Below are 57,671 nucleotides of genomic sequence, written 5' to 3'. Positions count from 1 at the left end.
GCCCGCTGGTGACCGTCGAAGAGGGCGTCGGGGTCGTCGAACTGCGGGTGGAGGTGGAGCGGACCCGGGTGGAGGCCGGGCTCACGCTGGAGGCCCGGGTGGCGGGACGGTCGGCGCGCGCCGAGGTGACGGGCACCAGCGGTGTCGTGCGCGTCGAGGTACCGGACGCCGAGCTGTGGTGGCCGCGCGGATACGGCGGGCAACCGCTGTACGAGGCCGAGTTGACCCTGCATCACGGAAGCGCGCCGCTCGATGTGTGGCGGCGGCGCGTCGGGTTCCGCAGCGTCGGGCTGGACACCTCCGCGGACGCCCACGGAACCGGTTTCACCCTTGTGGTGAACGGGGAGCGGCTCTTCGCCAGGGGCGTGAACTGGATCCCGGACGACGTGTTTCCGTCCCGGGTGACCCGGGAGCGTTACCGGAAGCGGTTGCGGCAGGCGGCCGACGCCGGGGTCGACCTGGTCCGGGTCTGGGGCGGCGGTATCTACGAGAGCGAGGACTTCTACGACGCCTGCGACGAACTGGGGCTGCTGGTGTGGCAGGACTTCCCGTTCGCGTGCGCGGCCTACCCCGAGGAGCAGCCGTTGCGGGGCGAGGTGGAGGCGGAGGCCCGCGAGAACGTCGTCCGGTTGATGCCACATCCGTCGCTGGTGTTGTGGAACGGCAACAACGAGAACCTGTGGGGGTTCAGGGACTGGGGATGGGAGGCACGGCTCGGCGGTGACTCCTGGGGCGAGGGGTACTACCTGGGTGTGCTTCCGCGTGTCGTGGCCGAGTTGGATCCGACGCGGCCGTACACGGCGGGGAGCCCGTGGTCGGGTTCGTGGGGGCACCATCCCAATGACCCGGCACACGGGACGCATCACTCGTGGGACGTGTGGAACCGGCGGGACTACGCCGAGTACCGGAGCGAAGTACCGCGTTTCGTGGCCGAGTTCGGCTGGCAGGCGCCGCCCGCCCACGCGACGCTGGTGCGGGCGCTGCCCGGCGAGGAGCTCGCGGCGGACTCCCCCGGCATGCTGCACCACCAGAAGGCCGAGGACGGCAACGGCAAGCTGGAGCGCGGCCTCGCCCGCCATTTCGCCGTACCGGCGGGCGATTTCGACCGCTGGCACTACCTCACCCAGGTCAACCAGGCGCGCGCCGTGGCGACCGGGATCGAGCACTGGCGGTCGCACTGGCCGGTGTGCGCGGGCACGATCGTCTGGCAGCTCAACGACTGCTGGCCGGTGACGTCCTGGGCGGCGATCGACGGGGACGGGTGGGAGAAACCGCTGTACCACGAGTTGCGGCGGCTCTATGCGGACCGGCTGCTCACCTTCCAGGTACGCGACGGCGGCCTGGTGTTGGCCGCCGTGAACCAGTCGGGTGAGCCGTGGGTGGGCACGGTGTCGTTGCGGCGGATGTCCGTGGCGGGGGAGGTGCTGGCCGCGGCGAGCGTGGAACTGGCGGTCGGCGCCCGGGTGGTGGACGCGGTGCGGGTGCCGGCGGACCTGGAGCCGGCCGGGGCGAAGGAGTTCCTGGTGGCCGACGCGGTCGGGTCCCCCGGGTCGGGCGAGGCCGCGGGCCAGGGCGGGCTGCGGGCCGCGCACTTCCCGGCGCCCGACCGTGACATCCCCTACCCGTGGCCGCAGTTCGAGGTGAACGTGGCCCCGGGGAGCGTCACGGTCACGGCCCGCACCCTCGTACGGGATCTGCTGCTCCAGGCCGACCGGCTGGGGCCGGGGACTCGGGCCGACCGGGGGCTCGTGACCCTGCTGCCCGGGGAGCGGGTGACCATCGGGGTGGAGGGCTGGGAGACTCCGGATGCCGCCGCCGCCCGGGCCGCGCTGTACTGCCAGGAGCCCGCTCGATGACAGCCTCCCCGTCGGCCCGCGTCACCATAAAGGACGTGGCGGCGCGCGCCGGCGTGTCCAAGGGCGCCGTGTCGCTCGCCTTCAACCGCAAGCCGGGACTGTCGGAGGCCACCCGGGACCGGATCTTCGCGGCGGCGCGGGAGTTGGGCTGGGAACCGAACCTCACGGCGCGCTCGCTGTCGAGTTCGCGCGTGGACGTGGTGGGGCTGGCGATCTGCCGGCCGGCGCGGATGCTGGGACTGGAGCCGTTCTACATGGAGTTCGTCTCGGGCGTGGAGAGCGTGCTGACCGAGCACTCCTGCTCGCTGCTGCTGAGGCTGGTGCGTACCGCCGAGGAGGAGGCGGGGCTCCTGGAGTCCTGGTGGCGGGGGCGGCAGATCGGCGGCTCGATCCTGGTCGACTTCCGCGCCGACGATCCCCGGGTGGCGGCGGCCGAGCGGCTCGGGATGCCCGTGGTGGCGGTGGGGCACCCCACGCTGACCGGGAGCCTGACGTCCGTGTGGACCGACGACGCGACGGCGGTGACGGAGGCGGTGCGCTATCTCGCGGCGCTCGGGCACCGGCGGATCGCACGGGTGGGGGGCGCGGCGGCGCTCGGCCACACGGTGATGCGGACCGCGGCCTTCGACGCGGCGGCGCGGACGCTGGGGCTGGCCGGGGCGTGGCAGGTCGCCACCGACTACTCCGGGGAGGCGGGGGCACGGGCGACCCGGTCGATGCTGACCGCCGCTCCGGCGGACCGGCCGACGGCAATCGTTTACGACAACGACATCATGGCGGTGGCCGGGCTGGCCGTGGCGGCCGAGATGGGGCTCGGTGTGCCGGGCGATGTCTCGCTTCTCGCCTGGGACGACTCCCAGCTGTGCCGGCTGACCCATCCGACGCTCTCCGCGATGAGCCATGACGTGCACGGTTTCGGCGCGGAGGCGGCGCGGACACTGTTCGGCGTGATCACCGGGTCGGGCCCGGGATCGCATCCGGTGCCCACGCCCGTGCTGACACCACGGGGCTCGACGGCTCCGCCGCGGGGCTGAGCGCCAGGGTGACTTCGGCCCCGTCCCGGGTGTGACGTTCACCGCTTGGCCCTCCGGGACTGGGCAGCTACGTTACCCACAAGTAGCATGGTTCCTGAGCGCGCGCTCAGCGCTTGCGTGTCGCAGCAGTGCCATCCCGCACCTGGAGGAGAGCCATCGTGCCTCGTACCGTCAGGGACGTCGTCTTCGTCGACGGCGTCCGTACCCCGTTCGGCAAGGCGGGCCCGAAGGGCATCTACCACGAGACCCGGGCCGACGACCTCGTCGTGAAGGCGATCCGGGAGCTGCTGCGCCGCAACCCCGGTCTCGACCCGAAGAAGATCGACGAGGTCGCCATCGCCGCGACCACGCAGATCGGCGACCAGGGCCTGACCCTCGGCCGTACCGCCGGCATCCTGGCCGGTCTGCCGACCTCCGTACCCGGTTACTCCATCGACCGCATGTGCGCGGGCGCTCTGACGGCCGTCACCGCGGTCGCCGGCTCCGTCGCCTTCGGCGCCTACGACGTCGCCATCGCCGGTGGTGTCGAGCACATGGGCCGCCACCCGATGGGCGAGGGCGTGGACCCCAACCCGCGGTTCGTCAGCGAGAAGCTGGTCGACGAGTCCGCCCTGTTCATGGGCATGACCGCCGAGAACCTGCACGACCGCTACCCGCAGATCACCAAGCAGCGCGCCGACGAGTACGCCGTGCGCTCGCAGGAGAAGGCCGCCAAGGCCTACGCGAACGGCAAGATCCAGGCCGACCTGGTGCCGGTCTCGGTCCGCCGCACCAACCCGGACGCCGGTGAGACGGGCTGGGGCCTGGTCACCGCCGACGAGCCGATGCGCCCGGGAACGACGCTGGAAAACCTTTCCGGTCTCAAGACCCCGTTCCGTGTCCACGGCCGGGTCACGGCCGGTAACGCGGCCGGTCTGAACGACGGCGCAACCGCTTCCCTCATCGCGTCCGAGGACTTCGCCCGCGAGAACGACCTGCCGGTCAAGATGCGCCTCGTGTCGTACTCCTTCGCGGGTGTCGAGCCGGAGGTCATGGGTTACGGCCCGATCCCGGCCACGGAGAAGGCTCTGGCGCAGGCCGGCCTGTCCATCTCCGACATCGGTCTCTTCGAGATCAACGAGGCCTTCGCCGTCCAGGTGCTGGCCTTCCTCGACCACTACGGCATCGCGGACGACGACGAGCGCGTCAACCAGTACGGCGGCGCGATCGCCTTCGGTCACCCGCTGGCCTCCTCCGGCGTCCGTCTGATGACGCAGCTGGCCCGCCAGTTCGAGGAGCAGCCGCAGGTCCGCTACGGCCTGACCACCATGTGCGTCGGCTTCGGCATGGGCGCCACCGTCATCTGGGAGAACCCGCACTTCGAGTCCGCCGGAGGCGACAAGTGAGCACCACCGAACTCCTGAAGGGCGCGGCCGAGCTGTTCCCGGACGAGGTCGTCACGCAGGCGCACGTCCGTCACCTGGACCTGCCGTTCGGCGCCGGGCGCTTCGCCCTGATCACGCTGGACAACGGTTTCGACCACACCAAGCCGACCACCTTCGGCCCGCAGTCCCTCGCGAACCTCGACTCCGCGATCGACCAGGTCGAGAAGGAGGCGGCGGCTGGCGAGATCGTCGGCGTCGGCGTCACCGGCAAGCCGTTCATCTTCGCCGTCGGCGCGGACCTCAAGGGCGTCGAGCTCCTCAAGGAGCACAAGGACGCGCTCGCCATCGGCAAGGGCGGCCACGAGGTCTTCAAACGTCTGTCGGGCCTCGCGGTCCCGACCTTCGCGTACTACAACGGCGCGGCGATGGGCGGCGGTGTCGAGGTCGGTCTGCACTGCGCGTACCGCACGGTGTCCGCGGCGCTGCCGGCCTTCTCGCTGCCCGAGGTCTTCCTCGGTCTGGTCCCCGGCTGGGGCGGCTGCACGCTGCTGCCGAACCTGATCGGCGCCGACAAGGCCGTCTCGGTGATCATCGAGAACTCGCTCAACCAGAACAAGCAGCTCAAGGGCGTGCAGGTCTACGAGCTGGGCATCGCCGACGCCCTGTTCGAGGGTGCGGACTTCCTGGAGCAGTCGCTGCTCTGGACGGCGTCCGTCCTCAAGGGCGAGATCGTCGTCGACCGCCCGGTGATCGACCGCGGTGAGGCCTGGGACCAGGCCGTCGCGCGCGGCCGGTTCGTCGCGGACAGCAAGGTGCACGGCGCGGCCCCGGCCGCCTACCGCGCCCTCGACATCATCGCCGCCGCCAAGAACGGCGACCTCCAGCAGGGCTACGACGCCGAGGACGTCGCGCTCGCCGACCTGATCATGGGTGGCGAACTGCGCGCCGGCATCTACGCGTTCAACCTGGTGCAGAAGCGGGGCAAGCGCCCGGCCGGCGCGCCGGACAAGTCCCTGGCGCGTCCGGTCACCAAGGTCGGTGTCGTGGGCGCGGGCCTGATGGCCTCGCAGCTCGCGCTGCTGTTCCTGCGCCGCCTCGAGGTGCCGGTCGTGCTGACCGACATCGACCAGGAGCGCGTCGACAAGGGTGTGGGCTACGTCCACGCCGAGATCGAGAAGCTGCTCGGCAAGGGCCGCATCAACCAGGACAAGGCCAACCGCCTCAAGGCGCTGGTCTCCGGTGTGCTGGACAAGGCCGAGGGCTTCGCCGACGCGGACTTCATCATCGAGGCCGTGTTCGAGGAGATCGGCGTCAAGCAGCAGGTGTTCGCGGAGGTCGAGGCGGTCGCCCCGGCGCACGCGATCCTCGCCACGAACACCTCCTCGCTGTCGGTCTCCGAGATGGCGTCGAAACTGAAGAACCCCGAGCGGGTCGTGGGCTTCCACTTCTTCAACCCGGTCGCGATCCTGCCGCTCCTCGAGATCGTCCGGGGCGAGCAGACCGACGACGCCTCGCTGGCCACGGCCTTCGCCGTCGCCAAGAAGCTGAAGAAGACGGCCGTTCTGGTGAAGGACGCCCCGGCGTTCGTCGTGAACCGCATTCTCACGCGTTTCATGGGCGAGGTGCAGAACGTCATCGACGAGGGCACCCCGGTCGCGGTGGCGGAAAAGGCGGTGGAACCGCTCGGCCTGCCGATGTCCCCGCTGGTGCTCCTCGAGCTGGTCGGTCCGGCGATCGGTCTGCACGTCTCGGAAACGCTCAACCGGGCGTTCCCGGACCGTTTCACGGTCTCCGCGAACCTCGCGGCCGTCGTCAAGGCGGGCAAGCGCGGTTTCTACGTCTACGACAGCGGCAAGCCCGAGCTGGACCCCGAGGTCTCCGCGCTTCTGCAGCAGGGCGACACCGTCCTGACCGAGGAGCAGGTGCGGGCGCGCGTCCTGGACTCGGTGGCGCAGGAGATCGGGCTCATGCTCGACGAGGGTGTCGTCGCCGAGGCGCAGGACATCGACCTCTGCCTGATCACGGGCGCCGGCTGGCCCTTCCACCTGGGCGGCATCACGCCGTACCTGGACCGCGAGGGCGTCTCCGAGCGCGTGAACGGCAAGAAGTTCCTGGCGCCGGGCGTGGCCTCGGTTCCGGCGTAACCGCAGTAACCGCAGTAACCGCTGTAGCCGTCGCGCGTCCGCGGACGTGAAGAGGGCCTCCGCCACCGGCGGAGGCCCTCTTTGCTGCTTTCCCCCGTTTCCGTCGCCCTGTCCGGCCGGCCCCGGCGGACCGCGCCTTCCGTGCGGCGCGGCCCCGCGTTGCGTGGGCCGCCGCGCTGCGTGGCCTGCCGCGTTGCGTGGGTCACCCACGGCCCTTGTCCTGACCCAGCCTGCGGCAGGGCTCCCGGGTGGGCCTACCGTCGGCCGCGGCGGACGCGTCACCCGGCCGCTCTACCGCCCGCCCGGTCGGCCGGTCCGCCGCTCTACCGCCCTACCGCTTCGCTCTACCGCCCTACCGCTTCAGACCGTCCGCCAGGCCATCAGGGCCAGGCCGGGCTCGTCCTTGCGGCGGGTGAGCTGGAGCAGGCCGGTCGACGGGGACAGGGCCGCCGCGACCACCCGGTCCTCGTGGTCCTTGGCGAGCGCCACCACGGCGTCGGCGGGCAGTTGGGGGCCCGACTCGGCCCACCAGGCGCCGGCCGACTCCCGTTCGGTCGGATACGCCGCGAAGGAGACGCGGCCGCTCGCGGAGCGCTGGGCGAGCAACGTGCAGTCGTGACCGTCGAGTTCGGTGCGGATCGCGGCGACCGGACCGGGTCCCGCGGCGGCGAGCACGGGGACGGGATCGGTGCCCGGACGCCACGCGCACACGTCACCGGAGTCGTCGGTGTAGAAGAGGGTGGTGTGCTCCGGGGAGGTGGCCAGCGCCCGCAGGGTATGGGGCCTGACCGGTGTCTTGAGGGGCTCCTGGAGCACCGGCTGGGTGCCCGGCGTCTCCTGGCGCCAGTGCAGGATCCCGTCGGAGACGGCCGCGTAGGCCTGGACGCAGCCGGACTCCCCCGTCACCGCGATCGGCGGCCCCTCGACGCCCTGACCCTTCAGGTCGCGCCACGGGTCCCAGCCGCCCTTCTCCTTCTGCGCGATCATGCGCAGTCCCGTGCCGATGGTGGGGGCGAAGACGTGCGCGCGTCCCTGGGCGTCCACCGCGACGGCCGGTGTGCCGGTGCGGCCGCCCTTCTTGTCGGGGTGGCCGATGGGCCCCCAGTCCAGGGCGGCGAGCAGCGGGCGGAAGTGCGTGGAGTGCACCAGGCCCGTCACCCCCTTCAGCGTCGTCCACCAGGTGGCCAGGTGGGCGTAGCCGTCGGCACCCTGGCCGACGGCGAGGGTCGGATGCACCTTCTGGTCGCCGCCCACCCTGCGTGGGGCCTCCCAGGGCCCGCCCGGGGTGTGTTCCGCCCGGCACAGGATGGCGTCGTCCGACATCAGATAGACCGCGAGCCGCCCGTCGCGGCCGCGTATGAGCCAGTCGCCGTTCACCCGATCACTTTATGCCGGACCCCTCACGGCGCCCGCGCGAGGGTCACGCCCAGGGAGCCGTCCGTGCGACGGTGGGTCCATGGACGACAACACCGCACTGCTCGTGATCGTCGACGCCGCGAACGTCGTCGGGTCGGTGCCCGACGGGTGGTGGCGGGACCGGCGCGGGGCCGCGGAGCGGCTGCGGGACCGGCTGGCCGCCGACGGGCTGCCGGGGCACCCGGGGGCCCAGGAGATCGTCCTCGTCGTGGAGGGCGCGGCCCGCGGGGTGGAGCCCGTGCCCGGCGTGCGGGTGGAGGCGGCGCCCGGCAGCGGGGACGACCGTATCGTCGAACTGGTGGCCGAGTCGGCGGGACGCTCCCGCCTGGTCGTCACGGCCGACCGCGAGCTGCGCCGCCGGGTGGCGGAGCTGGGCGCGGACGTGACCGGCCCGCGCTCGGTACGGGACTGAGGCGGACTTCCGGCCGACGAGGGGCCGCGCCATGTCGTCGGCACCGGAGCCGGCCCCGTGCGGTCGTGCACTCGTGCGGGGCCGGCTGCCCGGTCGCTATGCCGTGTCGTCGCGGCCCGGCGCGCGGGTCTCGTCGGCGGCTACCGCCTCGCGCCGTCCGAGGAGACTGTGCGAGCGGCCGTAGAGGAAGTACACGACGAACCCGATGACCATCCAGATGCCGAACCGCAGCCAGGTCTCGGCGGGCAGGTTGAGCATCAGCCACAGCGAGGCGCACACCGACAGGATCGGGATGAACGGCACCCACGGCGTCCGGAAGGACCGGGGCAGGTCGGGGCGGGACCGGCGCAGGATGATCACGCCGATGGCGACGACCACGAAGGCGAAGAGGGTGCCGATGTTCACCAGCTCGGCGAGTTCGCTGAGGCTGGTGAAGCCGGCCAGGATCGCGATGAGGACGCCGAGCAGGATGGTCGGCCGGTGCGGGGTCTTGAACCGCGGGTGGACGTGGGAGAAGAAGCGCGGCAGCAGGCCGTCGCGGCTCATCGCGAAGAACACCCGGGTCTGGCCGAGCAGCAGGATCATGCAGACGGTCGTCAGGCCGACGGCGGCGCCGAAGCTGATGAAGCCCGCGAACCAGGGATGCCCGGTCGCCTTGAAGGCGTCGGCGAGCGGGGCGCTGACCGACAGCTTGGTGTAGTGCTGCATCCCGGTGACGACGATCGACACGGCGACGTACAGCACGGTGCAGATGATGAGGGAGCCGATGATGCCGCGGGGCATGTCACGCTGCGGGTTCTTGGTCTCCTCTGCGGCCGTGGCGACGACGTCGAAGCCGATGAACGCGAAGAAGACGACGGAGGCGGCGGTGAAGATGCCCATCACGCCGAAGTTGGACGGCGCCCAGCCGAACATCAGCTGGATGAGCGGGGCATCGAGGCCGCCGCCCGCGTCGACGGTCTGCGCCTTGGGGATGAACGGGTCGTAGTTGTCGCCGCTGATGAAGAAGGCGCCTGCGATGATCACGGTCAGGACGACGGTCACCTTGATGGCGACCACGACGGAGGTGACCCGCGCGGAGAGCTTCGTGCCGACCACGAGAATGGCGGTCAGCACCAGGACGAGGGCGGCGGCGAGGATGTCGAATCCGAAGCCGTCGGCTCCCTCTCTGCCGCTGAGCGCGGCCGGCAGGTGCCAGCCCGCGTTGTCGAGCAGGGAGGCGATGTACCCGGACCAGCCGACGGCCACCACCGCCGTGCCGAGCGCGAACTCCAGGACCAGGTCCCAGCCGATGATCCAGGCGGGGAGCTCCCCGAGGGACGCGTACGAGAAGGTGTACGCCGAGCCGGCCACCGGCACGGTCGAGGCGAACTCGGCGTAGCAGAGCGCGGCGAGCGCGCAGGCCACCCCGGCCGCCACGAAGGCCAGGGCGACGGCCGGACCGGCGTTGTTCTTGGCCACCGTGCCGGTCAGGACGAAGATGCCGGTGCCGATGATGACGCCGACACCGAAGACGGTGAGATCGAGCGCGGACAAGGATTTCTTGAGCGCGTGCTCGGGTTCCTCGGTATCGAGGATGGACTGCTCGACCTTCTTCGTCCGGAAGAGGGTGCTGCTCACGGGGACCTCCCACGCTGTGTCGTCCTCGACATGATCGAGAGGGGGCGTAGACCGTATGCCCCGACGCGGGCGGGTTAACGCGAATGGGCCGGTTTCACCACTCTTCACAGTGGTGAAACCGGCCCATACGGGTGTGTCGGCCGACCCGGGTCGGCGTCAGTCGCGGGCGGACTCCACGGAGTCGACCTCGGCGGCCGTGCTGCCGTACTTCCCGTCCAGCTTGGACACCAGGCCGGTGACCTGGCGGGCGATGTCCGGGGCGGTCAGACCGATCTCCGCCATGACCTCGGCGCGGGAGGCGTGGTCGAGGAAGCGGGGCGGGATGCCGAAGTCGCGCAGCGGGACGTCGACGCCCGCGTCGCGCAGGGCCTGGGCGATCGCCGAGCCGACGCCTCCGACGCGGGAGTTGTCCTCGACGGTGACGACCACGCGGTGCCGCTCGGCGAGCGGGGCCATGGCCTCGTCGACGGGCTTGACCCAGCGGGGGTCGACGACCGTGGTGGTGATGCCCTGCCGGTCGAGGAGGGTCGCGATCTCCAGGCACATCGGCGCGAGGGCGCCGACGGAGACCAGCAGCACGTCCGGGGTGTCGGTGCCGCTCTCGCGCAGCACGTCCATGCCGCCGACACGTCCCACGGCGGGTACGGCGGGGCCCACGGCGCCCTTGGAGAAGCGGACGACGGTCGGCGCGTCCTCGACCTCGACGGCCTCGCGCAGCTGGGCGCGGACCTGGTCGGCGTCGCGCGGGGCGGCGAGCCGGAGGCCCGGGACGACCTGCAGGATCGACATGTCCCACATGCCGTTGTGGGAGGCGCCGTCGGTGCCGGTGACCCCGGCCCGGTCCAGTACGAAGGTCACACCGCACTTGTGGAGGGCGACATCCATCAGGACCTGGTCGAAGGCGCGATTGAGGAAGGTGGCGTACACCGCGAACACCGGATGCACCCCGCCCGCGGCCAGGCCGGCGGCGGAGACGGCTGCGTGCTGTTCGGCGATGCCGACGTCGTAGATGCGGTTCGGGAAGGTGTCCGCGAACTTCTTCAGTCCGACCGGCTGCAGCATCGCCGCCGTGATCGCGACGATGTCCTCGCGCTCCTTGCCGAGCTCGACCATCTCGTCGCCGAAGACCGAGGTCCAGTCGGCGCCCGAGGCCTTGATCGGCAGACCGGTGTCGGGGTGGATGGGGCCGATGCCGTGGAAGCGGTCGGCCTCGTCCTGGAGGGCGGGCTGGTAGCCGCGGCCCTTCTCGGTGAGGCAGTGCACGATGACCGGGCCGCCGAAGCGCTTGGCGCGGGCCAGCGCGGACTCCAGGGCCTCGATGTCGTGGCCGTCGATCGGGCCGACGTACTTCAGGCCGAGGTCCTCGAACATGCCCTGGGGGGCGATGAAGTCCTTCAGGCCCTTCTTGGCACCGTGCAGCGTCTCGTAGAGGGGTCGGCCGACGACGGGGGTGCGCTCCAGCACCTCCTTGGTGCGGGCCAGGAAGCGCTCGTAGCCGTCCGTCGTCCGCAGGGTGGCGAGGTGGTTGGCCAGGCCGCCGATGGTCGGCGCGTACGAGCGCTCGTTGTCGTTGACGACGATGACCAGCGGGCGGTCCCCGTCGGCGATGTTGTTCAGCGCCTCCCAGGCCATGCCGCCGGTGAGCGCGCCGTCCCCGATGACGGCGACCACGTGGTCGTCGCGGTCGAGGATCTGGTTGGCCTTCGCGAGGCCGTCGGCCCAGCCGAGCACCGTGGAGGCGTGGCTGTTCTCGATGACGTCGTGCTCGGACTCGGCCTGCGAGGGGTAGCCGGACAGGCCGCCCTTCATCTTCAGCCGGGAGAAGTCCTGCCGGCCCGTGAGGAGCTTGTGCACATAGGACTGGTGGCCCGTGTCCCAGAGCACCTTGTCCTTCGGGGACTCGAAGACCCGGTGCAGGGCGATGGTGAGCTCGACCACGCCGAGGTTGGGCCCGAGGTGGCCACCGGTCTTGGAGACGGCGTCGACGAGGAAGGTGCGGATCTCCCCTGCCAGCTGGTCCAGCTCCTCCAGGCTGAGCCGGTCCAGATCACGCGGTCCCCTGATGCGGGTCAGCAGCGGCACCCGTGCCTCCTTGCAGTAAAAGCTGATCGAGCTGTTGCCGGGCTTGTCGAGTCTAATGTTCCGCCCGGGCGGTCCGACTCCGGCCCTTGCGTCATAGGTCACGCGAACGGCCGTACCCAGAATGAGCCTTTCCTATGACACGACTGTGCCCGGCACCGAGACGGATGCCGGGCACAGGGGTCAGCAGGAGCGTCAGCCGCGGCCGGCGGCCTTCTGGCTCTTGCGGGAGATGGAGTCGATGACGACCGCGCCCAGCAGAACACCACCGGTGATCATGTACTGGATCGAGGTGTTCATGTTCAGCAGGTCGAGGCCGGTCTGGATGGACTGGATGACCAGCATGCCCAGGAGGGCCGACCACACCGTGCCGCGGCCGCCGAAGAGGCTCGTACCACCGATGACGGCCGCCGCGATGGCGAGCATCAGGGTGTTGCCGCCACCGGCGTTCAGCGTCGCGGACGCCGTCTGGCCCGCGAAGAACATGCCGCCGACCGCCGCGAAGCCACCGGAGATGGCGAACACGGTGATACGGACCATCGGCACGTTGATACCGGCACGGCGGGCCGCCTCGATGCCGCCGCCGACCGCGAAGACCTTACGGCCGTACGTGGTGCGACGGAGCACGAAGTCGACGATCACCAGCGCCGCCAGGAAGATCACCAGCGCGTTGGAGACACCGGACGCGTTGTTCAGCACGCTCGCGGCCAGGAAGGACGCGACGGCCAGCGCGCCGACGCGCAGCAGGATCTCCGTGGTCGGCCGGAACGGCACACCGGCGGCCCGGCGGCGGCGCTGCTCACCGAAGTTGCCGACGGCGGTCAGCACGACCGCGAGACCGGCCAGCAGGTAGGCGCCGATGATGGCCTGGTCCATGAAGAAGGAGTTCTGGCCGAGCAGGTGCACCGGGCCGGAGTCCGACGGGATGTTGATCGTGCCGCTGGAGCCCAGCAGCCACAGCATCAGACCGTTCCAGCCGAGGAAGCCGGCCAGGGTGACCACGAAGGCCGGTACGCCGATCTTCGCGAAGAACCAGCCGTGCAGTGCGCCGATGCCGACACCGGTGAGGATCGTCAGGACCAGCGACAGCCACGGGTTCATGGTGTGGTCCACCACGAACACGGCGAACAGGGTGGACGCCAGGCCGCTGACGGAACCGACCGACAGGTCGATCTCGCCGAGCAGCAGGACGAACACCAGGCCGATGGCCAGCATGCCGGTGGCCGACATGAAGTAGCTGATGTTCGAGAGGTTGTCCGCGCTCAGGAACAGGTCGTTCTTCGCCTGGAAGATGGTCCAGATGACGATCAGACCGAGGACGACGGGGATCTGGCCCAGCTCGCCGCCCTTCACCTTGCGCTTGAACTCGGTGAGGTAGCCCTTGAAGCCCTCTTCACGCACCAGAAGGCGCGGGTCGACGACGGAGACCGGCGCGGCGGTCGGGTCGTCGGCGGGCGCGACGGTGGTCTGGTCCTCGATGACGCCGCCGGTCTTCTCGACCTTCCCGGGCTCCGAGGAATCGCTCTTCACGGTCTTGGACGTGTCGCTCACTTTGCCGCCTCCGCGGTGCGACGCCCCGCACGACGGGTCACGGCGTTGTCCGTGGCCCCGGTGATCGCGGCGATGATCTCTTCGTGGCTGGTGTCCTTCACGGGGAAGGAGCCGTTGTTCTTGCCCAGACGCAGGACGGCGACCGTGTCGGCGACCGCCTTGACGTCGGCCATGTTGTGGCTGATGAGGATGACGCCGAGGTTGCGCTCGCGCAGCCGCTCGACCAGGTCGAGGACCTGCGCCGTCTGCTCGACACCGAGGGCGGCGGTGGGCTCGTCAAGGATGACGACCTTCGGGTCACCGATCAGGGCGCGCGCGATGGCGACGACCTGACGCTGACCACCGGAGAGGCTGGCGATCGGGATGCGGACGCTCGGGATGCGGATGGAGAGCGTGGACAGCAGCTCCCGCGCGTTCTTCTCCATCGTCACCTCGTCGATGACGCCCCGGTGCAGCAGCTCGCGTCCGAGGTAGAGATTGCCGACCACGTCCAGGTTGTCGCACAGGGCGAGGTCCTGGTAGACGGTCGCGACGCCGAGTCCCTGGGCGTCGTGCGGCCGGTTGATGCTGACCGGGCTTCCCTCCCACTCGATGACGCCCTCATCGATGGGGTGGACACCCGCGATCGTCTTGACCAGGGTGGACTTTCCTGCGCCGTTGTCGCCCACCAGGGCGACCACTTCTCCGGCGTGAACCTCCAGCTCGACGTCGGTGAGTGCCTGCACAGCACCGAATCGCTTGGAGACTCCGCGCAACGCCAGCACGGGCGTAGCGGACACGTGAACCATCTCCTTCGCCGCCTGACCGGCGGGGATGCCGCGCTCAAAGACAGGCGCGGAGGGATGTGCACGGCAGGCGGGGTACGCGATGCCGACGCACGAGGTTTACAAGATGAACATGCGTGAATCCGCTGCGCTTGGCAACGGTTCCGTCCGACGCCCGCCCCGGCAGCGGGGTGTGAGGTGGGGCGGGCGTCGGACAGGTCTCACGGGACCGCCGGGCGGTCGGTGGGACCCGAGGGCCGGCTCGAGATGCGACTCGAGCGGGGCCCTCGGGACCGGGTGCCTACGAGAGGACCGGCGGACTACTGGATTCCGGCGGTCTTGCAGGCGGCGGCGTACTCGCCGGCGCAGATGTCGGCGACGGTGTACAGACCGTCCTTGATCACCGTGTCCTTGATGTTGGCCTTGGTGACCGACACCGGGGTCAGCAGCTGCGAGGGGACCTTGTCGCCGGAGCCGCTGGTCAGCGTCTCGGTGGCCAGGGCCTTGATGTCCTTGCCCTCCAGCAGGTCGACCGCGAGCTGGGCGGCGGCCTCGGCCTCGGGCTTGAAGGCCTTGTAGACGGTGGAGGACTGGGTGCCAGCGACGATGCGCTGGATACCCGCGAGCTCGGCGTCCTGACCGGTCAGCGGGATGCCGCTGATCTTCGCACCCTTGAGGGTGTTGGCGATGCCACCGGCCATGCCGTCGTTGGCCGCGTAGACGCCCGCGATGTTCTTGGCACCGAGCTGGGTGATGGCCGCGGACATCTTCTGCGCGGCGACCGTGTCCTTCCAGAGGCCGGACTGCTCGTAGGCGATGTCGACCTTGCCGTCGAGGGCCTTGTGCGCGCCTTCCTTGAACTGGCCGGCGTTCGGGTCGGCGTCGTCACCGTTGATCATGACGACCTTCGCCTTGGGCGTCGCCTTGGCGCCGAGGGAGTCGAGCAGGGCCTGGCCCTGGAGCTCGCCGACCTTGACGTTGTCGAAGGAGACGTAGGCCGAGACGGGGCCCTGGGCGAGGCGGTCGTACGCGACGACCTTGACGCCCTTGTCCACCGCGGACTGGATCGAGGACTTGATCGCGGCGGAGTCCTGCGCGGAGATCACGATGACCTTGACACCCTTGGTCACCATGCTGCTGACCTGCTGGGCCTGCTTGGCCGAGTCGGCCGCGGCGTTCGCGTACTCGAGCTTGCAGTCGGAGCAGAGCGCCTTGACCTTGGCGTCGAAGTACGGCTTGTCGAACTTCTCGTACCGCGCGGTGACGCTGTCGGGAAGCAGCAGGCCGATGGACTTGTTGCCCGAGCTGCTGCTGCCGGAGTCGCTGTCCTTGTCGTCGCCGGCCTTGCCGCACGCGGCAATCGACAGCGCCATGGACACGGCGGTGGCGCCGATCACGACTCTACGCATCGTTGCGTTCATTGGGGTGTGCCTCCCTGACAGGGCCGCAACGCTGCGGCCGAGGTGGCTCGAAGTCAACTCGGCCGCAAGTTCGACGTCAAGAAGTAAATACTTAACGAGATGGCAACGGCCTCATTCGTTCTCTAAGTGAAGGCAGGTGTCGCCGCAGTCAGCGTGCCGTCCAAAAGCGTCGAATCGCCCATCTCGCTCAGTGCGAGGGCGAGCGCTCCGAGCACCTCCGCGCGGCCCCCAAGTGCCCCTGGGAGAACGGAAAGTTGACGCGCCGCACTCGGGATCGCATAGCGGCCGACAGACTCCCTGATCGGCCCGAGCACCAGCTCACCGGCCTCGGCGAGATCACCGCCCAGCACCACCCGGCTCGGGTTCAGCAGGTTGCAGAGATTGGCGACTCCACTGCCGATGTGTCGGCCGACGTCGGCGATCACCCGACGGCAGCCCGGATCACCGTCCCTCGCCAGCCGCACGACGCCTTCCATCGTCAGATCCGTGCCATGGCTGGACTGGAGGAGCGGGAGCACGTAGCGCGCCGCCGCGAAGGTCTCCAGGCAACCGCGATTTCCGCAGCGGCAGACGGGGCCGGACTCATCAAGTGTAATATGCCCGATTTCTCCTGCGGTGCCGCCGGGACCCCGGTAGATCTTCCCCTCGATCACCAGACCGGCGCCGACACCGCTCGCGACCTTGATATATGCAAGATCACGAACGCCTCGGCCGCTGCCCCAGACCATCTCGCCGAGGGCACCCAGGTTGGCGTCGTTGTCCACGTGCACGGGTACGCCGAGCCGGTCCTTCATCTCCTCGGCGGGCCTGGTGCCGATCCAGCCGGGCAGGATGGCGGACGAACCGAGCGTTCCGGACTCCAGATCGATCGGTCCGGGCACGCCGAGACCGACTCCCGCGACCTTCGTACGGTCCACCCCTGTGGCCTCGATCAGGCGGCTGACCAGCTGTTCCGCCCGGTCGAAGCCCTGCGTCGAGGAGGCGTCCACATCCAGCGGCTCGGACTCCTCGGCCAGGACCTGATGGGCCAGATTGCCCACCGCGACACGTAGGTGGGTATGCCCGAAATCCACCCCGATGACGATGCCCGCGTCGCCGCTCAGACTGACGCTGCGCGCCCTGCGGCCGCCGGCCGAGGTGGGCGTCACCTCGACGGTTCCGCCGTCCTTGAGCTCGCGCACGATGTTGGACACGGTCGCGGCGGACAGGCCCGTACTCCGGGCGATCTCCGCTTGTGTGAGGGACCCGGCCAGACGCACGGCGCGTACGACTCGCTCCAGGTTGGCTCGGTGCAGCGACGACTGCGACCCCGGAGTCTCCACGACGACCTCCTGCGCGCGGGACCGCTTCGATGAGGCCCCGTCTATGTCCAACTAGTGAACTCTAAGCTGAGCCGTTCGGGTCGCCTCCCGTCAAGAGGTTGAACAGTATCCGCATGCGTGCGAAGAGACACGGAGGGTGGCGGAGCGGGGGGTCGCGGGGTGTACGGGACCGGTCGCGGGGCGTTGCGGTCAGGGGTTCGAGCGGGCGGGGGCGGGGCGGGAACGGGTGGTGACAGGCCGCACGGAAAGGTGTGCGCCGGGTGAGCGCCCGGGAGCGGGTCGGGGCGGTGGGTGCACGGGTGGCCGTCGGGGGCCAGGTAATGAACGCGAAGCCGGTTTCGTCTCGTTACGGGAAAGCCGGGGCCCGGACTCGGAGCGGGGAGCCACCGGAGAACTCGGCCGGCGCGGGCTTGCGCAGAAGCCGCGGCGGCCGACCGGCGAGACGCGAACGGCTGAGGGAAGCCCGCGCCCGGCGCCGGTGCCGGCGAACAGCTGCGGAAAGGCCGCCGACGGAAGGCCGACAACGGGCGCGACCGATTGCGGAGGCGGTCCCCGCGAGTGCATGCCACGACGCCTAGGACAGCCGGCAGGCGGCAGGCGGCAGGCGGCAGGCGGCAGGCGGCCAGGCGGCAGGCGGCAGGCGGCAGGCGGCAGGCGGCAGGCGGCAGGCGGCAGGCGGCAGGCGGCAGGCGGCAGGCGGCAGGCGGCAGGCAACGGTAGCGGTTGCAGCGGGTCGGGGTCTGCGCGGGCGGTCCCGTGTGGCGGGTGCCCGCGCAGAGACGAAGGGTGTCTCGACGCGGGGGCGCCGCCCGCACCTGCCCCCGGACGTGCTCCTACTTCAGCGCTCCCGCGGTCAGCCCCTGCACCACCTGCCGCTGGAAGACGATGTACGCCGCGAGTACCGGCAGCATCGCCATCACCAGGCCCGCGAAGAGCCCCGACCAGTCACCCTTGTAGCCCTGGCTGACGGCCAGTTGGACCAGTCCCTGGGTGAGGACGCGCTTGTCCGGATCGGTGTTGAGGACTGTGGGCAGCATGTACTGGTTCCACTGGCCCAGGAAGTTGAAGATGCCGACGCTGATCAGGCCCGGCTTGGCCATCGGCACCATGATCTGGAAGAACGTACGGCTGTGCGAGGCGCCGTCCACGAAGGCCGCCTCCGCCACCGAGCTCGGCAGCGTGCGGAAGAAGGCCGTCAGGAAGAACACCGTGAACGGCAGCGAGTAGGCGATGTAGACGAGGATCAGCCCGTGGATGGAGTTCAGCAGGCCCATGTTGTTCACGACGTAGAACAGCGGGACCAGCGCCAGCATGATCGGGAAGCTCATGCCGCCGATGAAGAGGTAGTAGATGAAACGGTTGCCCGGGAAGTCGAAACGCGCCAGGACGTAGGCCGCCATGGAGCCGAGGACCAGCGTGCCGATGAGTGAACCGCCCACCACCAGAACGGTGTTGAGGAAGTAGTCGCTCATGTTGGCCTCGGTCCAGGCCCGCGACCAGTTGTCGAAGTGCAGCCTGTCCGGCAGCGACCAGGGTGAACCGAAGATGGAGCTGTCGTCCTTGAACGAGGTCATCACCGCCCACAGCAACGGCAGCACGACCATGATCGCCCAGATGACCAGGATGCCGTGAGAGAAGGCGTTGAGAACGTTTCCTTCCGTTTTCTTCCCCGCAGACGGTTTCCTGGTCGCCAGGTCGACCTTCGTGACGGGGACAGCCGAGCCGGCCTCGGCCGGCGGAGGCACGGGGGTTTCGGTCGTCTTCATCGTCAGTACTCCAGCCGCTCGCGCCGTCCCAGCCGCATCACGACGGCGGCGAAGGCCAGCGTCACGATGAGCAGGGCGACGCCGATGGTGGTGGCGTAGGCGGCCTGACCGTCACGGAAGGCCTTCTGGTACACGTAAAGGACCATGACGGTGGTCGAGTAGTCGGGGCCGCCGGGTCCGGTCGTCATGATCTGCACGACCGCGAACGACTCGGCGCCGAGCGCGAGGATCCCCATGTAGACCCAGCCCGACTGCACGGTGTCCCAGAGCAGGGGCAGGGTGATGCGGAAGAAGGTGGCCGCCCGGCCCGCGCCGTCCAGCAGTGCGGCCTCGTACAGGTCCGCCGGGATGGAGGCCATGCCCGCCGAGAACAGGACCACGAAGAAGCCGACCGTGGACCAGACCAGCACCGCCATCACGCACCACAGCGCGAGATCCGGGTCGCCGAGCCAGAGCGGCTGGAGGCCGTCCAGCCCGACCCCTCGGAAGAAGGAGTTGATCGCGCCGCTGTCCGGGTTGTAGGCGAAGGCGAACAGCAGCGCCACGATGGCGATCGACAACACCTGCGGAAAGAAGTAGACGATCTTGTAGAAGGAGGAGCCCCGGACCCCGGAGATCACCGGGCCGCCCCTCCTTCGCCGCCCACCGACATTGATCATGAAGGCGAAGAACAGCGCCAGGCTGATCGTCACCAGCGGCAGCACGACCGCGAACATCAAGCTGTGCTGCAAGGACTTCCAGAAGATCTCGTCGTCCAGCATCCTCCGGTAATTGTCCAGGCCGACCATCTTGAATTCGGGGCTCAGGCCGGTCCAGTCCGTGAACGAGTAGTAGATGGACTGGATGAACGGCCACACCACGAAGAGCGCGTACAGTCCCAGGGGGAGCGCCAGGAACCCCACGATGAACCGGTACTTGCCGTGCTGCATCGCCACTCCGGTGCTTTTATGGATACTTCGCCGTGATTCTCACCGTCACTGGTGCTTGTAATGCTTGATCGAGGTGTCCTTCGCGGCCTCGTCGGCGTAGCCCTGGATCTTCTTGATCGCCTCGGCCGGGGTGAGCCGGCCGGCCATCATCTCGCCGAGGCCGGACACGCCGATCTTCTCCTTCTGCAACTGGACGTACCAGTCCTGAAGTCGCGGATTCACCACGTTCTCGCCGGCCTTGTCCAGCGCCGCCACGCCCGACTTGAGGCCGGGGGTGAGGGTGATGCCGTCGGTGCCGCCGTTGTACGCGGTCAGCGACTTGACCTTCGCGGTGAAGTTCTTGGAGGACGCCTCGCTGAGCATGATGCGCAGCTGTTCCATGCCGCCCGCCGTGTTCTTCGCCTTGGCCGGCACGACGAACGGCTCGCCGCCCGAGGCCCAGATGGTGCCGAACGGCATCTTGTCGGAGGAGTCGATGCCGGTCGGCGCGGAGACGGCCAGGTCGAAGTCGGCGGGGATGACGTTCGCCGACTCGTTCTCCACCCAGGAGCCGTTGGGGATGAACAGGGCCTTGCCCTTGGCCCACGCGGTCTGCGACTGGATGTGGTCCAGGCCCGGGGTGCCCTTGAGGATGTACCCCTTCTTGAAAAGCTCGTAGTAGGCGTCGAAGCAAGCCTTTACTGCCGGGTGTTTCCAGGCGTTCGGCTCCAGGTTGTCGATGGCGTCGAGGACCTCGCGACCGCCCACCTTGCCGATCATCGGGTACAGCGAGAAGGGGAGGTAGTACGGGTATTTGCCCGCGTACGTCCAGCCCGCGATGCCCTTCTTCTTGGCCTTCTCGCAGACCGCGAGCATCTGGTCCCAGGTCTCGGGGTACGTGGCGTCGAGCGAGTCCAGGGCCTTCTGCGAGTACCAGACGCCGTAGACGGTGTAGGCGTAGTACATGATCCAGACCGGGTCGCCGTCGAACTGGCCCATCTCGACGATGCCGGGTCGCAGGGTGTCGCGCACCTTCTTGTTCGGGTCGTCGTAGGACGCGGCGTCCAGGAGCGGAGTGAGGTCGGCAAGCTGTTTCTTGCCGACCAGCACACCCATGTCCATCTGCTCGGCGCCGGAGTTGTCGATGAGGTCGGGCGGGGTGCCCTGGTTGAAGCGGGGCTGGAGGGTCGACTGGATCTTCTGGGTGGCCGAGAACTTCACCTTCGCGTCGGGGAAGCTCTTCTCGTAGATCTTGACCGCGTCCTCGGCGTACTCCTTGCCGAAACCGCCGTCGAACAGGACGAATTCCATCTGGGCGGTTTCGTTGACCGCGAGGGGATTCTTCGCGGTCCTCTTGCCGGCCTTGGCCTTGTCCTCGTCGCCCCCGCCGCTGCTTGCGCAGGCGGACAGAAAGCTCATCGTGGGGACGGAGATCAGGCCGAGCGCCGCGGATCTCTTGATCAGGTCTCGGCGGCCGACACCTGCGGAGCCGTTCTTGTCGGAGCCGATGTTCTCGGAGTGGGATCCCATGCTCAAGTCCTCGCCTTCTCCAGGACTCAGGCGGTGCACCGGATCCTTCCCGGCACCGCGGTCAGGTCAAGCAGGGTCGTACGGATCATGCGGTCGGACGGCATCGTCGGATTCGACGGTGAATCGCCGACAGGTATAGTCCACTTCTTGCCAACGGAGCAAGATCGAATGCAAGGTTGGCCGTTGGTCTTTTCCGAGTTGAGACCTCCCGGAAATATGACCGGCCGGTGGGTACCTTGCCGGAAAATTGCATGACATGAGCCTCGCCTGGCGCAATCAACATCCTTGACATCACTGTCCACTTGGCCACCTACTGATTCCTGCGCAACCAGGAGGACAACGTTGTCCGGGGCGTTGTCCGGCGCGGGGAGGGTGCTCACGCATGCAGCGGTTGGGGCGGTTGCGGGCGGTCGTGATCACGGCTGCTCTGGTCATGACGGTCGGCGCACAGGGGACGGCGGTCGCGCTGCCCTCCCCGGTGCCGATACCGGGCCGGGGGTTCGCCTCGTCCTTCGAGGCGGGTGAACACGCCCCCGACTGGCAGAGCAGCGTCGACACCGCGCCGGGCGGCGGCAAACGGGCCTCGGGGGTCGACGGCGGCTACGGCGGCGGACTCCCCGGCGATGTCACCGACCGGGTCACGGATGTCCGGGCGAGCGCGGAGAACACGGCCGGCGGCGAGGTGAAGGAGAACCTCGTCGACGGCGAGGCGAGCACGAAATGGCTGGCGTTCTCCTCCACCGGGTGGGTCGAGTTCGACCTCGACGAGCCGGCGCGGGTAAACGCTTACGCACTGACCTCGGCCAATGACGCCGCCGAGCGCGACCCCGCCGACTGGACCCTCTCGGGCTCGGCGGACGGCACCGCCTGGACACCGCTGGACACCCGCTCCGGGGAGTCTTTCGCCGAGCGGTTCCAGACCCGTACGTACACCCTCGCGGCCCCGGCCGAGTACCGGCACTTCCGGCTGGAGGTCACCCGCAACCACGGCGCCGGGATCCTCCAGCTCGCCGACGTGCGGTTCGGCACGGGCGGCAGCGACGGGCCCGTCCCGCCGGACATGCTCACCGTCGTCGACCGGGGCCCGAGCGGCTCACCGACCGCGAAGGCCGGCGCCGGGTTCAGCGGGCGGCGTGCGCTGCGGTACGCGGGCCGGCACACCGCTTCCGGCCACGCGTACTCGTACAACAAGGTTTTCGACGTGAATGTCCGGGTCGGTACCCGCACGCAGCTGGCGTACCGGATCTTCCCCGGGATGGCGGACGGCGACCGTGACTACGCGGCGACAAACGTTTCCGTGGACCTTGCCTTCACGGACGGCACGTATCTGAGCGGGCTGGGGGCGAGCGATCAGTACGGCTTCCCGCTGTCGCCTCGCGGGCAGGGCGCCGCCAAGGTGCTGTACGTCAACCAGTGGAACGACGTGGTGTCCAGGATCGGGACGGTGGCGGCCGGCAAGACGGTCGACCGGATCCTCCTCGCCTACGACTCCCCCGGCGGGCCGGCCCGGTTCCGGGGCTGGGTGGACGACATCGCGCTGCGCACCGCTGCCCCCGAGGCGGCGAAGGCGCACCTGTCGGACTACGCGGTCACCACCCGCGGCACCAACTCCAGCGGGAGCTTCTCGCGCGGAAACACGTTTCCCGCCACGGCCGTACCGCACGGCTTCAACTTCTGGACGCCGGTGACCAACGCGTCCTCGCTCGGCTGGCTGTACGACTACGCGCGGGCCAACAACGCTGACAACATGCCGACGATCCAGGCGTTCAGCGCGAGTCACGAACCAAGTCCGTGGATGGGCGACCGGCAGACCTTCCAGCTGATGCCGTCGGCCGCGGCAGGCGTCCCGGACACCGGGCGGACGGCACGGGCCCTGCCCTTCCGGCACGTGAACGAGACCGCCCGCCCGTACTACTACGGAGTCCGTTTCGAGAACGGTCTCACAGCGGAGATGGCGCCGACGGACCACGCGGCCGCCCTGCGCTTCACCTACCCGGGCTCCGACGCGAGCGTCGTCTTCGACAACGTGACCGACCAGGCGGGGTTGACCCTGGACAAGGAAGCCGGTGTCGTCACCGGATACTCGGACGTGAAGTCGGGACTGTCGACGGGAGCGACCCGGCTGTTCGTGTACGGCGAGTTCGACGCCCCGGTGACGGATGGTTCATCGAGCGGCGTAAAGGGTTACCTGCGTTTCGACGCCGGCGCCGACCGCACGGTCACCCTGCGTCTGGCGACCTCCCTCATCAGCGTCGACCAGGCCCGCGACAACCTCCGCCAGGAGATCCCGCAGGACACCGACTTCGACACGGTCAAGGAGCGCGCCCAGCGGCAGTGGGACAAGCTCCTCGGCACCGTGGAGGTCGCGGGCGCGAGCCAGGACCAGCTCACCACGCTGTACTCCAGCCTGTACCGGCTCTACCTGTACCCCAACTCCGGCTTCGAAAAGGTCGGTTCGACGTACCAGTACGCGTCGCCCTTCTCGCCGATGCCGGGCCAGGACACCCCGACGCACACCGGCGCGAAGATCGTGGACGGCAAGGTCTACGTCAACAACGGTTTCTGGGACACCTACCGGACGACCTGGCCTGCCTACGCCCTGCTGACGCCCACTCAGGCCGGGGTGCTGACGGACGGGTTCGTCCAGCAGTACAAGGACGGCGGCTGGACCTCGCGCTGGTCCTCGCCCGGGTACGCCGACCTGATGACCGGCACCTCTTCCGACGTCGCCTTCGCGGACGCGTTCGTCAAGGGAGTCGGCTTCGACGCCGAGGCCGCCTACGAGGCGGCCCTGAAGAACGCGACGGTCGTGCCCCCGGCGTCGGGGGTGGGCCGCAAGGGCATGTCCACCTCGCCCTTCCTCGGCTACACCGGCACGGCCACGCACGAGGGCCTGTCATGGGCGCTGGAGGGCTACCTCAACGACTACGGCATCGCCCGCATGGGCCAGGCCCTGTACAAGCGGACCGGCGAGAAGCGCTACCAGGAGGAAGCCGACTACTTCCTCAACCGCGCGCAGGGCTATGTGCACCTCTTCGACACGAAGGCCGGGTTCTTCCAGGGGAAGGACGAGAAGGGCGACTGGCGGGTGGCCTCGGAGAGCTACGACCCGCGAGTGTGGGGTTACGACTACACCGAGACCAACGGCTGGGGCTACGCCTTCACCGCCCCGCAGGACAGCCGTGGCCTGGCCAACCTGTACGGCGGCCGGGACGGACTGGCGAAGAAGCTCGACACCTACTTCGCCACCCCGGAAACCGCTTCCCCGGAGTTTGTGGGTTCGTACGGCGGCGTCATCCATGAGATGACGGAGGCGCGGGACGTCCGCATGGGCATGTACGGGCACTCCAACCAGGTCGCCCATCACGCGATCTACATGTACGACGCGGCAGGGCAGCCGTGGAAGGCGCAGGCGAAGGCCCGCGAGGTGCTCGCACGGCTCTACTCGGGCAGCTCGATCGGGCAGGGGTACCACGGCGACGAGGACAACGGTGAGCAGTCGGCCTGGTACCTGTTCTCCGCGCTCGGCTTCTACCCGCTGGTGATGGGAAGCGGCGAATACGCCGTCGGCTCACCGCTGTTCACCAAGGCGACCGTGCACCTGGAGAACGGCAAGGACCTGGTGGTCAAGGCGCCGAAGAACAGCGCCAAAAACGTGTACGTACAGGGCCTGAAGGTCAACGGCCGTACCTGGACGTCGACTTCGCTGCCCCACGCATTGCTCGCCAAGGGCGGGGTCCTGGAGTTCGACATGGGGCCGCGGCCCTCGTCGTGGGGGTCCGGAAAGAACGCCGGTCCGGTTTCGATCACGCAGGACGACAAGGCCCCGGCGCCGCGCACGGACGTGCTGAAGGGAGCGGGCGCGCTGTTCGACGACACGTCGGCGACACAGGAAACGGTGTCGGGCACACTCGCCCTGCCCGTCACCGCCGGCACCAAGGCGGTGCAGTACACCCTCACCTCGGCCGACCACACCCAGGCGCCGACGAGTTGGGTACTCCAGGGTTCCGCGGACGGCCAGACGTGGACCGACCTGGACCGGCGCGCCGGCGAGACCTTCCCGTGGGACCGGCAGACACGCGCCTTCACGCTCGAACGGCCGGGCACGTACCCGCACTACCGGCTGGTCCTCGACGGCGACCCGGCAGCGCATGGCACCGAGAGCGCGACGAGCAAAGCGTCCGCCGTTGCCCGCGCGGGCCAAGTCAGCCTCGCCGAGGTGGAGTTGTTGTCCTGATCCGGTAACCAACAGCGATGGCCCGCTGTACCGGGCGTCACACGTCTTCCACAATGATCGGGCCGCCCGCGGACACCGGGCGGCCCGTCACGGAGGGGGAAATCGGAAGATGAGCATCATCAGACGGTTCACGGGACTGCTCGCGGGTGCGGCGCTGGGAGCGGGGGCGCTGTTCGCGACGGCGGCTCCGGCGCAGGCGTACAGCCCCAACCCGGTGTTCCAGGCCTACTACTACGACACCGACAACTGCCCGTGCAGCGGTGGCAACCTCACCGACCCGTTCGACAACACCTACTTCGCGAACGACGCCGGCGGCCAGGCCGTGAAGATGGAGCTGACCCAGTCGGGGGCGTTCGTCGGCAAGGTGGAATTCCACCCCAACGACGAGAAGCTGTGGGTGTACGACACCGCCAACGACGGTGACACCTACTACGTCAAGGTCGGCTACACCTCCGGCGGCGTGAGCCACAACCTGGGCACCTTCAGCCCGCCCGGGACCACGGCGGTGCTGGACTACCAGGTCATCGACTTCGACCTGCCGGAAGGCGCTTACGTCGACATCTCCGTCTACGACGACGCGGCGCTCACCGACCTCATCGGCGCCGCCCGCGGCACCGGCTCGGCCATCGCCTAGGCAAGCCCGGACCACCCGGAGGGACCATGCCGCTCACCGTGCCCGTCCTGCCCGAGGGGATCGACCCCGCGTGGCTGCCACCGGAGGCGTTCCGACCGTTGGGCAGGCGGAGCACGCTGGTCGACGGCTCGGGCCCACTGGTGGACACGGTGCACGGTGAAGTGGCCCACGCGTGCGCTCGGTTCGGTGGCGAGGTGGTCGTACGAGGCCGTGGCGGATCGGACGCCTCGACCTCGTACGACCTCGTGCTGCGGGTGACGCGGACACACGGCTCCGGCGACCCCGCTCCGGGTCTGGGAGCTGTCGGTGAACCCGACGGCCCGGCCGATGTCGCTGAACTCGGCGCAGAGGGGTTCGTCATGGAGCGCGCCGGCGGAACCACCGTCGTCTCGGCGAGCGGTCAACTCGGCCTGCTGTACGGCCTGTTCCACGTCGTACGGCTCGGTGAGGACGCTTTCCGGGGCACGCGAGCTCCTGAGGCACACCGTCCGTCGACGACCCTGCGGATGCTGGACCACTGGGACAACGTGGCCGTGCATCCGGTGATGGGCCAGGTGGAGCGCGGGTACGCGGGCGGCTCGCTCTTCTGGGACGACGGCCGAGCCCGGCGGGAGCCGGAACGGGTTCGGGCGTACGCCAGGCTTCTCGCGGCCTGCGGGATCAACGCCGTCTCGGTCAACAACGTCAACGTGCACGAGACCGAGGCGCACCTCCTCACCGACCGGATCGGCGAAGTCGGCGACATCGCAAGCGCGTTGCGTCCGTACGGCATCCGCACCCATCTGTCCGTGACCTTCGCCGCACCGGTCGTGCTCGGCGGTCTTGCCGCCGCCGACCCGCTGGACGAGGCGGTGTGCGCCTGGTGGGCGCAGACCGTTCGGGAGGTGTACTCCGCGATCCCCGACTTCGGCGGGTTCGTGGTGAAGGCCGACTCGGAGGGCCAGCCGGGCCCGTTCACCTACGGCCGCTCGCACGCCGACGGCGCGAACATGCTGGCCGCCGCGCTCGAGCCGTACGGCGGCACCGTCCACTGGCGGGCGTTCGTGTACGACCACCACCAGGACTGGCGGGACCGGTCGACGGACCGGGCCCGGGCCGCGTACGACCATTTCGCCCCGCTGGACGGGAAGTTCGCGTACAACGCCGTGCTCCAGGTGAAGCACGGGCCGATGGACTTCCAGGTGCGTGAACCGGTCTCGCCGGTACTGGGAGCCCTGCCGCGCACCCGGCTCGCCGTGGAGGTGCAGGCCACTCAGGAATACACCGGGCAGCAACGGCATGTGTGCTGGCTGGGCCCCATGTGGAGCGAGGCGCTGCGCTTCCGACCCGAGGGTGAACTGCACGCGACGGTCGGGGAGTTGGCGCGGGGCGGATTGGTTGCCGTCGCCAACGTCGGTGACGACCCGTTCTGGACCGGGCATCCGCTGGCGCAGGCGAACCTCTACACCTTCGGCCGGCTCACCTGGCAGCCTGCTGCCGACCCTCATCGGATCCTGGACGAGTGGATCGCGCTCACCTTTCCCTCGGCCTCCGAGCGGCTGGCCGCCGGGCTGCGGGCGGTGCTGCACGGCTCCTGGCGGACGTACGAGAAGTACACCGCGCCGCTCGGGGTCGGCTTCATGGTGCAGCCGGGCCACCACTACGGGCCGAGTGTCGACGGCTACGAGTACAGCCCGTGGGGGACGTACCACTTCGCCGACCGGGAGGGGATCGGCGTCGACCGGACCGCGGCCACCGGCACGGGGTACGCGGCGCAGTACGCCAAGCCCTGGGCCGAGCTGTACGAGTCGGCCGCGTCGTGTCCCGACGAGCTTCTGCTGTTCTTCCACCACGTGCCGTACGGGCATGTGCTGAGCAGCGGGAAAACGGTTGTGCAGCATATCTACGACGCCCACTTCGAGGGCGTGGAGGAAGCCGAGGAGGCCCGCCGGGTGTGGGCGGGCCTCGCGGACCTGGTGGAGCCGGCACGGCACGCGCGCGTGGCAGAACGGTACGAGGAGCAGGTGCGCGGCGCACGCGAGTGGCGGGACCAGGTGAACAGCTACTTCCTGCGGAAGTCCGGAATCCCGGACGCCCGGGGACGCACGATCTACTGAAGCCGGAGGACGGCCACCCCCAGCGGGTCCAGGGTGAGCACGTCGCCCTGCTCGAGGCGCTTGCCGGTGAGGAGGTCGGTCGCGGCTGTGTGGGCGGGCAGCGAGGCCTCCTCCGCAGCGTGGTTGAGGAGGAAGAGGAGACGGTTCCCGTCCGGTGTGACGCGGGTGGAGGTCTCGACGGTGTGGTGGTCGGCGTAGGGTCCGACCAGGTCGTGGCGGGCTAGTACCTGGCGCACGACGTGGTCGACGCCGGGCTGGTCGAGGGCGGTCGCCACGTACCAGGCCTGGCCCGCGCCGAAGTGGTGACGGGTGACGGCCGGGGTGCCGGCGTAGAAGTCGGCGCCGTAGGTGGCGACCGGTTCGGCGCCGCGGAGCCGGACGAGCTCGAAGACGAGCCGGGCCCGCGCCGCCACCTCACCGAGCTGTACCGGCTGTTCGACGTCATCGGGCCGGGCGTCCCATTCGTCGACGCGGATACCCATGAGGGGCGCCAGTGGACCGGGGACGTCGGCGAGGAAGGCGCGGTCGTGTTCGTCGGAGCGGGCGGTGAGGAAGGTGGCGAGGACGGTTCCGCCTCGCCGGACCACCGCCTCCAGGCGTTCCGCCAGGTCCCCCTTGACGAGATGGAGCACGGGGGCGAGGACCACGTCGTACGGCGTGAGGTCGGCGGTCACCGCCACGACGTCGACGTCGGCTCCCGCCTCGCGGGCGGCTCGGTAGTAAGCGTGTACGACGTCCTGGTAACGGACCAGTCGCGAGGGGCCGTCGGAGATCTCCAGCGCCCACCAGCTGTCCCAGTCGAAGAGAAGCGCGGTGCGGGCCGGGGTCCGGCCGCCCAGGGTGGCCGCGCCGATTTCGCCCAGTTCCCGTCCGAGGGCGGCGACTTCACGGAACACGCGGGTGTCGTCGCGGCCCGCGTGACCGATGACCGCACCGTGGTACTTCTCGCAGGCGCCGCGTGAGGCGCGCATCTGGAAGTACAGGGCGGCGTCCGCCCCGTGGGCGATGGCCTGCCAGGTGGCGAGGCGGAGTTCGCCCGGTCGGCGCAGGGGGTTGACGTCACGGCAGGCGGTGGTGGACGGGGTCTGCTCCATCAGCCAGAAGGGGGCGCCGTCCTTGAGGCCGCGCATCAGGTCGTGGGCGAGGGCGGGGCGGGTGGGCGGGGCGTCGAGTGGCGGGTAGTTGTCCCAGGAGGCGAAGTCGAGGTGGGGCGCCCAACGGTGGTAGTCGAGCGGACGGTAGGTGCCCATGAGGTTGGTGGTGACGGGCGTGTCGGGGTCGTGGGCGCGGATCGCCTCCTTCTCGCCGCTGAAGCAGCCGAGGAGGGCCTCGGTCATGAAGCGCTGGTAGTCGAGGGTGATGCCCTGGAAGGCGGTGTGGTCGGGGCCGCGCCAGTGTTCGGTGAGAACGCTCGGCGGCTCGATCTGGTCCCAGTCGGTGTAACGGTGCGACCAGAAGGTCGTCCACCATGCGTCGTTGAGGGCGTCGAGCGTGCCGTGCCGTTCGCGCAGCCAGCCGCGAAAGGCCTCAGCGCACAGGTCGCAGTAACAGGTTCCGCCGTACTCATTGTTGACGTGCCAGGCCAGCAACGCCGGATGCCCGACGTACCGTTCGGCGAGGCGGCCGGCCAGAGACGTGGCGAGTCGACGGTACTCGGGTGAACTCGGGCAGAAGTTGTGCCGTTGGCCGTAGCGGTGCCGACGGCCCTCGAAGTCGGTGCGGTTCACCTCGGGATACTTCTTCGCCAGCCAGGGCGGCAGGGCGGCGGTCCCGGTGGCGAGGCAGACCTGCCGCCCCTCGGCGGCGGCGCGGTCGAGGATGCCGTCGAGGATCGTGAAGTCGTAAACAGTTTCGTCGGGTTGAGTGAGCGACCAGGTGAAGACGCCCACGGTGAGGGTGTCCACTCCGGCCCGGGTGAACAGGCGGTGGTCCTCGTCCCGGACGTCCTGCGGCCACTGCTCGGGGTTGTAGTCGCCGCCGTACGGGATCTTGTCGGTGCGTGGGAGACGGCCGTCGTTTCCTGTCCGGGGTCCGATGCCGGGCTCGGTCATACGGTGAAGTCCTCCTGAGTCTCGACGATCACCGGACCGCTGGACCCCAGCAGGGAGAGCAGCAGTGGTGCGGCCAACAGGGCGGGCAGGGCTTCCGTGAGCAGGGCGGTCAGAGCGCCGACCAGGACGAGCAGAGAGGCTGCGGCAAGGGTGGCGCGGCTCCGCCGCAGCAGGAAGTACGCGGCGAGGCGGGCGGTGTCACGGGCGCGGAAGGCGAACAGCGAGGTGAGGACGAGCGCGTGGGCGCCCCAGAGGAGCGACGCCACCGCGATCACCCCGAGCAGCACCGCCCACCAGCCGGGCAGGCCGGTGGCGGCGAAGTGGGTGAGGGTGAACGCGATCACGGTGAGCCAGGCCAGCAGGGGTGCCCAGAGCTTCAGCGCGGGTAGGGCGTTGATGCGCCAGCCACGCAGATAGCAGCGGGCCGGGTGGAGGTCGGTGAGGTCGCGGCTGCGGTGGTGCAGGGCGTACAGCGCGGCGGAGAGAGCCGGGCCGAGCGGCAGCAGGCAGCAGGCGGCGAGGGGCAGGTTGGCCGGTTCGGGGCCCAGGAAGAGCAGGCCGCCGAGTCCAGGGGCGGCCGCCGCGAGGAGAAGGGCTTCGACGGTGAGGAGGGTGTGCAGGAGGGCGGCGGCCCGGGACAGGGGTCCGGTGCCGAATCCGCCCGCGGTGGTCGCGGAGCTCATGAGGCTTTCCTTGCCGTCGATGGGCCGCGGCGGGGGGAACCGGTTCCGGAACCATTCGGCCCGCTGCTCGGGCGGCCCTGCTGTGGAGTGGTCGGCGAGGGCGGGGTGGGAAGCCGGTATCGAAACCCCTCACGCGGCGATTCCCGGGGTCGAGCCGCCGGATACGCGTCGGGGTCGGAAAGCGGTGTCGAAGCACTTGCCGCGCTCATGGCGCCGCCCCGCCGAGCAGCCGTCGTTCGTCCCACCAGGGAGGGGTCTCGTCGGTGACCGGGGTGAGTTCGACGAGGGTGATCTCGTGGCGGGAGAGGGTGAGATCCAGTTCGGCGCGGCCCTCCGGGGCGGTCAGCCGTCGGTGGCTGCGGGCGGGTTCGGCGGCCTCGTGCAGGATGTCCAGCTGCCCGGCCCGCGGTGAGCGTGGGCTGCCCATGTGCCGCCAGGCGGTGTAGGCGTTTCCGTGCTCGTCGTCGACGGTGGACCGGCGGACGAAGACCTCCCGCGCCACGACCGGGAGGGACAGCCGCAGCGCATGCCGGTCGGGGCCGGGGGTCTCGCCGGTCGGGTCGACGGGCGCCCAGGCCAGGACCGTGATCCGGCCGTCGTGGTGGCGGGTGACCAGGTGGTCGTCGCCGCGCGCGAGCAGGTCGGGGCCCATCCGCGCCATGAACGCGTACAGGTGGTACGTCGGTTTCCTGATCTGCCGGTGGGTGAGCAGCCCGAACCCGCCGTGGAAGAGCGACGTGGGGACACCGGTTTCCTCGAACATGTCGCTGAACGTCCAGTACGAGAAGGAGTCGGCGAGGTCACCGCCGTGTGCGAGGACCGGTGCCAGGTAAGCGGCGTGGAAAGCGGTGTCGTGGATCGGGTTGTCCGGGCGGTAGGAGGAGTTGAACTCCGTGATGTGCACCGGCAGCCCGGCCAGCCGGGTTCCCTTGAGGAGTGCGCGGGGTGTGGCGAACTGGTCGAGCAGGCCGGATGCCGGGGCCAGGGTCTGGTGGACACCGAACGGCACGTGCTGCGCGGGGCCGGAGGTGTAGGCGTGCTTCGACACGAAGTCGACGGGCACGTCCCGGTGCTCGGTGAACTCGGCGAACCGCTCCAGCCAGTCGTCGGCGCCGGGAGAGATCGCCGGGCCCCCGACCTGGAGGCCGGCGTCCACCTCCTTCGCCGTGTGCGCGGTGACCTCGTACAGGCGGTGATAGGCCCCTTCGTCCGCGTCCTGCCAGAAGTCGGGCAGGTTCGGCTCGTTCCACACCTCGACCGGCCAGGTGCGCACCTCGTCGAGACCGTAGCGCTCGACGAGGTGAGCGAGCGTGGAGCGCACCAGGCCGGCCCATTCACGGTGTGAGCGGGGCGGGGTGACATTGGCCTGCCACCAGAAGACGGTCCGGCTTCCGGAGGCCAGGTCCGCGGGCATGAAGCCGAGCTCGACAAAGGGTCGGACGCCGGCCGTCAGGAGGGCGTCGACCACCTGGTCCATGTAGGTGAAGGAGTGATGGGTGCGGCGGCATCCCTCATGGTCGTAGGGGCGGTACACACCCATACCGTCGCTGAGCAGGCCGTGGCCGCGAAGGTGTCGGAAACCGATTTCGCGCTGGATCAGGGCGAGGGAGTCCTGGTAGTCGCGGCGCAGGGCGAGTTCGATCCGGCCCGTGCCCACACAGAAACGCCAGGCGTCGGAGAGTCGGCCTGTCGGCTCCGCGGGAACGGTGGTCACCCGTTCTCCTTCTTGAAGCGTTCCCGTGCCTTGTTGTGCAGGCCGACGAGCTGATCCATGTTCTTGGCCTTCAACTCGGTGACGTAGTCGTCCCATTCGGACATCGGGCGCTTGCCCATGGCGAACTTGAGCGTGTTCTGGGTGACGTGGTCCCTCAGGGGGGTGTCCCACAGCGATGCCTGCTCCTGCTCCACGGACTGCAACGGGTGGGCCGGGCCGATCGGCAGTTGCTCGCGTTGGGCCATCGCGTCCTGGAACTTCTTCTCGTCCGGGCTGAAGGAAGAGGAGACCAGCGCCCAGCTGCCGCCGTAGGTGAAGACACCGTTGAAGAAGCCGTAGTCCTTTTGCAGGTCTTTCGGGGCGTCCGGATCCGAACCCATGAGGGTGATGCCCGGCTCCAGCCTGTACTGGTCGCCGGCACAGGTGTAGGTGACGTCCTGGACGCCCCATTTGGCGAACCGCTGGCCCTCGTCCGAGTACCACAGCCAGTCGACGAACTGCATCATCGCGACGAAGGTGTCGCTCTTGAGCGCCTTGGCGGAGATCATGACACCGTTTTCCAACCGGGCGCCGCCCATCACCACCGGACCGGCCGGGCCGAGCGGCACCGGCACCATCTCGATCTTCGCTCCGCTGACCTGTTTCTCCAGGTTGTAGCGGTAGTTCTGGACCAGCTCCTGCGGATTGGCGCTGATGGCGAAGGATTTCTCGCCCAGCAGCTTCTGCACGGCGTCGTCGTCTGTCTGGGTGAAACTCTCCGGGTCCATCAGTTTCTCGGCGACCAGCTTTCTCAGGTACTCGACCATCTGGCGGTAGCCGTCCGTGGCGCCGGTGAAGACGAACGCCCCGGCCTTCGCGTCCCAGCTGATGTTGTCGTAGGTCCAGCCCGCCCTCACCCCGTACGCCTGGCCGAGGTAGCTGAGCAACGCGGCCGCCGGGAACGGGGTGTTGGTGCTCCAGCGGTCGGTGAACGGGTAGCGGTCCGGGTATTCGGCCTTGATCGCCTTGAAGACGTCGTACACCTCGTCCCAGGTGGTGGGCAGGCTCAGGCCGAGCCGGTCGAGGACGTCCGTGCGCAAGGACAGCGAGTAGCCGGACTTGACCTTCTCGTGCAGGCCGGGGAGAAGGTAGTACTTGCCGTCGGACTGCCTGATGGAGTCGAGTTCCGGTGCCAGCTTCCATTTCCGCACCTTGTCCTGGAAGTTGGGCATCAGATGCACATACTCGCTGACCGGCAGGATCGCGCCCGAGGAGACGAAGGCGACCTCCGACGGGTGGTACGTCTTGGGAATCAGGAACGGGGCGTCGCCCGCGCCGATGAGGACACTGCGCTTCTTCTCGTAATCGCTGAGCGGGACGGCAACGGGTTTCAGCGTGATACCGGTGCGCTTGGTGAGTTCCTTCCAGAACAGCCAGCTGTCCTTCAACGGGTAGACCGGGTTGTTGTTGTGCAGGACCGAGAAGGAAAGCGGCTTCGACGCCTTGAACTGCTGTCCCGCCCGGTACTCCTTCATCGCGCCGTTCTGTTTCTTGGAGAGGTCTTTGGGGTCCTCTCCGTCGTCGCCGCTGCCGCACCCGGTGAGGGTCGCCAGGCCGATGAAGCCTGCGGCGGTGAGGATCTGACGTCGGGACAGCTGACCGGCGTTCTTCACGGATACTCCCTTGTTCCGTAAGAGGGACGGCTCTCAGCCCTTGACCGCGCCGAGCATCACGCCCGAGACGAAATAGCGCTGGACGAACGGGTAGACGCAGAGGATGGGCAACGACGTCAGCACGATCGTGACCGCCTGGATGTTGGCCCCCACCTGACTGAGCTGTTCCGTACCGGCGCCCGCGTTGCCGCCCGTGGTGGCACCGGAGATGAGGTTGCGCAGATAGACGGTGGCCGGCATGAGTTCGGTCCGGTCCATGTAGAGATACGCGGAGAACCAGGAGTTCCAGAAGGACACGGAGTAGAAGAGCACCATCGTCGCGATGACCGCCTTGGACAACGGCAGCACGACCCTGAGCAGAATGCCGTAGGTGCTCAGACCGTCGATCTCCGCGGCTTCCTCCAGTTCCGTCGGCAGGCTCTCGAAGAACGCCTTCATCACCAGCAGGTTGAAGACGCTGATCGCGTTGGGCAGCGCGATCGCCCAGATGGAGTTCTTCAGGCCGAGGCTCGTGACCAGGACGTAGTTCGGGATCAGCCCGCCGGTGAAGAACATGGTGAACACGGCGACGCCGACCAGGACACCCCGCCCCTTGAGGTTCCTCTTCGACAGGACGTAGGCATAGCAGGTCGTCAGTGTCATCGCGACGACGGTGGAGACGACCGTGTAGAGAACGGTGTTTCCGTAGTTTCGCCAGAACATCGAGTCCTGGAACACGATCCTGTAGGTGGTGAGGTTGAACCCCTCGGGCCACAGGGTCACCTCACCGGCGCGGATCTGGCGTTCGCCGCTGAACGACCGGGCGATGATGTTGACGAAGGGATAGAGGGTCACCAGCACGACCAGGGTGAGGATCGCACCGTTCACGCCTTGGAAGACCCGGTAGCCACGCGTGGGCTGGTTCACGGAGGTGCGCGGACGCGGAGCACGGGACGTCAGGAGGCTCACCACAGGCTCGTCCCCACCGTGCGGCGCGACAGCTGGTTCGCTCCGGTGACCAGCACCAGCCCGATGATCGCCTCGAACAGACCGATCGCGGCGGCGTAGCTGAAACTGTTGGACTCCACGCCGGCCCGGTAGAGGTAGGTCGAGACCACGTCAGCCGTCGGGTAGGTCAGCGGGTTGTAGAGCAGCAGGACCTTCTCGAAGCCGACCGCCAGGAACGTGCCGATGTTCAGGATCAGCAACGTGATCATGGTGGGGCGGATACCGGGCAGCGTGACATGCCAGATCTGCCGCCAGCGGCTCGCGCCGTCGATCCGGGCCGCCTCGTAGAGGTCTTCGTCGATCGTGGTGAGCGCAGCGAGGTAGAGGATCGTGCCCCATCCGGCGGTCTGCCAGATCTCCGAGCCGACGTAGATCGTGCGGAACCAGCCGGGTTCCTGGATGAAGCGGACCGGATCGTGGCCGAGCCGATCCAGCACATGGTTGACCGGGCCGTCCGTGGCCAGCATCTGCATGGTGATGCCCGCGACGATCACGACCGACAGGAAGTGCGGAAGGTACGAAACCGATTGCACGAACCGTTTCAGCGAGCGTCGGCGCACCTCGTTGAGCAGCAGCGCCAGGACGATCGGGATGGGGAAACAGAACACGAGCGTCAGTCCGCCGAGCCACAGGGTGTTGCGGAAGACCTGCCAGAAGGTGGGGTCGGTCAGGAACATCCGCACATAGCGCAGCCCCACCCACCGCTCCCCCAGGATCGAACCGCCGGGTTCGAAGCGGCGGAACGCGATCACGTTTCCGATCATCGGCAGGTAACGAAAAACCAGGAAGAACAGCAGCGGCAGCACGGCCAGCGAGTACAGCTGCCAGTCCCGGCGCATCGCCCGCCGCCAGCCGCGGCGCGCGATGACCGGTGCGGGACCGTGCCGGGTCTTGGGCGGCGGGTCCTGCGTTCCTGGGGGTGGGGCCGATGTGGTGGAGGTGCTCATGCTCGGGCCTCCCGGGGCGTTCTTCGACACGCTCGATGCTCAGCGCGTGATCTCGAAACTTTCGTGCCCTTACCGGTAACTCTGCGGCAACGTAAGGGGTCATGGAAAGCGCTGTCAATGGGTGCTGCACGGCGGACTGGTGGGACGAGGCATGGGGTTGGATTCCGTCAGCGGTCGGGTAGAACGGGGAGGTTGAGTGCTACGGTCCACCGCAAATTTCTGTCTCACCTACGCAACGATCGATCGCTCCCAACCCCTGCGAGGTGTCCCCGTGCCCGCGTTCGACCTGCCGCTGCCGGAGCTGGAACGACACCGCCCCGAGCCCGACGAGCCCGACGATTTCGATGCCTTCTGGAAGGACACCCTGAAGGAGGCCGGGCCATTGGCCCCGCTGGTGTCGCTGCAGCCCGTCGAAACCGGTCTCCGTCTCACGAACACCTGGGACGTGACGTTCCGGGGCTTCGCGGGGGATCCGGTGCGCGCCTGGTTCAGCCTGCCGGCCGGCGCTCGGGAACCGCTTCCGGTCGTGGTCGAGTACGTCGGCTACGGACGTGGCCGCGGTCTCCCCCACGAGCGCCTGACCTGGGTGAACGCCGGCTACGCCCATCTGCTGATGGACAACCGCGGCCAGGGCGACCAGTACGGCAACGGGGGCGCCACTCCCGACCCGCACGCCACCGCGCCCGGCGGCCCCGGTCCGGTCACGCGCGGCCTCCGCTCCCCGCACGACTACCATTACAGGCGTCTGATCACGGACGCGGTACGAGCGGTGGCGGCGGCTCGTGCGCTACCCGGCGTCGACTCCACCCGCACGGTCGCCGCCGGCAACAGCCAGGGCGGCGGACTCGCCCTCGCTGTCGCGGGTCTGGTCCCCGACCTGGGTGCCGTCCTGGTCACGGCGCCACTGCTGTGCGGGATCCGGCGCGCTCTGGACCTCACCGACACAGGTCCGTACGGCGAGATCGCCACCTACCTCTCCGTCCACCGGGGCTCCGAAGAAACCGCATACCGCACGCTTTCCTACGTGGAAGGTGTTTCTTTCGCCCGCCGCGCCCAGGCCCCCGCCCACTTCGGCACCGGCCTGCGCGACACGGTCTGCCCGCCGAGCGGGGCGTACGCCGCGTTCAACCGGTACGGAGAGCTGAGCGGCGGCGCCGATCCCCGGAGGGAGATGCACGCGTATCCGTTCAACGGTCACGAGGGTGGTGAGGGGGAGCAGGTGGCACGCCAACTCCGCTGGCTCGAGGCGACGTTGCGACGCTGACGTCCGCATCACGTCACCGCTCTCCCGCGACAGCCGGTGCTGCACGGCATGCCGGAATTCCGATGGGGGCGCCGCGGTGGGGCTCCGCGCTTCGGGCCGGGACGATCACACACACCCTGACCGAGCAGACACGAGGGCCATCTCGGCGCCGGAGGGCGTTTCCCGGCCAAGCGTCCCCAACTCGGTTGGCTCCTACACGCGTTGACCCGGTAAGGTCGTCCACACGACGTTCAGACAACGTTGTCGCATCGCGATCCCCGTCCGTGGCACCGTCCGGGCGGGGACACCCCGGACCGCCCCGCTCCCCCCTTGGGGCAGGCCCGGCTCGCGGGCCCGGTGGGCGTGCGGCTCACCGCCCACCGGGCCCGCCCTGAGCTGATCCCGCTCAGCCGACCCTGCAGGGAAGGCTGGTCGCGCTGTCGCCGCCCGAACCCGTGACGACGTATCCGAACGTCGTACTCTGGCCCGGACTCAACGAGCCGTTCCAGTCGGCGTTGTGGACCATCACCGCCTGCCCGTTGTACGTCGCGTTGCCGCTCCACAGGCTGGCCACCGACTGACCGCCGGGCAGCGTCCAGTCGACCATCCAGCCGAGCATCGGAACGTCACCGGAGTTGGTGACGGTCACTTCGGACTGGTAGCCACCGGTCCAGCTGTTGGTCGTCCGCCGAGTGGCGGTGCAGGTGCCGGGAACGGGTTCGGTCGGGTTGCCCGGTTCATGGATGCCGGTCACCTCGCCGTTTCCGCCGTCGAAGACAACGTCGGAGCAGGAGTAGAAGGTCTCGGCACTGTCCGAGCGCTGCCAGACCATGTAGATGATGTGCCGACCGGACTTGTTCGCCGGGAGTTGACCGGTCCAGGAGTAGTTGGCCTCGACCGTACCCGGACTGCCGTTGAGCGGCGGGTGGTCGACGGAGAGGAAGGGCTGGCTCTCCATCGCGTCCCAGGTGAGGGTCTGGGTCGGGTCGAAGCCGTCCTTGGTCACATAGACGTAGAACCAACCCGGGTGCGCGGCCCAGGCGTTGTAGGAGAAGTCGACGCTCGCGCCGGACGTGAGATGGGTGAGCGGCCAGTCGCTGCGGGCCGCGTTGAAACCGGTGAAGTTGGTGTTGCCGCCGCTGCACAGCTGACCGTCCGGCACGAAGCCGCGGGTGCGGCCGGCCCCGTCGGAGCGCAGCACCGAGAACCAGTTGTAGAAGGGCGTGGTACCGCTTACCTGCTGCGCGTTCTTGCAAGCCGGGTTGACCGGCTTGATCTCACCGGTGTCGGTCAGCCCGTCCTGCCAGCACAGGAACGTGCGACTGCCGGGTTTCATGGGGGTGCCGTGAGCCTCGGCCTTGCCGCCGGTCGTGACGATCAGGCCCAGGGCGGGGACGGTGGCCAGCAGGGCGAGGAGGACGAGGAGCAGGGCCCGGGTGCGTAATCTCGACCGTGTTTTTGGCGCGATCATGACAGATTGCATGGCAAGTGAGTCCGCCTTCCGTGTACGGACCGTGCGTGCATGGGGTGCACTGCGGATGCGGGTGTGGGGGCGTGAAGTGGGAGCCTCCCGGACCCGAGCCCGACAGGTTCCGGTCCGCCGGACGCGAGCGGATATGGGAGCGCTCCCACTTCACCTGTGGCGGAAGGTAGCGCCGTACGGCCCACTTGTAAACCGGCACATACGATGCTGCTGCGAAGACGTCGGCTGTCAGTGGTGGTGCGGGGACCTCCGGAGGTGCCGGCGCAGAAGCTCCCTGCCGTAGTCGTTGCCGTCGGGTGTGCGGCCCGCGCTGTGCAGTACCAAGCCGGATCGGCGAACCCGGACGGCCGAGGGCACGGGTCGGCAGCGCGTGGGGATCAAGCTGAGGGACGTCCCCGCGTGGTGCGACAGGGCTTGCCGACCCGAGTGCCTCGGCAGCGTTCAGCTCATCGCACCGACAGCCGTGGAGTCCGGGTCAGGGTGTCCGCGCCGGTCTCCCCCGTGAGCGGCAGCTCCACCGTGAACTCCGTGCGGCCCGGTTCGCTGTGCACGTCGATGTGACCGCCATGGGCCGCCGTGATCGCCGCGACGATGGCGAGGCCTAGGCCGGCGCCGCTGCCCGCGGTGGCGCGGGCCCGTGACGCGTCGGCGCGGGTGAAGCGTTCGAAGACCGTGGGAAGGAGGTCGGGCGGGATGCCGGGACCGTCGTCCCGGACACGCACCGCGCACGTCCCCCGTCGTGCCTCCACCACCGCCACGACACTCGTGCCGGCGGGTGTGTGCACCCGTGCGTTGGCCAACAGGTTGGCGACCACCTGGTGGAGTCGGGCCTCGTCGCCGAGGACCAGGGGCGCCTCGTCCAGGCACAGTTCCAGTTGCCAGTCGTGACCGCTGCCCGCGGCCCGGGCGTCCCACACCGTCTCGGCGACGAGCGCCGCGAGGTCCACCTCTGCGGATTGCAGCGGTCTGCCCTCGTCCAGCCGGGCGAGCAGCAGCAGGTCCTCCACCAGGCCCGTCATCCGCGCCGACTCGGCCGTCACCCGGCGCCAGGCCAGTCCGGGTTCGATGCGGTCCGTGCCCCGGTTCATCAGCTCCGCGTATCCGGCGATGGAGGCCAGAGGGGTGCGCAGTTCGTGACTGGCGTCGGCCAGGAAGCGGCGCATGCGCTCCTCGCTGCGGCGCATCCGCTCCTCGCTGCGCTGGCGTTCGGCGAGCGAGGACTCCACGTGGTCGATCATCCGGTTCAGGGCGGCGCCCACCTGACCCGCCTCGCTTCCCGGGTCGGTGTCCCGTTCGGGAACACGGGTGAGACCGGTTACCTCGCCGCGGCAGAGCGGGGCGTGGGAGACCTCGACGGCGGTTGCGGCGACCCTGCCGAGGGGGCACAGCTGCCGTCGTATGACCACCGCGCACACGCAGCCGGCCACCGTCAGGCCCACCGCGGCGACGACCGCCTCCACGACCACCAGGCCGCTGATCATGTCCTGGACGTCGTCCATGGGAAGGCCGGTGAGAACGCGTACACCGTTGTTGTCGAGCGCGGTGAAGCGGTAGGTGCCGAGGCCGGGGATGGTCCTGGTGTGCAGGTGGCCGTCGGGCGCGATGCCCTTCAAAGCCGCGATCTGGGTTTCCGTGAGGTTCTGCGGCGGAGCGTCCTGGCCCACCGTCGCCGCCGCGAGGACGGTGCCGTCCGCGTCCGGACGGGCGGCGAGCATCCCGGCCGGATGGCCGCTCTCGTTGAGGAAGGTGAGGTCCCGCGTCAGGTCCGGGTGGAGGGAGGCACCGCCCAGGCTGCGTTCCGCGGCGTTGGTGACACGGTCGTCCAGGTTGCCCAGCAGGTAGGCACGCTGTGCGAAAACGGTGGTGAGTGCCATCACGGCGCACACGGCGACGAGAACCACGCTGATGAAGATCAGGAGACGGGTGCGCAGGGAACCGCCCCGGGCACGGGCATCCGTCCTGCGGAGATCCCACCGGCGCGCACTCCCGGGACGGACATCGGTCGGACAGGCGTCGGGAGGACGAGTACCGGCCGAACGGGCGTCTGCCGGACGGGCGGTCCTCGAACCGGCAGCACGCGGGCGGACGTTGCTGGGACGGGTCCTCATCTTCCGTCCTCCACCGGCCTGATGGCGTACCCCAGTCCGCGCACGGTGTGGATCATGGGTGAACGTCCCCGGTCGAGCTTGCGGCGCAGGCTCGAGATGTACACCTCGACGAGGTTTCCGCCGCCGTCGAAGGAACTGGTCCAGACGTGATCGAGGATCTGTGTCTTGCTCAGGACCTGCCGCGGGTGCTCCATCAGCAGGCTGAGCAGTTCGAACTCCTTGGCGGTCAGGGCGATCCGCGAACCGTCCCGGTGCACCTCACGGGACTGGCCGGTCAGCACCAGGTCGCCGAGGACGCGTACGGAGTCGTCGGTGCGGGTCCGTTCGGCACCGGACCGGCGCAGCAGCCCGCGCAGTCGCAGCACGACCTCTTCGAGCGAGAACGGTTTCGTGACGTAGTCGTCGGCCCCGTTCGCCAACCCGTCGATACGGAACTCCAGGGCGTCGCGGGCGGTGAGCATGAGGATGGGCAGCTCGGGGTTCTCGTAGCGCAGACGGCGCAGCACCTGGACGCCGTCGAGGTCGGGCAGCATGCCGTCGAGGACGACGGCGTGCGGGGCGCAGCCGCGCGCAATCCTGAGCGCGCTGTGTCCGTCGGCCGCCGGGTAGGGGCGCCAGCCCGCCTCGGTGACGGCCACGGAGAGCACTTCGGTGAGCGCGGGCTCGTCGTCGACGATCAGAACGCGGACCCGTCCGCTTCGGGTACCGGAGATGCCAGCCATGTCCTGATCCTGTCCCGGTTGGCTGGGGGAACCCTGTGCTCCGACTGAGCCGAAGCCGTGTGAAACGGGGCTCCTCCCATGCGGGCCGGCCCGTGGCGGCGCACGGCTTTCCTTCCCGGCCCCGGGCAGGTCCGCCGGCTGCCTGCCGACCGCTTGCCGACTGCCGTGGTCCGAAGGGGTAGCGGCACTGCTCGGCCGCGGGGCCCAACGTCCGGGCGGCACGGCGGAGGGCCGCACCCCCACTGACGGGGATGCGGCCCTCCACTACCGTGCCGTACTGCTTGCGGAACCGTTTGCCTGATCGGTTGCGGAACCGCTTGCCCGATCGGTTACTTGCGGATCAGGCTGCGCAGCACGTACTGCAGGATGCCGCCGTTGCGGTAGTAGTCCGCCTCACCGGGGGTGTCGATGCGGACGACCGCGTCGAACTCCACACCGGTGTCGGTGGTGACCTTGACCGTCGCGGGGGTGGTGCCGTCGTTCAGCTCGGTGATGCCGGCGATGGAGAAGGCCTCCTCGCCGGTCAGGCCGAGGGTCTCGGCGGACTGGCCCGCCGGGTACTGCAGCGGGATGACGCCCATGCCGATGAGGTTCGAGCGGTGGATGCGCTCGTAGGACTCGGCGATGACGGCCTTGACGCCGAGCAGCGCGGTGCCCTTGGCGGCCCAGTCGCGGGACGAGCCGGAGCCGTACTCCTTGCCGGCCAGGATGACCAGCGGGATGCCCTGCTCGATGTAGTTGCGCGAGGCGTCGTAGATGAACGACACCGGCGCGTCGGCCTGGGTGAAGTCGCGGGTGTAACCGCCTTCCGTCCCCGGCGCGACCTGGTTGCGCAGGCGGATGTTGGCGAAGGTGCCGCGGATCATGACCTCGTGGTTGCCTCGGCGCGAACCGTAGGAGTTGAAGTCACGTCGCTCGATGCCGTGCTCGGTGAGGTACTTGCCCGCCGGGGTGTCGGCCTTGATCGCACCGGCCGGGGAGATGTGGTCGGTGGTGACCGAGTCGCCCAGCTTGGCCAGGACGCGCGCGTCGGCGATGTCGGAGACCGGGGTGGTCTCCATCGTCATGCCCTCGAAGTAGGGGGGCTTGCGGACGTAGGTCGACTCGGCGTCCCACTCGAAGGTGTTGCCGGTCGGGATCGGCAGCGCCTGCCACTGGGCGTCGCCCGCGAAGACGTCCTGGTAGGACTTGTTGAACATGTCCTCGCCGATGGCGTTCGCCACGACGTCGTTGACCTCGGCCTCGGAGGGCCAGATGTCGGCCAGGAAGACCGGCTTGCCCTCCTGGTCGACACCGAGCGCGTCGCGCGTGACGTCCACCTTCATGGAGCCCGCGAGGGCGTACGCGACGACCAGCGGCGGGGAGGCCAGGTAGTTCATCTTGACGTCGGGGTTGATCCGGCCCTCGAAGTTCCGGTTGCCGGAGAGGACCGAGGTGACCGCGAGGTCGTGGTCGTTGACGGCCTTGGAGACCTCCTCCGGCAGCGGGCCGGAGTTGCCGATGCAGGTGGTGCAGCCGTAGCCGACGAGGTTGAAGCCGACCTTGTCGAGGTACGGGGTGAGGCCCGCCTTGTCGAAGTAATCGGTTACGACCTTCGAACCCGGGGCGAGCGTGGTCTTGACCCACGGCTTGCGGGTCAGGCCCTTCTCCACGGCCTTCTTCGCGACGAGCGCGGCGGCGACCATGACGTACGGGTTGGAGGTGTTGGTGCAGGAGGTGATGGCCGCGACCGTCACCGCGCCGTGGTCGATCTCGTACGTCGAGCCGTCGGGGGCGGTCACGGTGACCGGGTTGGACGGGGCGCCGTTGGGGTGGTTGGCCGGGGCGTCGGAGGCCGGGAAGGACTCCTTGCCCGCCTCGTCGGCGGTGTCGACGTAGTTGAGCACGTCCGTCTTGAACTGCTCGGCGGCGTTCGCGAGGACGATGCGGTCCTGCGGGCGCTTCGGGCCGGCGATGGACGGGACCACCGTGGAGAGGTCCAGCTCGAGCTTCTCGGAGAAGTCCGGCTCGGCCTGCGGGTCCAGCCAGAGGCCCTGCTGCTTGGCGTACGCCTCGACGAGCGCGACCTGCTGCTCGGAGCGGCCGGTGAGCTTGAGGTACTTCAGCGTCTCGTCGTCGATCGGGAAGATCGCGGCGGTGGAGCCGAACTCCGGCGACATGTTGCCGATGGTGGCGCGGTTCGCGAGCGAGGTGGCGGCGACGCCCTGGCCGTAGAACTCGACGAACTTGCCGACGACACCGTGCTTGCGGAGCATCTCGGTGATGGTCAGCACGAGGTCGGTGGCGGTGGTGCCGGGGGTGAGCTCACCGGTGAGCTTGAAGCCCACGACGCGCGGGATCAGCATCGAAACCGGTTGCCCGAGCATCGCGGCCTCGGCCTCGATGCCGCCGACGCCCCAGCCGAGGACGCCGAGGCCGTTGACCATGGTGGTGTGCGAGTCGGTGCCGACCAGGGTGTCGGGGTAGGCCTGGCCGTTGCGGACCATGACCGTGCGGGCGAGGTGCTCGATGTTCACCTGGTGGACGATGCCGGTGCCCGGCGGGACGACCTTGAACTCGTCGAAGGCGGTCTGGCCCCAGCGCAGGAACTGGTAGCGCTCCTTGTTGCGGCCGTACTCCAGCTCGACGTTCTGGGCGAAGGCGTCGTTGGTGCCGAACTTGTCGGCGATGACGGAGTGGTCGATGACCAGCTCGGCCGGGGCCAGCGGGTTGATCTTCGCAGGGTCGCCGCCGAGCTCCTTGACGGCCTCACGCATGGTGGCGAGGTCGACGACACAGGGCACGCCGGTGAAGTCCTGCATGATCACGCGGGCCGGCGTGAACTGGATCTCCTGCGACGGCTGGGCCTGGGAGTCCCAGTTGCCGAGCGCACGGATGTGGTCGGCGGTGATGTTCGCGCCGTCCTCGGTTCGGAGCAGGTTCTCCAGCAGCACCTTCAGGCTGTACGGAAGGCGAGCCGAGCCTTCCACCTTGTCCAGCCGGAAGATCTCGTACGACTCGTCGCCCACCTGCAGCGTGCTGCGGGCGTCGAAGCTGTTCGCCGACACGACAGTCTCCTTCATTGATGTGCGCTTACCACCGCATCCTGCCGCCACGCAGACTTGGCCGATCCGCTAAGGTCAGGCTAAGTTAGGTAACCCTTACCAGGGTGGGCGGCTGCGGGGCGCCTCGGCAGATATCTCGATGTCGAGATAACTCTAGTACATGGGGGCTGAATGGTCATGCCCGGGCTCGCTGTCCGCTCCCGGGGAAAGCCGGATGCCGTACTCGGCGGTCAGGCCGGCAGCGCCCGCCGGGAAGCGGTGACGAGTATGCCGCCGGTGAAGCGCACGCCGTCCGTGACCTCGGCCACGCACCGCGGAGGCGGCACGAAGGCCCGCGCCTCCTCGTCCTCCGAGAGCTCCGCCTCCGCCGGAACCAGGCCCTTCGTGGGACCCTCGAAGACGTCGACACCCAGGGCGGCACGCCGAACCGCGTCTTGGACGGCACTGCCGCCGGGATCCGGCGTCCGGACACCCCTCCACCTGATCCGCAACCGCGTTCCGGGCGCCCGAGCCGCAATCGCGCCGCCTCCGGACGCTGGTCCCGGATCAGCCGGGTAACCGTTATCGACGAAGGTGTCGTAGGAGCCGTCGGCAGAAAGCGGTCGGCGGAAACCCTCCCTCCCGCTCGATCCGCGCGTACTTCCGCTCGCTCACGAAATCGGTTTCCGGCCCGGCAACTCCGATCCGGCCCGTTCCGACCCAGCCCAGGCCGGCCCGGCGCAGCTTCACCGCACCGTACGCGACGGTGGCGGTAATGGCGGTGCGGGACGTCGACGCCTGAACGAGCGTCGAGGTGAGGGGTATTGAAGGCGCCCCGGTCATGAGCCCGCCGACTCGGGGTAGACGGGTGCGGACGGACGCCACGCAACCAAGGAGGCCCGATGCCCCTCACCTTCCGCAAAAGTTTCCGCATCCTCCCCGGGGTGCGCCTGAACATCAATCGTCATTCCTGGTCGATCACGACCGGCGGCGGCAAGCACGGACCGCGTCACACGCACAGCAGCACCGGACGTCGTACGACATCGGTTGATTTGCCCGGACCTTTCGGGTGGCGGCGTACGCGTAAGGAGAGGCACCATTGACGAGACGTCACCCGAATGGACCCCCCAAGAGGTGCCATCTCATATCTGAGATAACCTCAACCCCATGGCAGACGACTACCTCGTACGCATCGGCAAGCTCATCCGTGACGCCCGGCAGCATCGGGGCTGGACACAGGCGCAGCTGGCCGAGGCGCTCGCAACCAGCCAGAGTGCCGTCAACCGCATCGAGCGAGGCAATCAAAACATCAGCCTTGAGATGATCGCTCGAATCGGTGAAGCTCTGGACAGTGAAATCGTCTCTCTGGGCTACGCGGGACCGATGCACCTGCGGGTGGTGGGCGGTCGGCGGCTGTCCGGCGCGATCGACGTGAAAACCAGCAAGAACGCTTGCGTGGCCCTGCTGTGCGCCTCGCTGCTCAACCAGGGGCGCACGGTGCTGCGCCGGGTCGCCCGGATCGAGGAGGTCTACCGCCTCCTCGAGGTCCTGAACTCCATCGGCGTACGGACCCGTTGGGTCAACGACGGTGTCGACCTGGAGATCGTGCCGCCGGCCGAGCTGGACATGGCCGCGATCGACGCCGAGGCCGCCGTACGCACGCGTTCCATCATCATGTTCCTCGGCCCGCTGCTGCACCGGATGAACCACTTCAAGCTGCCGTACGCCGGTGGCTGCGACCTCGGTACGCGGACCATCGAACCGCACATGATCGCGCTGCGCCGGTTCGGGCTGGAGGTCGCGGCGACGGAGGGCCAGTACCACGCCGTCGTCGACCGCGCCGTCCGCCCGGACCGGCCGATCGTGCTGACCGAGCGCGGGGACACGGTTACCGAAAACGCTCTGCTGGCGGCCGCCCGGCACGACGGTGCAACCGTTATCCGCAACGCCTCCTCCAACTACATGGTCCAGGACCTGTGTTTCTTCCTGGAGGCGCTCGGGGTACGGGTCGAGGGCATCGGCAGCACCACGCTCACCGTGCACGGCGTGCCCGACATCAACGTCGATGTCGACTACTCGCCGTCCGAGGACCCGGTCGAGGCGATGAGCCTGCTGGCCGCCGCCGTCGTCACGGAGTCGGAGCTGACGGTGCGCCGGGTGCCGATCGAGTTCCTGGAGATCGAGCTGGCGGTCCTGGAGGAGATGGGGCTCGACCACGACCGCACGCCTGAGTACCCGGCCGACAACGGCCGCACCCGTCTGATCGACCTCACGGTCCGGCCCTCCAAGCTGGAGGCGCCGATCGACAAGATCCACCCGATGCCGTTCCCCGGGCTGAACATCGACAACGTCCCGTTCTTCGCGGCCATCGCGGCCGTCGCGCAGGGCAAGACCCTCATCCACGACTGGGTCTACGACAACCGCGCGATCTACCTGACCGACCTGAACCGGCTCGGCGGACGACTCCAACTCCTCGACCCGCACCGGGTGCTGGTCGAGGGGCCGACGCGCTGGCGGGCCGCCGAGATGATGTGCCCGCCGGCCCTGCGTCCCGCGGTCGTCGTGTTGCTGGCGATGATGGCGGCGGAGGGCACGTCGGTGCTGCGCAACGTGTACGTCATCAACCGCGGTTACGAAGACCTGGCCGAGCGGCTGAACTCCGTCGGGGCGCAGATCGAGATCTTCCGGGACATCTGACGGACGAGTGCCGCCGCGTCTTCTCCGATCCGCACGGGCGCGGGCGCAGGTTCGGAGGGGGCGCGGCGGCACTGTGGGTTTTCTCTGAGCCTGGGTTTCTGAACCTGGGTTTCTGAACCTGGGTCGGGGAAGCGGGCCTCGGCTCTTCCCTGCGTCGGAGGGACGCACACCCCTGCGGACGGTCGGGTGGCCGTTGATCGCCTATCTTGGCGCCTATGCAGTCCTACACGATCGGCCAGGCGGCGCGTCTGCTCGGGGTGAGTCCGGATACCGCGCGGCGGTGGGCTGACGCGGGCCGGGTGGCCACACACCGGGACGAGGGCGGGCGACGCCTCATCGACGGCAGGGATCTGGCTGCCTTCTCGGTGGAGCTGGCCAAGGCCGGCGGCGGCGAGGAGGGTGCCTCGTACACCTCGGTCCGCAACGCGTTTCCCGGCATCGTCACGGCCGTGAAACTCGGTGATGTCGCCGCCCAGGTGGAGATCCAGGCAGGGCCGCACCGGCTGGTGTCGTTGCTGACGCGGGAGGCCGTGGAGGAACTGGGGCTGGAGGTCGGGGTGGAGGCCACCGCCCGGGTGAAGTCGACGAACGTGCACATCGACCGGGCCTGAGCACGCGGAGCAGCCGTGGCCGCCACCGGTCAGGCCCGGCGGTGACCGGACGGACGTCGGCCGCGGGCACGCGCCGGACACACCGGTGCCGCCCGTCGCGGCGTGCTCGGCCGGCGCCCCGGCTTCGTCAACGCGACCCTCGATCACGCGCGCCTCGGCCATACGGCCCCTCGACCACGCGGCCCCTCGGCTTCGTCGCGATCACCGCCCCGGGCGGGGGGGGCGGTACGGGACGACCAGGACGCCGGCCGGTTGCCCCCGGCTCACGGGGCGCTCTCGCTCGTCGCGGCAGGAATCGCTCAGCATCACGCCCACGAGTTGTAGCCGCCGTCCACGCGGATCGCGCTGACGCCGCTGATGTGCCGGGCACCGCAGCGGTCCTGCGGAAGGACGAGCTGGGGTCCGGCGCGGTCGAGCGGGGTGTCGTCGATGGTGACCGCGAGGAGGACGGGCGCGCGCCCGAAGTCGGGGTCGATCTCCGCCCAGGCCAGCAGGGCGTGGTGACCGTCCGCCCCGGACACCGCGATGAGGAAGCTCAGACGGTCCTTGCGCCGGGTCGGGTCGAAGGCGGGGCCGGCGTCCACGAGAACGTCGTGCAGCAGCGGTCCGGTGAAACGGTGGTGCCGGACGCCGCTGGTGGCGCACGCGAAGGTCACCTCGGCCTGATGCTGCGGCCAGCCGAGCAGATCGGGCACCGTGAGTCCGGCCGCCCGGGTCGGATCGCCGACGAGGACGAGTTCCGCCACCGGACCGACAGCCGCACCGCCAGCCGCGCCGACGGCTGTTTCGGCGAAGGTTTCAGTAGCTGTTTCAGCGAAGGTTTCCGGGGCGGTTTCAGCAACCGTTTCAGCAACCGTTTCAGCGGCTGTACCGGCGGTCGTACCGGCGGCTGCGAGGGACTGGGGCACGGGCTACCACCTCCTGGATGACCGCACCCGGACCTGCCTGCCGTGCAAACGCACATGCCACCCCGAACGATCTCGGTCCCGGCTCATGCGAAGTGACAGGAGACTTTTACCTTGCATCTGCGGCAGTATCATCAGCGCATGCACACCTACCGGATCGGGGACGCCGCCGCCTTGCCCGGTGTCAACGCCGACACCGTGAGGTGCCTGGTCGACGGCGGGAAACTCACTGGCGCCGGCCAGCCGCGAGCCGGCCGATGAACCGGAGCCGGAGCCCGGTGGTCCGGCGGTTGCCGTGATCAACCCGACCAACGTGGTCGTCGAGAGACCGTGGATGGTCCGTCAGGACCACACGTGATTGTGTCCGTCAGGACCAGAGGGAGTGGACCCGTGATGACCCGTACCGCGCGCCGGACCGGCCGACCGATGCAGGTGGCCGCCCTGGGAGTCACCGCGCTGCTGGCCCTGAGCGCCTGCTCGTCGTCCGACGACTCCTCGTCGACGGACGCGAACTCCGCCGCCTCCGGGTCTGCGTCCGCGTCCGCGTCGGACCAGCTGTCCGGCACAGTCACCGTTTTCGCCGCCGCTTCGCTGAAGGAGAGCTTCACGACGCTGGGCAAGCAGTTCGAGAAGGCGCACCCGGGTACGAAGGTGACCTTCAGCTTCGGCGGCAGCGACTCCCTCGCCGCGAGCATCACCGGCGGCGCCCCGGCGGACGTGTTCGCGTCCGCCAGCCCCAAGACGATGAAGATCGTCACAGACGCGGGGGACGCCTCGGGGACGCCCGCCACCTTCGTCCGCAACCAGCTGGAGATCGCCACCCTGCCGGGCAACCCCGACAAGGTCGCCTCCCTCAAGGACCTCACCAAGTCGAGCCTGAAGGTCGTGCTGTGCGACAAGACGGTGCCCTGCGGCGCCGCCGCCCAGAAGGCCCTCGACGCGAGCAAGCTGAAGCTCACCCCCGTCTCCCACGAGCAGGACGTCAAGGCCGCCCTGACCAAGGTGGAGCTGAAGGAGGCCGACGCCGCCGTCGTCTACAAGACCGATGTGCACGCGGCGGGTGACAAGGTGGAGGGTGTGGAGTTCCCCGAGTCGGCAGACGCCGTCAACGACTACCCGATCGTCCAGCTCAAGGACGCGCAGAACAGCGAGGCGGCCAAGGCGTTCATCGCGCTGGTGCAGTCCGCCGAGGGCCGGAAGGTCCTGACCGAGGCCGGGTTCCTCCAGCCGTGACCCTCCCGACCGGCAGGTCCGATGTCGCGGCAGACACCGTCCGGGGTGGGCCGCGGCGCCGGCGTGTCCGGGCCCAGGTGCGCGGCGCGCCGCTGCCCCTGCTCGTGCCCGCGCTGATCGGCGTGGCGTTTCTGGTCGTGCCGCTGATCGCCCTGCTGGTGCGGGCCCCGTGGCGCAGTCTGCCCGAGCTGCTGACCAGCGCCGAGGTGTGGCAGGCGCTCCGGCTGTCGCTGGTCTGCGCCACCGCCGCCACCGCCGTGAGTCTGGTCGTCGGTGTGCCGCTGGCCTGGTTGCTGGCCCGCGTCGAGTTCCCCGGTCGGGGCCTCGTCCGGGCCCTCGTCACCCTGCCGCTCGTCCTGCCGCCGGTGGTCGGTGGTGTGGCGCTGCTGATGGCGCTGGGCCGCAACGGCATCGTCGGGAGGACGCTGGACTCCTGGTTCGGCATCACGCTCCCGTTCACCACCGCCGGGGTCGTGGTCGCCGAGGCGTTCGTCGCCATGCCGTTCCTCGTCATCAGTGTCGAGGGCACCCTGCGCGCCGCCGACCCGCGCTACGAGGAGGCGGCCGCCACCCTCGGCGCCTCCCGTTTCACCGCGTTCCGCCGGGTCACGCTGCCGCTGATCGCGCCGGGCATCGCGGCCGGCGCGGTTCTGGCGTGGGCCCGGGCGCTGGGCGAGTTCGGCGCGACGATCACCTTCGCCGGCAACTTCCCCGGCCGTACCCAGACCATGCCGTTGGCCGTGTATCTGGCCCTGCAGAGCGACCCGGAGGCCGCCATCGCCCTCAGCCTGGTCCTGCTGGTCGTGTCCGTCGCGGTGCTGGCGGGCCTGCGCGACCGTTGGATGACAGCGGGATGACCAAGCCAGAGCCCCCGCCCTCGCCCGAGCCCGAGCCCGAGCCCGAGCCCGGGAAGGCCGCCGCCGGCTCCCGGGCCGTCCGCGACCCGCGCGACCTCCGCGACGGCCACCGCGCCGACACGTTCCCGGACGGGCTCGACGTCCGCCGCGCAGGCTCCTCCACGGACGGGCTCGACGCCCACCTGGTCGTGCAGCGCGGCGCGTTCCGGCTCGACGTGGCGCTGAACGTTGCGCCGGGTGAGGTGGTCGCCCTGCTCGGTCCGAACGGCGCGGGAAAGACCACCGCGCTGCGCGCCCTGGCCGGTCTGACGCCGCTCACCGACGGCCGGCTACGCCTGGACGGCAGCGCGTTGGACGGTACGCCGCCGGAGTCCCGCCCGGTCGGTGTCGTCTTCCAGGACTACCTGCTCTTCCCGCACCTGACCGCCCTGGACAACGTGGCTTTCGGGCCCCGCTGCCAAGGCGCGACGAAGGCGGCGGCCCGTGCCCAGGCCGCCGAGTGGCTGGACCGGCTGGGTCTGGCGGCGCACGCCGGCGCCAAGCCGCGCAGGCTGTCCGGGGGCCAGGCCCAGCGGGTCGCGCTGGCCCGTGCGCTGGCGACCCGACCGCGGCTGCTGCTCCTCGACGAGCCGCTGGCGGCCCTGGACGCCCGCACCCGGCTGGAGGTCCGCGCCCAACTCCGGCGCCACCTGGCCGAGTTCGAGGCCGTGGCCGTCCTGGTCACCCACGATCCGCTGGACGCCATGGTGCTCGCCGACCGGCTGGTCGTCGTCGAGCACGGGCGGGTGGTCCAGGAGGGGGCGCCCTCCGACATCGCACGCCATCCCCGTACGGACTACATCGCCCAGCTGGTCGGCCTGAACCTCTACCGGGGCGAGGCCGACGGTCACACCGTCCGCCTCGACGCCGGCTCGCCCATCACCACCACCGAGGTCCTGTCCGGCCCGGTGTTCGTGGCGTTCCCGCCGAGCGCGGTCACCCTCTACCGCGACCGCCCGACCGGCGCCAGCGCCCGCAACCTCTGGCACTGCGAGGTCGCAGGCCTGGAGACGCACGGCGACCAGATCCGCGCCGACCTCACCGGCGAACTCCCGCTCGCCGCGGACCTCACTACGGTCGCCGCGGCCGAACTCGATCTGCACCCGGGGGCACCGGTCTGGGCGGCGGTGAAGGCCACACAGACCCACGCTTACCCGGTCTGAGACGGAGCTGGGAGCCGGCCCTCCCGTGCCCGTCAGGGGGCCCGCCGCCCAGGACCGGATGCTCAGCCGGTGGTCAGCGTGGTGGTCAGCGTGATGTCCCGCTCCTGCGCCGCGTGGAAGCGGGGCAGCGGCAGGCCGCCCTGGGGGCGGAGCTCCATCAGTGTGGCCTCGACGTGGGCCGCACCGGGTTCGAGGTCGGCCGGACCGGCCTTGCCGGTGTTCTTCCAGGCGTGCTCGGCGCCGTCGCACAGGGCGCGGGTGCCGCCGATGCCGTGCCGTACCTTCCCGGAACCCTGGCCGACGGAGGAGCTGACGAAGACGGGACCCGTGTTGCCGAGACAGCGGTAGGTACCCGAGAGGGTGATGGTGCCGTCCGAGGCGATGCCGCCGACCGGGTCGACGGTGACGGACTCCGACGGATCGGCGGTGGCCGTGACCGTCGGGACGGCGAGCAGGAGCAGTACGGCACCGACGGCCGCGGAGAGGGCGGGACGCAACGACATGGGAGAACCTCCTGTTGTGGGGGCCTCCACTGGTACCGGGCGGGCGCGCCCGGGGCGGTGATCGTCACTCCTTCGGTGGCGAGTCCGCACCTGTCGTCGACGAACGGTCCTGGACTTGTCCTGGTGCTGTCACGCTTGCGGGCACCCTCTGGAGATGCGGGCGGGACGGGCGCATGGTCTGTCCATGGGGGCCGACCGGACGGCCGACCCCACCGACGTGGAGGTGCTCCATGTGTTCCCACCAGCTTCCCAGCGCTTCTGCCGGCGCCCGGCCGGTACACCTCGCGCACATCGTCGCCGCCCACCCCGAGCAGGGCTGGAGCCTGCTGTGTGACGGCACCATCGTCTTCGACGACTCCGGCGAACTGCTGCCCGACGGCCGGGTCGTGGACCCGCACCGGGTGACCGCCGGAGCGCTGGCCGTCGCCGCCTGACCTTGATCATCGGGACGGGCCCGACGTCCGCCTCCACCCGAGCCGGTTACTGACATCGGTTACCGAACCGAGCTACCGCGCCTGCTTGCCGGAAACGGTTACGGAAACCCGTCGCGATACGGCTACGGCAACGGCAACAGCAACAGCAACGGACCGCCGATACCGGTTACGGAAACGGGTTACGAAACGGACCGCTGGCCCGGATTACAGAACGGACCGCCGATACCGGTTACCGAAACGGGTTACGGAAACGGGCCGCCGATACCGGTTACCGAATCTGGCAGCTGACACCGGTGACGGCCCCGGTTCACCCGAGTACCGCGAACCCGTCCAGTTCGACGAGTGCTTGCTCGTCCCAGAGGCGCACGATCCCGACGACCGCCATCGCCGGATAGTCGCGTCCCGCCACTTCCCGCCAGATCGCGCCCAGTTCAGAAGCTCGCTCGCGATAGGCGGCGACATCCGTGACGTAGACGGTGACACGCGCCAGATCCGAGGCCGCACCGCCCGCCGCCGTCAGCGCGGCCAGCAGATTCGTCAGCGCCCGATTGAACTGCTCCGGCAACGTCTCCCCCACGATCTTCCCGTCGGTATCGAGTGCGGTCTGGCCGGCCAGGAAGACGATCCGCTCACCGGCGGCGACGACGGCATGGGAGAAGCCGAGGGGCGGGGAGAGTTCGGGCGGGTTGACGCGTTCGATGGTCACCTGGCCTCCAGGTCGGCGAGTTCGGCGTACAACTCCCTTGCGATGATGCCGCGTTGGACCTCGCTGGCACCTTCGTAGATCCGTGGCGCGCGCACCTCCCGGTAGAGGTGCTCGAGGAGGTGGCCGCGCTGTAGGGCCCGAGCGCCGTGGAGTTGGACGGCCGTGTCGACGACGTACTGCGCGGTCTCGGTGGCGAACAGCTTGGCCATGGCGGCCCGCTTCGGGACGTCCTGGGCTCCGCTGTCGTACGCCGAAGCCGCCGCGTGAACCATCAGACGCGCGGCCTCCGTGCGCAGAGCCATCTCGGCGACCTGATGGGCCACCGTCTGAAGGTCACGCAACTTGCCGCCGAAGGCGTCCCGTCGGGCGGTGTGGACCAGGGTCGCGTCGAGGGCGGCCTGCGCCATGCCGACGGCGAAAGCTCCGACGCTGGGGCGGAACAGGTTGAGGGTCCCCATGGCGACCCGGAAACCGCGGTCGGGTTCGCCGAGCACGTCGTCCGCCGCGACCGGGACGGCATCGAAGCGGAGGGCCCCGATGGGGTGCGGGGAGAGCATGTCGAGCGCGGAGCCGGTGAGACCCGCACGGTCGGCAGGAACGAGGAAAGCGGTTACGCCGCGGGCGCCGGCCCTCGGGGTGGTGCGGGCGAAGACGGTGTAGAAGTCGGCCTCGGGAGCATTGGAGATCCAGCACTTCTCCCCGGTGAGCCGCCAGCCGTCCGGTCCGTCCCGCTCGGCGGCCAGAGACAGGGCCGCCGCGTCCGAGCCCGCGCCCGGCTCGCTCAGCGCGAAGGCGGCGATCGCGGTGCCGTCGGTGACGCGGGGCAGCCAGTACTGCCGCTGGGCAAGGCTGCCGTGGGCGTGGACCGGATGCGCGCCCAGCCCTTGCAGCGCGAGCGCGGTCTCCGCCTCCGTGCAGGTGTACGCGAGGGACTCGCGCATCAGGCAGAGGTCGACGGCACCGGAGGTGAACAGTCGCGACAGCAGGCCGAGCCGACCGAGTTCGGCGACGAGCGGGCGGTTGACGCGACCCGGCTCGCCCTTCTCGGCGAGTGGGTGCAGCCGTTCGGCGGCAAGGGCACGCAGTTCGGCGCACCAGGCGGCCTGTGCCGGTTTGAGCGAGAATGCGGGCATCGCCTGTCCCCTCTGCCGTACGTGACCTGCTGTTCCTGTTCCTGTCGTTCCTGTTCCTGTCGTTCCTGTTTCTGCCGTTCCTGTTTCTGCCGTTCCTGTTTCTGCCGTTCCTGTTACTGCCACTGCTGCCGTTGCTGTTTTCCCGTTGCCTGTTTCCGTTTGCCTGTTTCCCGCTTGCCTGCTTCCGCTGCGCCGGCTCCTGACGTGTTCGTGCCCCCGTATGCGCTGCCCGGACGGTTACGCCCACCCCCGACGGTATCGCGTACCGTTGACTGTCGTCACCAACGCGCTACGCTCCTTGCGCGACCCCAAGACGACGCCCGCCCGGGGCAGCCCAGCCGGACAGTCCATCCAGGCAAGGGGGCGAACGCCCATGAACGTCTCGGCCCACGTCGACACCTTCGCGCGCGACCACCTTCCGCCGCCCGGCCACTGGCCCGACCTCCGCTTCGATCTGCCCGAACTGGACTACCCCGCCCGGGTGAACTGCGCGGCCGAGCTGCTCGACCACGCCGCCCCGGACCGGCCCGTGTTCCACACCGGCTCCGGGCCCTCCTGGACGTACGGCGAGCTGCGGGCCCGCGTCGACCGGATCGCGCATCTGCTCAGCGGCGCCCTCGGAGTCGTCCCCGGCAACCGTGTGCTGCTGCGCGGTCCCACCACGCCGTGGCTGGCGGCCTGCTGGCTGGCGGTACTGAAGGCGGGCGCGATCGCGGTCACCGTTCTGGCCCAGCAGCGGCCGAACGAGCTGCGCACCATGTGCGAGATCGCGCGGGTGGGGCACGCTCTCTGTGACATCAGGACGGTGGACGACCTCGCCAAGGCGGAAATACCCGGGCTCCGGATCACGACGTACGGCGGTGACGCTCCCGACGACCTGCTGAACCGGCCGGCGCCGCAAGAGCGGTATCAGGCTGTCGAAACCGCTTCCGACGATGTGGCACTGATCGCCTTCACCTCCGGCACCACCGGACGCCCGAAAGGCTGTTTGCATTTTCACCGGGACGTACTGGCGATCGCCGACACCTTCTCGCGGCACGTACTGAAACCGCTTCCGGACGATGTCTTCGCCGGCAGTCCCCCGCTCGGTTTCACCTTCGGCCTCGGCGGGTTGGTCGTCTTTCCGATGCGGGCCGGCGCCAGCTCGCTGCTGCTCGAACAGGCGGGCCCCCGGCAACTGTTGTCCGCGATCGCCGCACATCGGGTGACCGTGCTGTTCACAGCTCCCACCGCGTATCGCGCGATGCTCGACGACCTGAACAGCAGGCACGACCTGACGGGCGCGAACGACGTGACGGGCGCAAACGGCTCGACCCGTCCGAACGGCCCGAACGGCCCGGCACTCCCCCACGCGCACGACATCTCCTCGCTGCGCCGTTGCGTCTCCGCCGGCGAGAACCTCCCCGCCGCCACCTGGCGGGCCTGGCACCAGCGGACCGGGCTCCGGCTGATCAACGGCATCGGCGCCACCGAGCTGCTGCACATCTTCATCTCGGCCGCCGACGAAGACATCCGGCCCGGCACGACCGGCGTCCCCGTCCCCGGCTGGCACGCGCGCGTGCAGGACCCCGGCGGCAGACCCGTGCCCGACGGCAAGCCCGGACTCCTCGCCGTGCGCGGCCCGGTCGGCTGCCGCTACCTCGCCGACCCGCGCCAGCGGCAATACGTGCGCGACGGCTGGAACGTCACCGGCGACACGTACGTCCGTGAGGCCGACGGCTACTTCCGGTACGTCGCCCGCGCAGACGACATGATCATCTCGGCCGGGTACAACATCGCGGGGCCCGAGGTGGAGGAGGCGCTGCTGCGACACCCGGACGTGGTCGAGGCCGCGGTCGTGGGACGGCCCGACGAGCGGCGGGGGCAGGTGGTCGTGGCGTTCCTCGTCCTGCGGGCGGGCGCCCGGCGCGACGCGGAGGCACTGCGCGCCTTCCTCAAGGAGGAGTTGGCCCCGTACAAGTGTCCGCGTGAGTTCGTCTTCCTGGACGCGCTGCCGCGCACGGCGACCGGGAAGCTCCAGAGATTCAGGCTGCGTACCGAAGGCCACCTCGGAGACCAGCTCAAAGGCCCGCTCGAAGGCCATCATGAAGACCACGTCGAGGAGGCCCACAGGCAGCGCCACGGCGAGGGCCGCGCCGACGACCGGAGCAGAGACCCGGGCAACGGCGGCAGCAGGAACGGAAGCGAAGATCACGGCGAAGACCACCGTGAAGATCACGTAGGTGATCACACCAATAGTGACCAGCACTGATACCGAAGACCTAAGATGATCAACGTGTCCGACCAGCCCGCACCCCGGTCTCTCATCGTCACGCTCTACGGCGCGTACGGCCGCTTCGCACCGGGCCCGGTGCCTGTCGCCGAGCTGATCCGGCTGCTAGCCGCGGTCGGCGTCGACGCGCCCTCCGTACGCTCCTCGGTGTCCCGGCTGAAGCGGCGCGGACTGCTGCTGCCGGCACGTACGGCGCAGGGCGCTGCGGGATATGAACTGTCCGATGAGGCACGGCAGTTGCTCGACGACGGTGACCGGCGCATCTATGCCACGGCCCCACCGGCGGACGAGGGCTGGGTGCTGGCGGTGTTCTCCGTGCCGGAGTCGGAGCGGCAGAAGCGGCACGTGCTT

General features: G+C 69.4%; 44 protein-coding genes (2 of these 44 cut by a window edge). 19 read left to right on the top strand and 25 right to left on the bottom strand.

Annotated elements, in window-relative coordinates; translation table 11 throughout:
* The 4 genes from ASD48_RS34495 to ASD48_RS34480 all read left to right on the top strand — a co-directional run.
* Positions 1-1,856, top strand: the 3' portion of a protein-coding gene (locus tag ASD48_RS34495) for a glycoside hydrolase family 2 protein (protein WP_057605800.1). The gene continues 553 nt to the left of window position 1, outside the view; only the last 1,856 of its 2,409 coding nucleotides appear in the window; its start codon lies beyond the left edge, outside the window; the stop codon is at positions 1,854-1,856.
* Entirely contained in the window at positions 1,853-2,890 is a 1,038-nt protein-coding gene (locus tag ASD48_RS34490) for a LacI family DNA-binding transcriptional regulator (RefSeq protein WP_057605799.1), read from the top strand. Before ASD48_RS34495 ends, ASD48_RS34490 begins: the two co-directional genes overlap by 4 nt.
* A 158-nt stretch (positions 2,891-3,048) precedes the next feature.
* The gene (locus tag ASD48_RS34485) at positions 3,049-4,275 is read left to right on the top strand and encodes an acetyl-CoA C-acyltransferase (protein ID WP_057605798.1); all 1,227 of its coding nucleotides are present in this window, start codon (positions 3,049-3,051) and stop codon (positions 4,273-4,275) included.
* The gene (locus tag ASD48_RS34480) at positions 4,272-6,398 is read left to right on the top strand and encodes a 3-hydroxyacyl-CoA dehydrogenase NAD-binding domain-containing protein (protein ID WP_057605797.1); all 2,127 of its coding nucleotides are present in this window, start codon (positions 4,272-4,274) and stop codon (positions 6,396-6,398) included. The genes ASD48_RS34485 and ASD48_RS34480 overlap by 4 nt, the downstream gene beginning before the upstream one ends.
* 360 nt (positions 6,399-6,758) lie before the next feature.
* Here ASD48_RS34480 and ASD48_RS34475 read toward each other — a convergent pair whose 3' ends face one another.
* The gene (locus ASD48_RS34475; RefSeq protein ID WP_057605796.1) at positions 6,759-7,775 is read right to left on the bottom strand and encodes a hypothetical protein; all 1,017 of its coding nucleotides are present in this window, start codon (positions 7,773-7,775) and stop codon (positions 6,759-6,761) included.
* 79 nt (positions 7,776-7,854) lie between these two features.
* Here ASD48_RS34475 and ASD48_RS34470 point away from each other — a divergent pair, with 79 nt between their 5' ends.
* Positions 7,855-8,226 (top strand): hypothetical protein, encoded by a 372-nt coding sequence (locus tag ASD48_RS34470; RefSeq protein ID WP_057605795.1) that lies wholly within the window; start codon positions 7,855-7,857, stop codon positions 8,224-8,226.
* 96 nt (positions 8,227-8,322) lie between these two features.
* Here the strand turns inward: ASD48_RS34470 and ASD48_RS34465 are convergent, their stop codons facing one another.
* The 9 genes from ASD48_RS34465 to ngcE form a co-directional block, all read right to left on the bottom strand.
* Positions 8,323-9,846, bottom strand: a complete 1,524-nt coding sequence (locus tag ASD48_RS34465) for an amino acid permease (RefSeq protein ID WP_057605794.1) — start codon at positions 9,844-9,846, stop codon at positions 8,323-8,325.
* A gap of 156 nt (positions 9,847-10,002) precedes the next feature.
* Positions 10,003-11,928 (bottom strand): 1-deoxy-D-xylulose-5-phosphate synthase, encoded by a 1,926-nt coding sequence (dxs, locus tag ASD48_RS34460; RefSeq protein ID WP_057605793.1) that lies wholly within the window; start codon positions 11,926-11,928, stop codon positions 10,003-10,005.
* A gap of 192 nt (positions 11,929-12,120) precedes the next feature.
* Entirely contained in the window at positions 12,121-13,455 is a 1,335-nt protein-coding gene (locus ASD48_RS34455) for a sugar ABC transporter permease (RefSeq protein ID WP_199876124.1), read from the bottom strand.
* Between the two features lie 17 nt (positions 13,456-13,472).
* Positions 13,473-14,264 carry an ATP-binding cassette domain-containing protein gene (locus tag ASD48_RS34450; protein ID WP_079074152.1) on the bottom strand — a complete coding sequence of 264 codons (792 nt, stop codon included), beginning with the start codon at positions 14,262-14,264 and terminating at the stop codon, positions 13,473-13,475.
* Between the two features lie 296 nt (positions 14,265-14,560).
* Positions 14,561-15,649, bottom strand: a complete 1,089-nt coding sequence (locus tag ASD48_RS34445; protein ID WP_057605790.1) for a substrate-binding domain-containing protein — start codon at positions 15,647-15,649, stop codon at positions 14,561-14,563.
* A 134-nt stretch (positions 15,650-15,783) separates the two neighbouring features.
* Positions 15,784-16,983, bottom strand: coding sequence for an ROK family transcriptional regulator (locus tag ASD48_RS34440; protein ID WP_057605789.1), 1,200 nt, complete (start codon positions 16,981-16,983; stop codon positions 15,784-15,786).
* Positions 16,984-17,816: 833 nt separating this feature from the next.
* The gene (locus tag ASD48_RS34435; RefSeq protein ID WP_057605788.1) at positions 17,817-18,749 is read right to left on the bottom strand and encodes a carbohydrate ABC transporter permease; all 933 of its coding nucleotides are present in this window, start codon (positions 18,747-18,749) and stop codon (positions 17,817-17,819) included.
* Positions 18,750-18,751: 2 nt separating this feature from the next.
* A complete protein-coding gene (locus ASD48_RS34430; protein ID WP_057605787.1) occupies positions 18,752-19,678 on the bottom strand; it encodes a sugar ABC transporter permease in 927 nt (308 codons plus the stop codon).
* Positions 19,679-19,723: 45 nt separating this feature from the next.
* Entirely contained in the window at positions 19,724-21,187 is a 1,464-nt protein-coding gene (gene ngcE / locus ASD48_RS34425) for an N-acetylglucosamine/diacetylchitobiose ABC transporter substrate-binding protein (protein WP_057605786.1), read from the bottom strand.
* A gap of 433 nt (positions 21,188-21,620) precedes the next feature.
* Here ngcE and ASD48_RS34420 point away from each other — a divergent pair, with 433 nt between their 5' ends.
* From ASD48_RS34420 to ASD48_RS34410, 3 genes are all read left to right on the top strand, one after another.
* Complete coding sequence (locus tag ASD48_RS34420; RefSeq protein ID WP_079074191.1) at positions 21,621-25,424, top strand: GH92 family glycosyl hydrolase; 3,804 nt, start codon at positions 21,621-21,623, stop codon at positions 25,422-25,424.
* Positions 25,425-25,533: 109 nt separating this feature from the next.
* Positions 25,534-26,058, top strand: coding sequence for a hypothetical protein (locus ASD48_RS34415; protein WP_057605784.1), 525 nt, complete (start codon positions 25,534-25,536; stop codon positions 26,056-26,058).
* 26 nt (positions 26,059-26,084) lie between these two features.
* Positions 26,085-28,154: an alpha-glucuronidase gene (locus ASD48_RS34410; RefSeq protein ID WP_057605783.1), complete on the top strand. Its 2,070-nt coding sequence runs from the start codon at positions 26,085-26,087 to the stop codon at positions 28,152-28,154.
* Here ASD48_RS34410 and ASD48_RS34405 read toward each other — a convergent pair.
* From ASD48_RS34405 to ASD48_RS34380, 6 genes are all read right to left on the bottom strand, one after another.
* The gene (locus ASD48_RS34405) at positions 28,148-30,205 is read right to left on the bottom strand and encodes a beta-galactosidase (RefSeq protein ID WP_057605782.1); all 2,058 of its coding nucleotides are present in this window, start codon (positions 30,203-30,205) and stop codon (positions 28,148-28,150) included. The genes ASD48_RS34410 and ASD48_RS34405 overlap by 7 nt on opposite strands.
* Complete coding sequence (locus tag ASD48_RS34400) at positions 30,202-30,888, bottom strand: hypothetical protein (RefSeq protein ID WP_057605781.1); 687 nt, start codon at positions 30,886-30,888, stop codon at positions 30,202-30,204. The genes ASD48_RS34405 and ASD48_RS34400 overlap by 4 nt, the downstream gene beginning before the upstream one ends.
* A 205-nt stretch (positions 30,889-31,093) precedes the next feature.
* Complete coding sequence (locus ASD48_RS34395) at positions 31,094-32,602, bottom strand: xylan 1,4-beta-xylosidase (RefSeq protein WP_057605780.1); 1,509 nt, start codon at positions 32,600-32,602, stop codon at positions 31,094-31,096.
* Complete coding sequence (locus ASD48_RS34390) at positions 32,599-34,254, bottom strand: extracellular solute-binding protein (RefSeq protein ID WP_057605779.1); 1,656 nt, start codon at positions 34,252-34,254, stop codon at positions 32,599-32,601. Before ASD48_RS34390 ends, ASD48_RS34395 begins: the two co-directional genes overlap by 4 nt.
* A gap of 33 nt (positions 34,255-34,287) precedes the next feature.
* Complete coding sequence (locus ASD48_RS34385; protein ID WP_057606100.1) at positions 34,288-35,160, bottom strand: carbohydrate ABC transporter permease; 873 nt, start codon at positions 35,158-35,160, stop codon at positions 34,288-34,290.
* Positions 35,161-35,198: 38 nt separating this feature from the next.
* Positions 35,199-36,188, bottom strand: coding sequence for an ABC transporter permease subunit (locus tag ASD48_RS34380; RefSeq protein ID WP_057605778.1), 990 nt, complete (start codon positions 36,186-36,188; stop codon positions 35,199-35,201).
* Between the two features lie 271 nt (positions 36,189-36,459).
* Between ASD48_RS34380 and ASD48_RS34375 the strand changes: the two genes are divergently transcribed.
* On the top strand, positions 36,460-37,452 hold the full coding sequence (locus tag ASD48_RS34375) for an acetylxylan esterase (RefSeq protein ID WP_057605777.1): 993 nt from the start codon (positions 36,460-36,462) through the stop codon (positions 37,450-37,452).
* A gap of 385 nt (positions 37,453-37,837) precedes the next feature.
* Here ASD48_RS34375 and ASD48_RS34370 read toward each other — a convergent pair whose 3' ends face one another.
* The 5 genes from ASD48_RS34370 to ASD48_RS43890 form a co-directional block, all read right to left on the bottom strand.
* Positions 37,838-38,914, bottom strand: a complete 1,077-nt coding sequence (locus ASD48_RS34370; protein WP_242432818.1) for a lytic polysaccharide monooxygenase — start codon at positions 38,912-38,914, stop codon at positions 37,838-37,840.
* A gap of 446 nt (positions 38,915-39,360) precedes the next feature.
* Positions 39,361-40,788, bottom strand: a complete 1,428-nt coding sequence (locus ASD48_RS34365; protein ID WP_079074190.1) for an ATP-binding protein — start codon at positions 40,786-40,788, stop codon at positions 39,361-39,363.
* A 230-nt stretch (positions 40,789-41,018) separates the two neighbouring features.
* Positions 41,019-41,744: a response regulator transcription factor gene (locus ASD48_RS34360; RefSeq protein WP_057605775.1), complete on the bottom strand. Its 726-nt coding sequence runs from the start codon at positions 41,742-41,744 to the stop codon at positions 41,019-41,021.
* A 329-nt stretch (positions 41,745-42,073) separates the two neighbouring features.
* Complete coding sequence (gene acnA / locus ASD48_RS34355; protein ID WP_057605774.1) at positions 42,074-44,791, bottom strand: aconitate hydratase AcnA; 2,718 nt, start codon at positions 44,789-44,791, stop codon at positions 42,074-42,076.
* Positions 44,792-45,018: 227 nt separating this feature from the next.
* Positions 45,019-45,279, bottom strand: coding sequence for a hypothetical protein (locus ASD48_RS43890; protein WP_057605773.1), 261 nt, complete (start codon positions 45,277-45,279; stop codon positions 45,019-45,021).
* Between the two features lie 390 nt (positions 45,280-45,669).
* On the opposite strand from ASD48_RS43890, the gene ASD48_RS42805 reads away from it, so the two are divergent.
* The 3 genes from ASD48_RS42805 to ASD48_RS34340 all read left to right on the top strand — a co-directional run bounded on the left by ASD48_RS42805 (position 45,670) and on the right by ASD48_RS34340 (position 48,075).
* Positions 45,670-45,870: a DUF4236 domain-containing protein gene (locus tag ASD48_RS42805; RefSeq protein WP_079074149.1), complete on the top strand. Its 201-nt coding sequence runs from the start codon at positions 45,670-45,672 to the stop codon at positions 45,868-45,870.
* Between the two features lie 64 nt (positions 45,871-45,934).
* On the top strand, positions 45,935-47,464 hold the full coding sequence (locus ASD48_RS34345) for a UDP-N-acetylglucosamine 1-carboxyvinyltransferase (RefSeq protein WP_057605772.1): 1,530 nt from the start codon (positions 45,935-45,937) through the stop codon (positions 47,462-47,464).
* A 215-nt stretch (positions 47,465-47,679) separates the two neighbouring features.
* The gene (locus ASD48_RS34340; RefSeq protein WP_057605771.1) at positions 47,680-48,075 is read left to right on the top strand and encodes a helix-turn-helix transcriptional regulator; all 396 of its coding nucleotides are present in this window, start codon (positions 47,680-47,682) and stop codon (positions 48,073-48,075) included.
* Between the two features lie 305 nt (positions 48,076-48,380).
* Here ASD48_RS34340 and ASD48_RS34335 read toward each other — a convergent pair whose 3' ends face one another.
* The gene (locus ASD48_RS34335) at positions 48,381-48,821 is read right to left on the bottom strand and encodes a hypothetical protein (RefSeq protein WP_057605770.1); all 441 of its coding nucleotides are present in this window, start codon (positions 48,819-48,821) and stop codon (positions 48,381-48,383) included.
* Between the two features lie 552 nt (positions 48,822-49,373).
* On the opposite strand from ASD48_RS34335, the gene modA reads away from it, so the two are divergent.
* The 3 genes from modA to ASD48_RS34320 are packed head-to-tail and all read left to right on the top strand — an operon-like array spanning position 49,374 to position 52,272.
* Entirely contained in the window at positions 49,374-50,213 is an 840-nt protein-coding gene (gene modA / locus ASD48_RS34330; protein WP_057605769.1) for a molybdate ABC transporter substrate-binding protein, read from the top strand.
* On the top strand, positions 50,210-51,070 hold the full coding sequence (modB, locus tag ASD48_RS34325; protein WP_057605768.1) for a molybdate ABC transporter permease subunit: 861 nt from the start codon (positions 50,210-50,212) through the stop codon (positions 51,068-51,070). The genes modA and modB overlap by 4 nt, the downstream gene beginning before the upstream one ends.
* Complete coding sequence (locus tag ASD48_RS34320; RefSeq protein WP_079074148.1) at positions 51,067-52,272, top strand: ABC transporter ATP-binding protein; 1,206 nt, start codon at positions 51,067-51,069, stop codon at positions 52,270-52,272. The genes modB and ASD48_RS34320 overlap by 4 nt, the downstream gene beginning before the upstream one ends.
* A 62-nt stretch (positions 52,273-52,334) precedes the next feature.
* Here the strand turns inward: ASD48_RS34320 and ASD48_RS34315 are convergent, their stop codons facing one another.
* The gene (locus ASD48_RS34315) at positions 52,335-52,775 is read right to left on the bottom strand and encodes a DUF6299 family protein (protein WP_057605767.1); all 441 of its coding nucleotides are present in this window, start codon (positions 52,773-52,775) and stop codon (positions 52,335-52,337) included.
* A gap of 230 nt (positions 52,776-53,005) precedes the next feature.
* Here ASD48_RS34315 and ASD48_RS34310 point away from each other — a divergent pair, with 230 nt between their 5' ends.
* Positions 53,006-53,209: a DUF5999 family protein gene (locus ASD48_RS34310; RefSeq protein WP_057605766.1), complete on the top strand. Its 204-nt coding sequence runs from the start codon at positions 53,006-53,008 to the stop codon at positions 53,207-53,209.
* 307 nt (positions 53,210-53,516) lie between these two features.
* Here ASD48_RS34310 and ASD48_RS34305 read toward each other — a convergent pair whose 3' ends face one another.
* Both ASD48_RS34305 and ASD48_RS34300 read right to left on the bottom strand, forming a co-directional pair.
* Positions 53,517-53,915 (bottom strand): Rid family hydrolase, encoded by a 399-nt coding sequence (locus tag ASD48_RS34305; protein ID WP_057605765.1) that lies wholly within the window; start codon positions 53,913-53,915, stop codon positions 53,517-53,519.
* On the bottom strand, positions 53,912-55,048 hold the full coding sequence (locus tag ASD48_RS34300; RefSeq protein ID WP_057605764.1) for an acyl-CoA dehydrogenase family protein: 1,137 nt from the start codon (positions 55,046-55,048) through the stop codon (positions 53,912-53,914). The genes ASD48_RS34305 and ASD48_RS34300 overlap by 4 nt, the downstream gene beginning before the upstream one ends.
* Between ASD48_RS34300 and ASD48_RS34295 the strand changes: the two genes are divergently transcribed.
* The 3 genes from ASD48_RS34295 to ASD48_RS34285 form a co-directional block, all read left to right on the top strand.
* Positions 55,039-55,251: a hypothetical protein gene (locus tag ASD48_RS34295; RefSeq protein ID WP_057605763.1), complete on the top strand. Its 213-nt coding sequence runs from the start codon at positions 55,039-55,041 to the stop codon at positions 55,249-55,251. The genes ASD48_RS34300 and ASD48_RS34295 overlap by 10 nt on opposite strands.
* A gap of 170 nt (positions 55,252-55,421) precedes the next feature.
* Complete coding sequence (locus tag ASD48_RS34290) at positions 55,422-57,299, top strand: AMP-binding protein (protein ID WP_242432817.1); 1,878 nt, start codon at positions 55,422-55,424, stop codon at positions 57,297-57,299.
* 15 nt (positions 57,300-57,314) lie between these two features.
* Positions 57,315-57,671, top strand: partial view of a PaaX family transcriptional regulator C-terminal domain-containing protein gene (locus ASD48_RS34285; RefSeq protein WP_057605762.1) — the beginning only. Its footprint extends 471 nt past the window's final position; 357 of the gene's 828 nt are visible here — the first part of the coding sequence; its start codon is at positions 57,315-57,317; the stop codon falls past the right edge of the window.

This window comes from Streptomyces sp. Root1310, from assembly GCF_001426425.1.
Taxonomy (GTDB): domain Bacteria; phylum Actinomycetota; class Actinomycetes; order Streptomycetales; family Streptomycetaceae; genus Streptomyces.
The sequence above is the reverse complement of the archived record's forward strand: the minus strand, read 5'-3'. Positions and strand labels throughout refer to the sequence as shown.

Excerpts from the sequence above, each read along its gene's own strand:
- ASD48_RS34365 (WP_079074190.1), bottom strand. The coding sequence starts at position 40,788 with ATGGCACTCACCACCGTTTTCGCACAGCGTGCCTACCTGCTGGGCAAC.
- ASD48_RS34295 (WP_057605763.1), top strand. The coding sequence starts at position 55,039 with ATGCGGGCATCGCCTGTCCCCTCTGCCGTACGTGACCTGCTGTTCCTG.
- ASD48_RS34450 (WP_079074152.1), bottom strand. The coding sequence starts at position 14,264 with ATGGTTCACGTGTCCGCTACGCCCGTGCTGGCGTTGCGCGGAGTCTCC.
- ASD48_RS34445 (WP_057605790.1), bottom strand. The coding sequence starts at position 15,649 with ATGCGTAGAGTCGTGATCGGCGCCACCGCCGTGTCCATGGCGCTGTCG.
- ASD48_RS34400 (WP_057605781.1), bottom strand. The coding sequence starts at position 30,888 with ATGAGCTCCGCGACCACCGCGGGCGGATTCGGCACCGGACCCCTGTCC.
- ASD48_RS34345 (WP_057605772.1), top strand. The coding sequence starts at position 45,935 with ATGGCAGACGACTACCTCGTACGCATCGGCAAGCTCATCCGTGACGCC.
- ASD48_RS34435 (WP_057605788.1), bottom strand. The coding sequence starts at position 18,749 with ATGAAGACGACCGAAACCCCCGTGCCTCCGCCGGCCGAGGCCGGCTCG.
- ASD48_RS34300 (WP_057605764.1), bottom strand. The coding sequence starts at position 55,048 with ATGCCCGCATTCTCGCTCAAACCGGCACAGGCCGCCTGGTGCGCCGAA.
- ASD48_RS34405 (WP_057605782.1), bottom strand. The coding sequence starts at position 30,205 with ATGACCGAGCCCGGCATCGGACCCCGGACAGGAAACGACGGCCGTCTC.
- modA (WP_057605769.1), top strand. The coding sequence starts at position 49,374 with ATGACCCGTACCGCGCGCCGGACCGGCCGACCGATGCAGGTGGCCGCC.
- ASD48_RS34410 (WP_057605783.1), top strand. The coding sequence starts at position 26,085 with ATGCCGCTCACCGTGCCCGTCCTGCCCGAGGGGATCGACCCCGCGTGG.
- ASD48_RS34315 (WP_057605767.1), bottom strand. The coding sequence starts at position 52,775 with ATGTCGTTGCGTCCCGCCCTCTCCGCGGCCGTCGGTGCCGTACTGCTC.
- ngcE (WP_057605786.1), bottom strand. The coding sequence starts at position 21,187 with ATGGGATCCCACTCCGAGAACATCGGCTCCGACAAGAACGGCTCCGCA.
- ASD48_RS34470 (WP_057605795.1), top strand. The coding sequence starts at position 7,855 with ATGGACGACAACACCGCACTGCTCGTGATCGTCGACGCCGCGAACGTC.
- ASD48_RS34430 (WP_057605787.1), bottom strand. The coding sequence starts at position 19,678 with ATGCAGCACGGCAAGTACCGGTTCATCGTGGGGTTCCTGGCGCTCCCC.
- ASD48_RS34490 (WP_057605799.1), top strand. The coding sequence starts at position 1,853 with ATGACAGCCTCCCCGTCGGCCCGCGTCACCATAAAGGACGTGGCGGCG.
- ASD48_RS34420 (WP_079074191.1), top strand. The coding sequence starts at position 21,621 with ATGACGGTCGGCGCACAGGGGACGGCGGTCGCGCTGCCCTCCCCGGTG.
- ASD48_RS34290 (WP_242432817.1), top strand. The coding sequence starts at position 55,422 with ATGAACGTCTCGGCCCACGTCGACACCTTCGCGCGCGACCACCTTCCG.
- ASD48_RS42805 (WP_079074149.1), top strand. The coding sequence starts at position 45,670 with ATGCCCCTCACCTTCCGCAAAAGTTTCCGCATCCTCCCCGGGGTGCGC.
- ASD48_RS34340 (WP_057605771.1), top strand. The coding sequence starts at position 47,680 with ATGCAGTCCTACACGATCGGCCAGGCGGCGCGTCTGCTCGGGGTGAGT.
- ASD48_RS34415 (WP_057605784.1), top strand. The coding sequence starts at position 25,534 with ATGAGCATCATCAGACGGTTCACGGGACTGCTCGCGGGTGCGGCGCTG.
- ASD48_RS34360 (WP_057605775.1), bottom strand. The coding sequence starts at position 41,744 with ATGGCTGGCATCTCCGGTACCCGAAGCGGACGGGTCCGCGTTCTGATC.
- ASD48_RS34370 (WP_242432818.1), bottom strand. The coding sequence starts at position 38,914 with ATGCAATCTGTCATGATCGCGCCAAAAACACGGTCGAGATTACGCACC.
- ASD48_RS34380 (WP_057605778.1), bottom strand. The coding sequence starts at position 36,188 with ATGAGCACCTCCACCACATCGGCCCCACCCCCAGGAACGCAGGACCCG.
- ASD48_RS34320 (WP_079074148.1), top strand. The coding sequence starts at position 51,067 with ATGACCAAGCCAGAGCCCCCGCCCTCGCCCGAGCCCGAGCCCGAGCCC.
- ASD48_RS34310 (WP_057605766.1), top strand. The coding sequence starts at position 53,006 with ATGTGTTCCCACCAGCTTCCCAGCGCTTCTGCCGGCGCCCGGCCGGTA.